The sequence below is a fragment of the Streptomyces africanus genome (assembly GCF_030816955.1).
Taxonomy (GTDB): domain Bacteria; phylum Actinomycetota; class Actinomycetes; order Streptomycetales; family Streptomycetaceae; genus Streptomyces; species Streptomyces africanus.
Genome location: NZ_JAUSYP010000001.1, coordinates 2,551,485 through 2,607,051, shown reverse-complemented (window position 1 = coordinate 2,607,051; position 55,567 = coordinate 2,551,485). Strand labels below are relative to the sequence as shown.

The following is a 55,567-nucleotide window of genomic DNA, read 5'->3' as shown; positions in this document are numbered from 1 at the left end:
CGTGCCGACCACGGCGACGCGCTCGCCGGGCTGGGCGTTCCCCTTCAGCGCGGCCGCCGCGATACAGGCGGCCGGCTCCAGGAGCGCCGCGGCCGTGAGGTCGCAGTCGTCCGGGAGGGCGTGCAGGAGACGGGCGGGGAGCGTCAGCGTGGCCGCCATCGCGCCCGGCTGCGTGAACCCGGTCTCCTCGTAACCGGCCGTGCACAGGGTCGTGTCGCCCGCGTGGCAGCGGTCGCAGACCTGGCAGTTGCGGAAGCCCTCACCGACGACCTTGCGGCCCACGAGGGACTCGGGGACACCGGCGCCCACGGCCTCGACGGTCCCGGACCACTCGTGGCCCGGGGTGAGCGGGTAGCGGACGTAACCCTCGGGGCGGTTGCCCTGGTAGACCTCGCGGTCGCTGCCGCAGATCCCGGAGGCGTGGACGCGCACCAGCGCCTCGCCGGCCCCGGGCCGCCGGGGCTCGTGCGGGACCAGGCGGTGCTCGCCCGGGGCGTCGATCACAACCGCGGTGCTCACGTCGCTCCTGAGGTTTTCGAAGGTTTCGGTCGCCGGCTTCGGGTTTCGGAGGCCGGGACGGTCACTGGGTGCCCTTGGGCTTGCGCTGCTCCCAGCCGTCCGCCCAGAGGTCGAAGCGGGCCTGCTGCTGCGGGAACTCGGCGGCGGCGTCGACGTCGAGCTCCACGCCGAGACCCGGGGCGTCGGAGAGGTGGAAGCAGCCGTCCTCCGGGTTGACCTGCGGGGCGCCCTTGACCACCTTCTTGATCTCCGCGTCCGCGAAGTCGTTGAAGTGCTCCAGGATCTTGAAGTTCGGGGAGGTGAAGCCGACCTGGAGGGAGGCGGCGGTCAGGACCGAGCCGCCGACGTTGTGCGGGGCCACCAGCATGTAGTGGGTCTCGGCCGTCGCCGCGAGCTTCCTGGTCTCCCAGATTCCACCGATATGGCCGACGTCCGGCTGGATGATGTCCACGGCCTGGCTCTCGAACAGCTCGCGGAACTCGATCCGGTCGTGGATGCGCTCACCGGTGGCGACCGGCATGTCGACCTTGGCGGCGACCTTCTCCAGGGCCTTGAGGTTCTCCGGCGGGACCGGCTCCTCCAGCCACGCCGGCTTGAACGGTGCGAGCTCCTTGGCCAGGCGCACGGCCGTGGCGGGGGAGAAGCGGCCGTGCATCTCCAGCATCAGCTCGGCCTCGGGGCCGATGGCGTCCCGGACGGCCTCGATCAGGGAGACGGCGTACAGGGTCTGCTCGTGGTCCAGCTCGAAGTGGCCGGTGCCGAAGGGGTCGATCTTGAGCGCCCGGTAGCCGCGCTCCATGACCCCCTGGGCCGCCTTGTGGTACGCCTCCGGGGTGCGCTCCGTGGTGTACCAGCCGTTGGCGTACGCCTTGACCTTGTCGGTGACCTTGCCGCCCAGCAGCTGCCAGACGGGGACGCCGAGGGCCTTGCCCTTGATGTCCCAGCACGCCATCTCGATCACGGCGATGCCGGACATCACGATCTCGCCGGCGCGGCCGTAGTCGCCGTACTTCATCCGCTTGACGAGGTCCTCGACAGCGAAGGGGTCGGAGCCGAGAATGTGGTTGACCTCAGCCTCCTTCAGGTAGCCGAGGAGGGCGTCGGTGTGTCCCAGCATCCGGGTCTCGCCGACTCCGGTGATTCCCTCGTCGGTGTGCACCTGGACGTACGTCAGGTTGCGCCACGGCGTCCCGACCACGTGTGTGCTGATTCCGGTGATGCGCACGGCGGTTTTCCCTCGCAGCTTCGTCGGCTTGGTTCTGTCAGTCGCTCAGTTCGACGTGTTCGAGATTTCGACACACGTTCGAAATGCTGACGTGACAGTAAAGACGGGGCGGTGGGAGTGTCAATGGGTCGCGCGCATAACGGTTTCGACAGTTTCGAACCATGGGGGCGGCGTGTCCCTACAGAACCTTCACAGCTGGATCTAGGAACGTGACCGGCGCGGAACTTAATCTTCCCGCGTCATGGACTACTGCGACCCGTGCCGACGGCACCTCAACGGCGCGCTGGCCTGCCCGGGCTGCGGCACCTCAGCCGATGCGCTGCGCTGGCGTGAGCCGGAGTACGGCGGGTATGACGCCGTTCCCGAGGACGGGGAGGGCGTGCGCGACGACTCGGACGGGTCGGACGGGTCGGACAGTGGGCACGAGGATGACGGTGAGCCGTTGGGGCGGGCTGCCCGGCGGCGCGGACGTGGACCGGTCGGTGCGGTTCCGAGTGGTGCGACGAGCCGGCGGGACCGGAAGGCAGCGGCGCATCGCCGACGGCGGCGGCGGACGCTGTTCGTCGCGGCGGGGTTCGTGCTGGCGGCGGGCGGACTGAGCCTCGCGGAGCTCGGCATGGACGCCCCCAAGTCGACGCCGAAGCCGGCGGCGGCGGGGGATGAGTCGGCGGACGGCGAGGCGTCGACGGAGGCGGGTGAGACGGGCGGCCCGGGTGCGGGGACTGTGGCTGACAGAGTGTCAGGATCCCCTTCGCCCAGCGTGTCCGACTCTCCGTCGGCTTCCAGGTCTCCGAAGCCCGGCAAGTCCAAGGATGCGAAGGACGACGAGACGCCGAAGGATCCCGACTCGACCTCGGCGGACACGTCTCCCAGCCGCCCCGCATCGGCCCCGACGACCGCCCAGCCGGCCCCGACTCGAACTCCGGACCCGACGCCTCCGCCTCCGGAGCCGGAGCCGTCCCCCACGAAGACCTGCAACCGCTTCCTGTGGTGGTGTGCGTAGCGCCCGCACCCATCTGCGGGCAGTCGTGCCTCTCCCAGTGCCTTAAGGGCCTGGGAGGTGCCCCCAGGGCGCCACGGGTGGGCGCAGCGGCACCCCGCTCCGCCGGGTTGCGGACCCGCCCGGCCTCAGCCGCTACGCCGAGCACCCGCAAAACTCAGCCCAGCATCCCCCGCAACGCATCCCGCAGAGCCACCCTCTCCCCCTCGGAAAGCCCGGCCAGCGGCTCCCGGGCGAACCGCAGCGACTCCCGCAGACTCCGCGCCACCCGCCGCCCCTCACGCGTCGCCGCCGCCACCTTCACCCTCCGGTCCGTGGGATCCGGCTGCCGCTCCACCAGCCCCCGTGCCTCCAGCCGGTCCACGATCCCCGTGACATTCGACGGCTCGCACTTCAGTCGCTGCGCAAGTCTCCGCATCGGCAGCGGCTCAAGGCACAGCAGGCTCAGCAACCGCGCCTGCGCCCCGGTCAGCGCATGTTCCGCCGCCGCCTCCTCGTAGTCCTCGTGGAACCGCGCCACGACCTCCCCGATGAGCTCGACGACCTCAAGGGTCAGCGGATCAGGGCGGTGGCTGTTCTGGGAGGTGGATGTGGTGGAGGCCATGAAATCGAGGGTACCCGGTTATTTGACAACCTGAAATTTTCAGGAGCATGGTTGTTTCAGGTACTGAAACATTCTCATCGGGCCAACGGGCCAACCGAGTCAGTGGAAAGGCGCATCATGTCCGACACCTCCGCCCTCCCCGCCGTCAGCCGCGAGTGGCACCTGGTCAGCCGCCCCGTCGGCTGGCCGAAGCCCGAGGACTTCGCCTTCGTCGAGGCGGAGCTCCCGCAGCCGGGTGAGGGACAGGTTCTCGTGCGGAACAAGTACCTCTCCGTGGACCCGTACATGCGCGGCCGGATGAGCGACGCGAAGTCCTACGTCGCCCCGTTCGAGCTCGGCAAGGTCATGCAGGGCGGTGCGGTAGGCGAGGTCGTGGCCTCCAACGCGGAGGGGCTGGCCGTGGGCGATCACGTGCTGCACTTCCTCGGATGGCGCGAGTACGCCGCCGTGACCGCGAAGAGCGCCGTGAAGGTGGACCCGGACGCCGCGCCGCTGTCGACGTACCTCGGCGTGCTGGGCATGACCGGCCTCACCGCCTACGCGGGGCTGCTGCGCACCGCCGCCTTCAAGGAGGGCGACACCGTCTTCGTGTCCGGTGCCGCCGGCGCCGTGGGCGGCCAGGTCGGGCAGCTCGCCAAGCTGAAGGGCGCCTCGCGGGTCATCGGGTCCGCCGGGTCGGCGGAGAAGGTGAAGCTGCTCGTCGACGAGTACGGCTTCGACGCCGCCTTCAACTACAAGGACGGCCCCGTGGGCAAGCAGCTGCGCGCCGCGGCTCCCGACGGGATCGACGTGTACTTCGACAATGTCGGTGGTGACCACCTGGAGGCCGCCATCGGGTCCCTCAACGAGGGCGGGCGGATCGCCGTCTGCGGGATGATCTCCGTGTACAACAACACCGAGCCCGCCCCGGGCCCGAGGAACCTCGCCCGCCTGATCCAGACCCGCGGCCGTATCGAGGGCTTCCTGGTCGGTGACCACTACGACCTTCAGCCGCAGTTCGTGCAGGAGGTCGCCCCCTGGGTCGCCTCCGGTGAGCTGAAGTACCGGGAGACCGTCGTCGAGGGCATCGAGAACAACCTCGAGGCGTTCCTGGGTGTGCTGCGCGGCGACAACACCGGAAAGATGATCGTCAAGCTCTGACACACGTGACGCTGGTCTGACCCCGGTCGTTGCGTACGCGGGGGCCGCACCCTTGGACGTGGGGTGCGGCCTCCGCCCGTGCCCGGGCCTCAGAGCGCGAGCGCCGCCGTGTGGATCGCCTGCGCCAGGCGGTCGTTCTCCGGGGCCGCGCCGCCTGGGAAGGGGAAACGGCGGCGTGTGTAGCCGTACGCCAGGCCGCTCCACGGGTCCGCGAAGGCCTGTGAGCCGCCCGCGCCGCTGTGCCCGATCGTCCCGGCGCCGAGGAACGGGTGCGCCACGTCGGCCGTCATCTGGAAGCCGAGCCCGAACGCCCTGTGGGCACGTGACACCAGGTCGTAGCCGACCGAGTGGATCTGGCCGAACTCCGCCACCGTGTCCGGCTTCAGCAGCGGCGCCTGCTCGCCCACCTCGCTGATCGCCGCCGCGTACATCCCGGCCAGGCCCCGCGCGGACGCCACCCCGCCAACCGAGGCCGGGCCCTTGGCGCGCACCAGCGGCATGTTGGGCAGCGAGGCGAGGTCGGTCGGTTCCGCGGCGTTGCGGTTGAAGGCGATCGAGGCGAGCGTGTGCGGACCCGTGGGCGTGGCGTCGAGGAGGGCCTGCTGGTCCGGGGTCGGGGCCATCGGCTGGGTGGTGCGGAAGCGCGGCTCGTGGGGCGCGGGCAGGCCGAGGTGGAAGTCCAGGGCGTACGGGGTGCGGATCCGCTCCTGGTAGACATCCTGGAGCGTGCGGCCCGTGGCGCGGCGCACGACCTCGCCGACCAGGGCGCCGCTGACCATCGCGTGGTAGCCGAACGCCGTGCCGGGGCGCCAGAACGGCCGCTGGTCCGCGAGGCGTTCGGCGAGCTGGCGGTCGTCGGCCAGCTCCGCGAGGGTGAAGCCGGTGTCCGTGCCGACCACACCCGCCCGGTGCGCGAGCAGATCGCGCAGGGTCAGGGCGCCCTTGCCCTCGGCCGAGAACTCCGGCCAGTAGTACGTCACTTTGCGGTCCAGTTCGAGCGTGCCGTCCTGGACGAGGAGGGCCACGACCAGGTAGGCGGCGCCCTTGGTGGACGAGAACACGCCGTAGAGGGCGTCCGCGTCGGTCCCCGCCCACAGGTCGACGACCCTGCGACCGTGGACGTAGGCGCACAGCTGGCCCTCGTAGTCGGGGCGCTCCCCGGCCACGAACGCGGCGAACTCCTCGCGCACCCCCTCGAAGCCGTCGGCCACCGTGCCGTGGATCTCCTGCGTCATCCGCTCTCCTCAACTGAACCGCTGTGTGCCACTGTGAACAATGCCCTCGCCACCTGCGGGAATTCCCCCTTGGGATGGTCTCGGAAAAGTGGTTCGGTGCCGAACAGGACCGTCCGTCCGCCGCTGACCACCGAGGCCTGTCCCGCTGCCGCCGCGGGACCGCCGGTGCCGTCCCGCAGCGGGCGCCAGTGTCCGGAGACGAGCGAATTCCCGGTCGCGTACGACTGTTCCACGCGCACGTCGGGGCCGAGGCCGGTGAACCACAGCGGGGCGTAGACGAAGGCGTGCGCCGGAGCGCCGTGCGTGACGCGGCCGGTGTTCTCCGTCCGTACGACGCCGTTCGCGTCCGTGTTGCCCTCGACCGGCGTCACGGCCAGCCGGCCCGCCGCCGCGTTCAGGGCCGCTCCCGTCGCGCCCCGGCCGACCAGGCCGTGGTCGTCCAGGAAGGCGTCGAGGGCCCCGCGGGCCGGGGCGGTCAGGGCGGCGTGGTCCAGGCCGGCGGACACGAACAGCACGTCCGTGCCGGACCAGTCGAAGCCCGCGTTCAGAACCGCCGTCGAGACCGGCGTGACGTCGAAGTTCATCTCCCGCAGGGCAAACAGCTCACCCGGCGTGACGGCGGCGGCGACCCGGAGGCGGTGCAGGGGCGTGCCGCCGGTGAGCCGTGTGGCCGCGAAGGAGACGTCGTGCGTACGGGCGGCCGCGACCGCCGCGCGGCGGGCCGACGCCGGGACGATCGCGCTGCCGTCCGGCCCCTGGCGTACCGGAACCCCCTGCTGCAGAAGGGAGTTGAGGGCCGCGACCTCGCGCGGGTCGGTCAGCCGCAGGCGCAGGTTGCCGTGAACGGGCACCCGGGCGACCGGCGCGGCCCCGGTGACCGGGCGCAGGGGAGCGCCCCGCAGGGTGCCCGACGGCACCCGCTCGACCGTGGCGCCCCACAGGCGGCCCAGGCTCCAGCCCGAGATGTCGTACATCACCGACACCTTGCCGCTGATGTCCCGGCCGTCGGCCAGCAGCACGTTCGCCATGCCGCGCTTGGGCTGGTGCAGGTCGACGACGTACGAGCCCTCGGGATACGTCCGTCCGGCGAGCCGGAAGGGGCGCATGGCGCGGGTGACACGGACGTCGTTGGCGAGGAGGTGGTCGACGAGGCGGGCCGCTGCCGGGGCCGAGCGCTGGGCGCGGGAGCCGCCGGGCGGGATGACGTAGGCGCGCGGGAACGTGGTCGTGTAGACGTCCTCCGGGCCGATGCCGGGGACGCCGGGGACCGTCTCCGGTGACACCGGTACCTGCGGGGCGCCGGCCGCGCCACGGCGGAAGACCTCGATCTGGTCGGCGACGAGCGTGGTGCGCTGCTCCCGGACGTGGTTCAGGGTCGCGCGGATCGCCGCGCCCGCCACGGCCGTGTTGACCGCCGAGCGGCGGCGCAGCTCCGGGACGGGCAGTTCGTCGTACTCCTCGTTGTTCACCGCCAGCGGGATCTCCACCGTGTGCGCGGCGACCGTGCCGTGGAAGGCCGCGTACTGCGGGGTGAAGATCGGCGGCCAGTCGTCCCAGCCCTCCTCCTGGTCGCGGAACGGGATCTGGGCCGGTTCGACGCCGTCCTTCGCGGGCGTGTAGCCGAGGGCGTTGACGGCGGACTCCATGCCGAGGGCGTTGGCGTAGCTGTTCTTCAGGAACAGGTCGTACTCGTAGTTCTCGCCGTGCGGGGGAGTGGTGGGCTCGATGAGGGTGCCGTTCACGTAGCCGTGCAGGTCGAGCAGGACCGCCGGCTGCGTGTCGAGCTCGATCCGCCGCATCGCGCGGGTCTCGGGCTGGGAGGCGGTGACGAAGTCGCGGTTCAGGTCGAAGCCGTTCGCGTTGGCGCGGGTGCCGGCGATCCGGCCGTCCGGGTTGGCCGTGATGTTGAAGTACAGGCGGCTGTGGGCGAGGAGGTCGCGGGTCTTGGCGTCCTTGGCGGTCGCGAGCTGCTCGACGATCTTCAGGGAGGCGTCCGTGCCCTCCCACTCGTTGCCGTGGATGTTGCTGTTGACGAAGACCGGGGTCTTGTAACCGCGCTTGATCTCATGGGACTTGGCGGCCGTCGCGGGCGCGTTCTCGATCAGCTCGCGCATGCGCTCCTGGGCGCGGGCCTGTCGGGTGGTCTCCGGGGCGGTGACGGTGACGAGGTAGAGGCGGTGGCCACCGGCCGAACGGCCGGTCACCTCCACGCTGACCCGGTCGCCGAGACGTTGCAGGGCGTTCAGCCTCGGGGCGATCGCGTGGTACGGGGTGAGGCCCAGCTTCAGTGACTTGTCCCCGGGGTTCTCCGGGTCGGGGGAGAGGACCTGGCGGCGCGGGTAGCCGCGGGTGGCCGTGCCGGTGGAGGTCTCTTCGGGAGCGGCCAGGGCCCGCCGGGCCGCGCTCGCGGGAGCCTCGGCCGCCCGGTCGTCCACGGCAGCGCTCTCGCGGGTGACGGGCTTCGGGTCCGCGCCGGCGGAATCGGGGCCGAGCAGGAGCGAACCCGCCGTGGCGAGGGTGAGGGTGACGATCAGTACAGGTCTCGCAGGAACGGTTCTCGTGGTGCGCACGCGTACCTCCTCCGGGGCTTCCTGAGATCGGTACGGGGAGGTGTACCGGTTCGACTCAACGGCAACAAGGCCGCCTTGGTGTCACCGGTGACCCGTACGGCCCTGTCGGGGAGTGGCTTGGCCTGCCCCGATAGGGTTTTCCCATGAGCGATCTCGGGGTGGGTTTCCGATACCTGCTGAAGGGCCAGCGGTGGGTGGCCCGGCACGGCAAGCAGTACGGCTTCGGGCTGCTCCCGGGCCTGATCACCCTCGTCCTGTACGCGGCGGCGCTCGTTGCTTCGGCGCTGTGGGGCGAGGACGCCGTCGCCTGGGCCACCCCGTTCGCCGACGACTGGTCGAGCCCGTGGCTCGGGCTCTTCCGCGGCTTCCTGACCGCCGTGCTGTTCGCCCTCGCCCTGCTCCTCGCCGTCGTGACGTTCACCGCGGTGACCCTGCTGATCGGGCAGCCCTTCTACGAGAACCTCTCCGAGAAGGTCGACCGGGACGTGTCCCCGGACGGCCACGCCCCCGAGTCCGGCCTGCCGCTCTGGCGGGAGTTGTGGATCTCCGCCCGGGACAGCCTGCGGATCGTCGTCCGGGCCGCCCTGTGGGGCGTGCTGCTGTTCGCGTGCGGTTTCATCCCCGTCGTCGGCCAGACGGCCGTACCGGTGATCGGGTTCTTCGTCACCGGGTTCTTCCTCACCGAGGAACTGACCGCCGTCGCCCTCCAGCGCCGCGGCGTCGAACTGCGCACCCGCCTCGGCCTGCTCCGCTCCCGCAAGACCCTCGTCTGGGGCTTCGGCACGCCGCTGGCCGTGGCCTTCCTGGTCCCGTTCGTCGCGGTGTTCCTGATGCCGGGCGCGGTCGCCGGCGCCACCCTCATGGCGCGTGACCTGCTGGGCGAGGAGATCCGGGAGGACGGCGCGGAGGGCGACGGGGCCGTCACGACTCCTCCGCAGCCACCCTCAGGATCGTCCTCACCTGCGCGATGATGTCCAGCCGGTTCCGCACGAACTCCGGGTCGGTGACCTCGGTGGTGTTCCCGGCGCCGAACTGGAGCACGGGCGTGTGCACATGCCCGCCCGGCAGCCTGTCGTGCAGTCCCAGCCGGTCCCGCAGCAGCGTCGCCCGGTAGGCGATCTCGTTGGAGAGGTAGTCACCGCCGCCGCCTTCCCGGGCGGTCGAGCCGGGCGTCGGCCCGTCCGGGCGGACGACGGGCTCCGTGCCGCCCGCCGGGATCTCCGTGACGCCGGTGTTGTCGTACACCGGGAAACGGCCGGTGTCCGCGGCGACGATCGCCCGGTACGGCAGCGTGGTCGTCGTCCACTGCGGCTGCGAGGCCGGGTCGGTGACGGGGATGGTCTCCGTGCGGCCGATGGTGTCGTTGTCGGCGAAGCCGCCCCGCCAGGCCCCGTTGGTCCGCTCGACGTCGAACCGTCCGACCCGGCCCTGGCTCACGGTCGTGAACAGGTCGACCTCCGGCAGATACGGCCGCAGCGTCCGCTCCACGGTGCCCTGCGTGAAGTCCCGCCAGCGCACCGGGAACACGGCCGTCTCGATCCGGGCCGGGCCGTCCGCCGTCTCGATCACGGTGCCGTCGAGGGCGAGCGCGGTGGCGCCGGACGGGTTGGAGATACGGATGTCCCGGTCCAGGGTGAACGGGTCGAAGCCGGTGACCAGGATCCGCTTCAGGGCCTTGCCGTGCGGGTAGCCGATGGCCGTCTGACCGCGTGAGGTGCGCTCCAGTTCGTCCAGCAGCGCGGCCCGCTGCCCGTCCGTCAGGCCGAACTCCGGATCCCAGGTGCGCACTTCACGCGTCATGCCGAGCCGCGCCCAGTACAGCGGCCGGTCGTCGTCCCGGCTGAGGTCCCCGCCCGCCGGACCACGCCCCTGCGCCCGGTCGACGGCCCGCCGCCACAGCTCCGTTCCCTCGCGTACGACGGCCCGGCGTGCCTGCGCATAGGAACGGGCCTCGTCCAGGGCCCGGGCGAACCTCGGGGCGACGGTGTCGAATCCGGAGCGACGCAGGATCTCCTGCGGGACGGCTCGGTCGAGCCGCCGCTCCTCGACGGTGGGGGAGGGGGCCGCCTCGGCGGCGCTCGCGGCCGTCGGGGTGGCCAGGCCGGTCAGCAGGGCAAGCCCGAGGACGCCGAGGCGAACGCGTATGGACTTCAAGGGGGTTCAGGCCTTCCGTCACGGTGGGGGTGCTGCGTGGTGCCGGACGGCGGCAGTATCGCGTGACGGCTGGGGCCCGCGCCATGGGGCGGGGCTCAGGCGGGGATCTTCGCCGCCGCCTCCCGCAGCGCGTCGAGGAAGGCCACGGCCGCAGGGGTCAGGGACCGCCCCCGCACGGTCGCCGCGTACACCGCCCGGGCCGGGGCGCCCTCGTCGAGCACCCGCAGCAGCCTGATGTCCGGACGGACGGCCCCGGCGGCGAGCGCCGGCACGAGCGTCACACCGAGCCCGGCGGCGACGTAGCCCTGCTTGGCGGTCCATTCGCCGACGACGTGGGCGACACGCGGGCAAAAGCCCTGGCGCAGGGCCGCGTCCAGGAGGGTGCCCTCGGGACGCGCGCTGCCGCAGATCCAGTCGGCGTCGGCGAACCGGCCGAGCGGCACCGGGCCCTCGTGACCGGCGAGCGGATGCCCGGCGGGGACGGCGACGTACAGCGGCTCGTCGAGGAGGTGGTGCAGCGCGTACGCGTCCAGCGGGGCGCGGCCCGTCGTGGACACGATCGCCAGGTCCAGGTGACCGGCCGTCAGCCGGTCCAGCAGAGCGGGGGTGAAGCCCTCCTCGCGGATGACGCGGACCCGGGGGTGGCGGGCGCGGAAACGGGCCAGGGCGTGCGGCACCAGGGCCGCGTCGGCGGTGGCGAAGGCGCCGAACCGGAGCCGTCCGCCGGCCGCCTCGCGCAGGGTGTCGAGGTCGCGCCGGGCGTCGTGCAGCGCGGTGGTGACCGTCTCGGCGTAGGGCACCAGGAGCCGCCCCGCCTCCGTCAGCCGCACCCCGCGCGGCAGCCGGTCGAAGAGCGGGCCGCCGCCCAACGCGGTTTCCAACGAGGCCACTTGGCGGGACACCGCCGACTGCGTCCAGCCGAGCGTTCGTGCGGCCCCGGTGAACGAGCCGTGCCGGGCGACCTCCAGGAAGGCCCGCAGCCAGACGGTGGAGAGGTCGGGTGTCGCGCCATGCGTGTACGGCATGGCGGCCATGCTAGACATTCGCTTGTCGCATCATCCGCACCCCGCCTAGCGTCGACGTCATGCAGATCACGCTGGACAACCCCGCCTCCGCACCGCAGCCGCTCAGCCCGTACTACTCCCAGGTCGCCCGCGTCGAACACCCCGACGGCAGCGCCCTGTTGTTCGTCTCCGGCCAGATCGCCGAGGGCGACACCCTCGCCGAGCAGACCCGGGGCGTCTTCCAGACCCTCGCCGCGCTGCTGGAGGCACACGGCGCCACCCTGGCGGACGTGATCAGCATCCGCACGTACCTGACCGACATCTCGAAGCTGGACGAATACGGCACCGTGCGACGGCGGTTCCTCACCGGCACCCCGCCGACCAGCATGACCTTCGAGGTCTCCCGGCTCTTCCGCCCGGAGGCCCTCGTCGAGGTGGAGGTCGTGGCGGCCGTCCCCGGCCGCTAGGTCAGTCCTCGTTCTCGCCGAGCAGGGTCAGGAAGTCACGGAACGCGGACGCCATGTCGACCGACTCCGGGTCCAGCAGCCACTGGTACTGCAGCCCGTCCAGGACCGCCACGAGGAGGGGTGCGGCGCGCTCGGGGGTGAGGCCGCTGGGCAGCCGGTCACCGTACTCGGCGCGCAGCACCTCGGCCATGCCCTCACGCACCCCGACGTAGCGCTCCGTGAAGTACGTCCGCGCCGGATGCCCTTCCGTGACGCTCTCGCCGAGCAGCGCCGAGAAGGTCTGGATGAGGGCGGGCCGCATCGCGTTGTACTCGACGAGCGAGGCCAGCAGGTCCAGCCGCAGCCGCCCCGCGGGCATCGCGTCCCAGCGGTCCCGGTCCTGGAGCACCGCGACCAGCAGTGCCTCCTTGGTCGGGAAGTGGTGCAGCAGCCCCTGCTGGGTGAGCCCGACCCGCTCGGCGACCGCGGCCAGGCTCGCCCCCCGGTAGCCGCGCTCGGCGATCACCTCCAGAGCGGCCCGCACGATCTCAGCGCGCCGCTCCTCGCTCCTCGTCCTGGCCGTCATGGCGTCACCGTACGACATGTCGAACCGCTCATCATCACGAGGAGGTAACGAAACCTACCGCATCACAGGGAACCCGGGCACGATGGTGACATCCAGCGGCTTTCGACGTGGAGGTGCCGACGTGGCGGAGACAGCAGAAGTACGGCGCGAGGCGGCGGTCGAGGCGGCCCTCGGCAAGCTCGACCTGGACGCCAAGACACGGCTGCTGGCCGGCCAGGACATGTGGAGCCTGCCCGCCCTGCCCGAAGCGGGACTGGCCTCACTGGTCATGTCCGACGGCCCGATCGGCGTCCGCGGGGTGCACTGGAGCGCCGACGACCCGTCCGTCGCCCTGCCCTCACCGACCGCCCTCGCCGCCACCTGGGACCCGGGGCTCGCCCACCGGGCCGGCGTGCTGCTGGCGCAGGAGGCCCGCCGCAAGGGCGTCCACGTCCTGCTCGCCCCCACGGTCAACCTGCACCGCTCCCCGCTCGGCGGCCGCCACTTCGAGGCCTACAGCGAGGATCCGTACCTCACGGGACGGATCGGCGCCGCGTACGTCCGGGGCGTCCAGTCCGGCGGCGTCGGCACCACCGTCAAGCACTTCGTCGCCAACGACGCCGAGACCGACCGCCTCACCGTGAACAACCTCGTCAGCGAACGCGCCCTGCGCGAGGTGTACCTGGCCCCCTTCGAGGCGATCGTCGAGAACGCCCACCCCTGGGGCATCATGACCGCCTACAACACGGTCAACGGCACGACGATGACCGAGCACCACTACCTGGTCAACGAGGTCCTGCGCGGCGAGTGGGGCTTCGACGGGATCAACGTCTCCGACTGGACCGCCGCCCGCTCCACCACCGGCGCCCTCGCCGGCGGCCTCGACATCGCCATGCCCGGCCCGCAGACCGTCTACGGCGAGGCCCTCGCCCAGGCCGTACGGGACGGCGAGGCCGACGAGACCCAGGTCGACGAGGCCGTCCGCCGGGTCCTGCGCCTCGCCGCCCGGGTCGGCGTCCTGGAGGGCGCCGAACCGGCCGTCACCGACCTGCCCGAGCCCGTCCACGGCGAGTCGCTCGCCCGCGAGATCGCCCGCCGCTCCTTCGTCCTCGTCCGCAACGACAGCGGCGCGCTGCCGCTGAAGCCCGGCAGGGTCGCGCTGATCGGCGCCGCCGCCCGCGACGCCCGCGTCCTCGGCGGCGGCTCCGCCACCGTCTTCCCCGCCCGGACCGTCTCCCCGCTCGACGGCCTCACCGCCGCCCTCCCCGACGGCAGCCTCACCTACGCCCTCGGCGCCGACCCGAACACCGAACTCCCCGTCGCCGACCAGGGCTTCGAGCTGCGCGCCGTGTGCCGCGACAGCGAGGGCACCGTCATCGGCACCCGCTCGACCGCCGGCGGCCACATCCAGTGGATGGGCGACGACCTCCCCGACGGCGTCACCCACGACACCCTGGCGACCGTCGAGCTGACGGGCACCTTCACCCCGCGCGAGACCGGCACCCACACCTTCGGCTTCAAGGGCCTCGGCCCCTTCCGGCTGACCGTCGCGGGCACCACGTACTTCGACGACGTCCAGCGCCCCGCCGAGGACGGCGACCCCTTCGCGGCGTTCTTCGGATCCCCGGTGCCCCACGCCCGGGTCGACCTGACCACGGGCGAACCGGTCGAGGTCTCCCTGACCTACACCGTCCCGCCGCCCAGCGACCACCCCATGCGGACCATCGGCTTCACCCTCGCCCACCAGGACCCGCAGCGCGACCCCGACGAGCTGATCGCCGAGGCCGCCGCGGCCGCCCGGGCCGCCGACACGGCGGTCGTCGTGGTCGCCACCACCGACCGCGTCGAGTCGGAGGGCTTCGACCGCACGGACCTGCGCCTGCCCGGCCGCCAGGACGACCTGGTCCGCGCCGTCGCCGCCGCCAACCCGAACACCGTCGTGGTCGTCAACTCCGGCTCCCCGGTGGAGATGCCGTGGCGCGAGGACGTCGCCGCCGTGCTCCTCACCTGGTTCCCCGGCCAGGAGGGCGGCGCGGCCCTCGCCGACGTGCTCACCGGCGCCCACGAGCCCGGCGGCCGGCTGCCCACCACCTGGGGCTCCCTGACCGACGCCCCGGTCACCCAGGTCGTCCCGGAGGGTGGCGAACTCCCCTACGACGAGGGCGTCTTCATCGGCTACCGCGCCTGGGAGAAGCAGGGCCGCACCCCCGCCTACCCCTTCGGCCACGGCCTCGGCTACACCGACTGGACCTACGAGTCGGTCGAGGTCGAAGGCGCCGCCGACACCACCACCGCGAAGGTCCGCCTCCGCAACACCGGCGACCGCCCCGGCCACGAGGTCGTCCAGCTCTACCTCGCCCCGGGCGAGCCCGACCCCGCCCGTCCGGCCCGCTGGCTGGCCGGTTTCGCGAGCGTGGACGCGGGACCCGGCGAGAGCGTCGAGGCGACCGTCGAACTGCCGCGCCGGGCCTTCGAGATCTGGGACGAGACGACCATGTCGTGGTCGTGTGTGAAGGGTTCGTACGAGATCCAGGTCGGACGCTCGATCACGGACCGCAGGATCACCGCGACGATTAACGTCTGATCCGGGACAAGTTCCCCACAGAGCAGCCCCGGTCCGGGACCTGACCCCTGGACCGGGGCTCGTGGTCTCTCAAGAGCCCCGACACCCCTAGCGGATGCCGAACCCGTACACCGTCTCCGACCGGTACACCCCGCCCGGTCGCAGCACCGTGCCCGGGAACTCCGGCCGGTTCGGGGAGTCGGGGAAGTGCTGGGTCTCCAGCGCGATGCCGTCGCCCGGCGCGAAGGGCTCCCCCAGATGGTCGGCGGTGTACAGCTGGAGTCCGGGCTCGGTGGTCGCCACCGTCAGCACCCGCCCGGACGCCGGGTCGTGCAGCTCCGCGACCTGTTCCGGAACGTCCGTCACACCCTTGTCGAGCACGAAGTTGTGGTCGTAGCCGGCGCCGACCTTGCGCGCCTCGCGGAAGTCGAAGCGCGTGCCGGTCACGTCGGCCAGGCTGCCGGTCGGGATCAGATCCGCGTCCACCGGCGTGTACCGGGAGGCGGCGAGCCGCAGCTCGTGACCGCCCGCGTCACCGGAACCGGCCAGGTTGAAGTAGCTGTGGTTCGTCAGGTTCACCACGGTCGGTGCGTCCGTCACCGCCTCGTACGCGATCCGCAGCGCCCCGCTCTCCTGGAGCGTGTACGTCGCCGAGACCTCCAGCCGTCCCGGGAAGCCCTCCTCCCCGTGCGGACTGACCCGCGCGAGCCGCACACCGTGCTCGACGGGCGTCCCCTCCCACACCCGCTTGTCGAAGCCCCGCACGCCGCCGTGCAGCGCGTTCGGCCCGTTGTTCGGTTCGAGCGCGTACGTCCGTCCGTCCAGCGGGAAGCGGGCCCCGGCGATCCGGTTGGCGTACCGCCCGACCAGGGCGCCGAGATACGGCTCCGGGTGCGTGAGATAGCCGTCGAGGCCGGGGAACCCCAGCACCACGTCCCCGGCCTGGCCGTCCCGGTCCGGCACCTCGACGGACTGCACGATTCCGCCGTACGACAGGATCCGCACCCGGACGCCCGCCCGCTCCAGGGTCCAGCGGTGCACCGGCGTGCCGTCGGAAAGTGTGCCGAAGAGTTCGTTCATGTGCGGAACTCTAAGTCAGGCCCCGGGTCAGGGCCGCTCCGCCGTGACGGTCCGGTAGGCGATCTCCGCCAACCGGGCCTGTCCGTTCACGCTCGGGTGGAAGTAGTCCCAGCGGCTCAACTGGGTGGTGCCGAAGCGGTAGTCGTACACCGCGCCCCCGTCGTAGCGGCACCGCTTGTCCTTGGCGCAGACGTCCTTCAGGACCTTGTTGTAGTCCTCCACCCGCTTCTGCACCGTGTTCCGCCGCAGGTTCGCCGTCGCGTCCACGGCGTCCGCGTCACCCAGCATCGACGGGCAGATGCCCAGCTGCCAGACCTGCTTGCCCAGCGGGCTGGTGCGCCCCTGCGACCACAGCCGCTTCAGGTTCGGCACGCTGGCCACGAACACCTGTGCCTTGGGCAGTGCCTTGCGCAGCGAACTCATCGAGTCCTCGAAGTCGGCGCGGAACTCGGTGACCGGGGTCATCGCCGAGGGCGTGGCCCGACAGGCGTCGTTGGCCCCCACCATCACCGTCACCAGCTGTGGCTTGCGCCGCACGGCCCGGTCGATCTGCCCGGGCAGGTCCGCCATCCGCGCCCCGGTCACGGCGTAGTTCCAGCTCCGCTGCGCGGCCCCCGTCCGCCCCAGCAGCCGGACGGCGAGGGAGTCGACCTCGGGGCTCGCACCGGTCGCCCAGGACGCCTCCGGGCAGTCCGACAGCACGTCACAGGCGTCGAAACCCCGGGTGATGGAGTCGCCCACGGCCGCGACGGAACTCGGGCTGCGGTCCCAGAGGGGCGTGGGCCTGGGCGACGGCTTGGCCGGATCGGACGGGGCGGGGGAGTCGCCCCCGACGGCGTCACACCCGGCGGCCCCCAGGGCGGCCGCCACGAGCACGGCAAGAACGACGCGCGAGCGTTGGCTTCGCTTCCACATCCCTGGTCCGTCCCCTCGCCGCGCCGTGCCTGTCTCCCCAACCCATAACAACGCACGAGGGTTCCCGGCCGATCAGGTGCAACGGCTCACACCCGTACAAGCGTCCCCCTGGGTGAATGGCGGGCGTTTCCCGGCACCGGGACCGACCGTACGTCACACTCCTTGCGTCACCGCACGGTAGCCTCGCCATCAACGTGACCCGCCCGGTCACAGCCGTTCCGTCCGTTTCCAAGATGTCCCGCTCTGCCCGGAGGTTCCGGTGACGACACGTGGAGTTCTGTACGTGCACTCGGCGCCGCGCGCGCTGTGCCCGCACGTCGAGTGGGCCGTCGCCGGGGTGCTCGGTACGCGCGTCAGCCTGGACTGGATCCGTCAGCCCGCCGCCCCGGGCACCTGGCGCTCGGAGTTCTCCTGGCAGGGCCAGGCCGGCACGGCGTCCAAGCTCGCCTCCGCGCTCCGCGGCTGGCACCTGCTCCGCTTCGAGGTCACGGCGGAACCCTGCCCCACGGCCGAGGGCGAACGCTACAGCTGCACGCCCGACCTGGGCATCTTCCACGCCGTCACCGGCATCCACGGCGACATCCTCATCCCCGAGGACCGCCTGCGCGCGGCGCTGCAACGCAGCCAGCGCGGGGAGACGGACCTGGAGGCCGAGCTCAACAAACTCCTGGGCAAGCCCTGGGACGACGAACTGGAGCCGTTCCGCTACGCAGGAGAGGGCGCCCCGGTCCGCTGGCTCCACCAGGTGGTGTGACTTCTTTTCAGCATGCGTGAAGGGCCCTCACCGCTCGGTGAGGGCCCTTCATGTCGTACGGGTGGAGAGCAGGTTTTCTCAAACCGTCCGGAACGCCAGCACCACGTTGTGCCCACCGAACCCGAACGAGTCGTTCAACGCGGCGATACGCCCGTCGACCGGCAGCTTTCGGGCCTCACCCCGCACCACGTCCGCGTTCGCCTCGGCCTCGGGGTCGAGGTTCTCCACGTTGATCGTCGGCGGAGCCACCCGGTGGTACAGCGCGAGCACGGTCGCCACCGTCTCGACACCACCCGCACCACCGAGCAGATGCCCGGTCATCGACTTCGTCGCGGACACCGCGATGTGGTCGGTGTCGTCACCGAACACCTTCCGCAGCGCCTTCAGCTCGGCGATGTCACCGGCCGGCGTCGACGTCGCGTGCGCGTTGACGTGCACGATCTCCGCCGGATCCAGGTCGGTGCGCTCCAGCAGGTTCTGCAGGGCCTGCGAGATGCCCCGTCCCTCCGGCTCCGGCTGCACGATGTCGTGGCTGTCGGCGGAGATGCCCTGCCCGACCGCCTCGGCGTACACCCGGGCCCCGCGCTTGGCGGCGTGCTCGGCGGACTCCAGGACGACGACACCGGCGCCCTCGCCGAGGACGAAGCCGTCGCGGGCCATGTCGTAGGGACGCGACGCGCCCTGCGGGTCGTCGTTGTTCTTGGACATCGCCATCATGTTGCCGAACGCGGCGATGGGCAGCGGGTGGATCGCCGCCTCCGTACCACCGGCGACGACGACGTCGGCACGGCCGGTGCGGATCATCTCGATGGCGTAGCCGATGGCCTCGGCGCCCGAGGCGCAGGCGGAGACCGGCGTGTGCACGCCCGCCCGGGCGCCCACGGCCAAGCCGACGTTGGCGGACGGGCCGTTGGGCATCAGCATGGGCACGGTGTGCGGGGAGACGCGGCGGACGCCCTTCTCCTTGAGCACGTCGTACTGGTCGAGGAGTGTCGTCACGCCGCCGATGCCGGAGGCGATGACCGCGCCGAGCCGGTCCGGGTCGACGGCCGGGTCCTCGCCGGCCTTCGCCTCGAAACCGGCGTCCGCCCACGCCTCCTTGGCCGCGACCAGCGCGAACTGCGCCGAGCGGTCGAGGCGGCGGGCCTGCGGCCGCGGGATGACCTCGGTCGGTTCCACGGCGACGGGCGCCGCGATCTTGACGGCCTGGTCGGCCGCCCAGTCCTGCTCCAGGGGCTTGACGCCGGAACGTCCGGCGACCAGGCCCTCCCAGGTAGAGGCTACGTCGCCACCCAGCGGTGTGGTTGCGCCGATACCGGTGACGACCACGGTGCGATTGGTCGAGCTCACGGGAATTCTTTCTCCAACGGATCCGAGGATTAAGCGGCGCCACCGCCGGGTGGCGGGGCAGTCAGCCCGAAGGCCTGATCGACCGATCAGCCCTGGTGCTTGAGGATGTAGTCGGTCGCGTCGCCGACGGTCTTGAGGTTCTTGACGTCCTCGTCCGGGATCTTGACGTCGAAGCGCTCTTCGGCGGCGACGACGACCTCGACCATGGACAGCGAGTCGACGTCCAGGTCGTCGGTGAAGGACTTGTCCAGCTGGACGTCCTCAACCGGGATGCCGGCGATCTCGTTCACGATCTCGGCGAGACCGGCGACGATCTCTTCCTGAGTGGCGGCCATGTCGGCGCTCCTTCGTAGATGTTCCAGAGGGTGTGGCAGGTGTTTCTCCTGTACCGGACCGCATGATCCGGCACAGCGTGCCTAGGGGAGGGTAACGACAGTCGCGGCGTAGACGAGACCCGCCCCGAAGCCGATGACGAGCGCGGTGTCGCCGCTCTTCGCCTCGCCGGTCGCCAGGAGCCGCTCCATCGCGAGCGGAATCGAGGCGGCCGAGGTGTTGCCGGTGGTGCGGATGTCACGGGCGACCGTGACGTGCTCCGGCAGTTTCAGTGTCTTCACCATCGAGTCGATGATCCGCACGTTGGCCTGGTGCGGGATGAAGACGTCCAGGTCGTCCACGGTGATCCCGGCCGCGTCCAGCGCCTGCTGGGCGACCTTCGCCATCTCGAACACGGCCCAGCGGAACACCGCCTGGCCTTCCTGGGTGATCGCGGGGAACTTCTCGACCGTCCCGTCGCGGTAGTCCGTCCACGGCACGGTCTGCTTGATGGTGTCGGACTTGTCACCCTCCGAACCCCACACGGTCGGGCCGATCGCGGGCTCCGGGGACGGGCCGACCACGACCGCGCCGGCACCGTCGCCGAACAGGAAGGCCGTCGCGCGGTCCTCCAGGTCGGTCAGGTCGCTCAGCCGCTCGACGCCGATCACCAGGACGTACTCGGCCGAGCCCTCGACGATCATGCCCTTGGCGAGCGTGAGGCCGTAGCCGAAGCCCGCGCAGCCCGCCGAGATGTCGAAGGCGGCGGCCTTGGCGGTGCCCAGCTTGTCGGCGATCTCGGTGGCGACGGCCGGGGTCTGCTTGAAGTGCGAGACGGTCGAGACGATGACGCCGCCGATCTGCTCGGCGGAGATGCCCGCGTCCGCGATGGCCTTGCCGGAGGCCTCCAGCGACATCGCGGCGACGGTCTCCTCGTCGGAGGCCCAGTGCCGGGTCTCGATGCCGGAGCGCGAGCGGATCCACTCGTCGGAGGACTCGATCGTCTCCAGGATCACCTCGTTCGGCACGACCCGGGTCGGGCGGTAGCCGCCGACGCCGAGGATCCGCGCGTACGGGGCGCCCTTGCTGGGCTTGATCTTCGCCATGCTCTCGGGCTCCTTCTAGGCACTCTGCTCGGCGATGAGCTCGCGAGCCGCGTCGAGGTCGGCGGGGGACTTCAGGGCCAGCGTCTTCACCCCGGGCAGGGCGCGCTTGGCGAGGCCGGTGAGGGTCCCGCCGGGGCACACCTCGATCAGGGCCGTGACACCGAGCTCCTTGAAGGTCTCCATGCACAGGTCCCAGCGGACCGGGTTGGCGACCTGGCCGACCAGACGCTCCAGCACCTCGGTGCCGGCGGCGACGGCCTGCCCGTCCTTGTTGGAGACGTAGGTGACCTTCGGGTCACCGGTGCCCCGGGCCTCGGCGGCGGCCTTCGCCAGCGTCTCGACCGCGGGGGCCATGTGGTGCGTGTGGAACGCGCCAGCGACCTTCAGCGCGACGACCTTGCGCACGCCCTCGGGCTTGTCCGCCTCCAGCGCGGCGAGCTGCTCCTTGGTGCCGGCCGCGACGATCTGGCCCGCGCCGTTGATGTTCGCCGGGGTCAGGCCCAGCTTCTCCAGGTGCGGAACCGTCACTTCGGGGTCGCCGCCCAGCAGCGCGGCCATGCCCGTCTCCGTGACGGCGGCGGCCGTGGCCATGGCGAGCCCGCGGGTGCGGACCAGACGGAGCGCCTCCTCGTGGGGGAGCACTCCGACGAGCGAGGCCGCGGTGAACTCACCGACGCTGTGACCGGCGATGGCGCCGACCTTCCGCGGGAGGTCGGCCGGGTCGTCGAACAGCATCGACGCGGACGCCAGTCCGGCCGCGACCAGCAGCGGCTGCGCCACCGCGGTGTCGCGGATCTCCTCCGCGTCGGCCTCGGTGCCGTAACGGATCAGGTCGAGTCCCGCGGCGTCCGACCAGGCCTCGAGGGCACCGCGGACACCGGGGAAGTCGAGCCATGCAGACAGGAAGCCGGGCGTCTGGGCGCCCTGGCCGGGAGCGACGAGTACGAGCACTCTCACACTCTCTCTTGGGGACGGGCACGGCCGCCCGTGGGGACAGGGACGAAGAACACGAGGGGGTTTTGTCGAGCCCCGACAAAACCTTAGGGCTGGAGATCTCCATCGACCAGACGCCCCAGGATCAGCGCGATCCGCAGGGTGAACGCAGAGCGTACATCGGAGGGTGACCAGCCGGTGACGTCAGTCACACGTCGAAGCCGGTAGCGGACGGTGTTGGGATGGACGAACAGCATCCGGGCGGCGCCTTCGAGACTGCTCGCCTGTTCGAGATAGACGCTGAGGGTTTCCAGGAGCGCGGCCCCGGCCTCCTCCAGCGGTCTGTAGATCTCCTCCACCAGTTGGTCGCGGGCCGAGGGGTCACCGGCCATCGCCCGCTCCGGGAGCAGGTCGTCCGCCAGCACCGGGCGCGGGGCGTCCTGCCAGGCAGAACACGCCTTGAGGCCCGCCGCCGCGGCCTGCGCGGACCGGGTCGCGGCCTGGAGGTCGGGCACCACCGGGCCCGCCACGACCGGCCCGGCCGCGAACGGGCCGATGAGCGACTTGGCGACGGCCAGCGGGTTGTCGCTGCCGCCCGCGATGACGACCAGCCGGTCGCCGAGCACCCCGGTGAGCACCTGGAGTTTGGCGTGCCGGGCCGCACGCCGTATGGCCTCGACGGTCAGCTCGCTGTCCCCGTCGGGCGCGGTGCCGAGCACGACGCATACGTGCTCGGGCGAGTTCCACCCGAGGGCGGCGGCCCGGGACACGGCGCCCTCGTCGGCCTCGCCGCTGAGCACGGCGTTCACGACCAGGGACTCCAGGCGGGCGTCCCAGGCGCCGCGTGCCTCGGCGGCCTGCGCGTACACCTGGGCGGTCGCGAAGGCGATCTCGCGGGCGTACACGAGCAGGGCCTCGCGCAGCACCCGCTCGTCGCCCGGGGCCGCGACCTCGTCGATCGCGGACTCCATGACCTCGATGGTGGTGCGCACCATCTCCACGGTCTGGCGCAGCGTGATCGCCCGGGTCAGCTCGCGCGGCGCGGTTCCGAACACGTCGGTGGAGATGGCCTGCGGGGCGTCCGGATGCCGGAACCACTCGGTGAAGGCGGCGATACCCGCCTGCGCGACCAGACCGATCCAGGAACGGTTCTCCGGGGGCATGGCCCGGTACCAGGGCAGCGTCTCGTCCATCCGCGTGATCGCCTGCGCGGCGAGCGATCCGGACGACTTCTCCAGCCGCTTCAGCGTCGCGGCGTGCGGATGGACGTCATGGGCTGCGGCCTGGCTCTTGCTGGTTTCGGGTTCGGGCACGGGACAAGACTGCCTTATCCGGACGGGAGGGTGCGTCGGCGGGTCTACGGTGGACTCCGTGATGGACATTCGGCGCGCCGAAGAGCGCTACCGGGGCGGTGACCCGGCGGCCGGAATCGAGAGCCGGCACGCCTTCTCCTTCGGGCCGCACTACGACCCGGACAACCTCCGTTTCGGCGCGGTGATCGCCTGCAACGAGGAGCGCCTGGCACCCGGCGCCGGCTTCGACGAGCATCCGCACAGCCACACCGAGATCGTGACGTGGGTCGTGGAGGGCGAGCTGACGCACCGGGACTCCACCGGGCACGAGTCGGTGGTGCGCCACGGGGACGTGCAGCGGCTGAGTTCGGCGGGCGGGGTGCGGCACGTGGAGCGCAACGACGGCCCCGGCCCCCTGACCTTCGTCCAGATGTGGCTGGCCCCGCTCCGGCCCGGCGGTGACCCGTACTACGAGGTCGTCCACGGCATCGCCGACTCGACGCCCTACGCCGTCCCGGAGGCCGGTGCGATGCTGCACGTACGGCGCCTGGGGGCGGGGGAGCGGACGGCGGTACCGGACGCGGCGTACGCGTACGTGCACGTCGTACGCGGGGAGGTGCGCCTGGACGGCGAGACGCTGGGCACCGGCGACGCGGCCCGGATCACCGACGCGAAGGGCCTGGAGGCCGAGGGCGTGACGGAGGCGGAGCTGCTCGTCTGGGAAATGAACCTGACCTAGAGGCCGGCCAGCACCGCGTCCGTGAACGGCGGCCACGCCTCGATCGCCCAGGGCCCGAACGCCCGGTCCGTCAGCGCGACGCACGCGGCCCGCGCGTCGGGGTCGATCCACAGGAACGTACCCGACTGCCCGAAATGCCCGAAGGTGCGGGGCGAGGACGAAGAGCCCGTCCAGTGCGGCGACTTGGAGTCGCGGATCTCGAAGCCGAGACCCCAGTCGTTGGGGTTCTGGTGCCCGTACCCCGGCAGGACGCCCTTCGTGCCCGGGTAGTGCACGGTCATCGCCTCGGCGACCGTACGGGGGTCCAGCAGGCGCGGGGCCTGCACCTCGGCCGCGAACCGCAGCAGGTCCTCGACCGTGGACACGCCGTCCTTGGCCGGAGAGCCGTCCAGGGTCGTCGAGGTCATCCCCAGGGGCTCCAGCACGGCCTGCCGCAGGTACTCCCCGAACGGGATGTCGGTCGCCTTCGCGACGTGGTCGCCGAGTTGCTCGAAGCCGGCGTTGGAGTACAGCCGCCGTTCGCCGGGCCGGGCCGTGACCTTGTGCTCGTCGAAGGCGAGGCCCGAGGTGTGCGCGAGCAGGTGCCGGACCGTCGACCCGGCGGGACCGGCGGGCTCGTCGAGTTCGACGGCCCCCTCCTCGTAGGCGACGAGCACCGCGTAGGCGGCGAGCGGCTTGGTCACTGACGCGAGCGGGAACCGCTGTCCGGCCGGTCCGTGGGTGCCCAGCACGGTGCCGTCCGCCCGTACGACACCCGCCGCGGCGGTGGGAACCGGCCAGTTCTCGATCAACGCGAGGCTCTTCAGCGACATGCGTTCGAGCCTATGCGCTCAGAGCGTCAGCTCCAGCAAGGGGTCGGGCTTGGGCCGGAAACCGAGGGAGACGTACAGCGGCTCGGCCTCCGGTGAGGCGGTGAGCTGCACGCGCCGGGCGCCGCGCTCGCGGAACCACTCCAGCAGCGTCGTCATGCACGCGCGCGCATATCCACGGCGCCGGGCGGACGGGTCGGTGGCGACACTGAAGACGAAACCGACCATGCCCCGCGGCTCGCCCGACTTCCCGATGCGGTAGTCGATCGTCCCGGCCACCAGCGACGCCAGCGCCCCCGGCCGCTCCGGGTGGTCCACGACGAACGCCGTGAAGTCCCCGTCCTCCTCGCCCAGTTTGGCCCTCAGTGTGGGGAGCGACTCCCCGTGCCAGGCGGCGGAGGGGTCACCGAACATCGAGTTGATCATGATCTGGCGCAGGCGGAGGACTTCCTCGGCGTCCTCGGGCAGGGCGCGGCGTACGGCACTCATGACGCCCTACGCTAACCAGCCGGATCAAGAAGCGTCCTGCCGATTTCTTACCGTCGGCGCTTGCTTGGAGTGCACTCCAAGGTTCTAGCGTTGGGGTCATGACGGTGATGGAGACCACGGGTACCAGGACCGACAGCTGCGCCGGCCCGCCCCAGCAGAACCGGCGTCCGGACGGCGAGGACCGCTACACGATCAGTGAGGTCGTCGCCCTGACCGGCCTGACGGCGCACACCCTGCGCTGGTACGAGCGCATCGGCCTGATGCCGCACATCGACCGGTCCCACACCGGCCAGCGGCGCTACACCAACCGCGACCTCGACTGGCTCGACCTCGTCGGCAAGCTCCGCCTGACGGGTATGCCGGTCGCCGACATGGTCAGGTACGCGGAACTCGTGCGTGAGGGCGACCACACCTACGGCGAGCGCTTCGATCTGCTGAAGACGACCCGCGAGGACGTGCTGGCCAGGATCGACGAACTCCGGGGCACGCTCGCCGTGCTCGACCGGAAGATCAGTTTCTACGCGGACGCCGGGCGGGCCCTGGCGTCGGAGAGGTCCCGATGACGGACGGCAGGATCACGACGGCGAAGCTCGGCGACAACGGCCCGGAGGTGGGCGTCCAGGGCCTCGGCTGCATGGGCATGAGCTTCGGCTACGGCCCCTCGGACGCGGACGCGTCCCGGGCCACCCTCGAACGGGCGCTCGAACTGGGCGTCACCCTGTACGACACGGCCGACGCGTACGGCGCCGGCGAGAACGAGCGGTTCCTGTCGCCGTTCTTCAAGGCACACCGCGACGAGGTCGTCATCGCGACCAAGTTCGCCCTGTCGATCCCCCCGGACGACCCGACGCGCCGCATCGTCCGCAACGACCCGCCCTACATCCGCCAGGCCGTCGAGGAGAGCCTGAAGCGCCTCGACGTCGACGTCATCGACCTCTACTACATGCACCGGCGCGATGTGAACGTGCCGATCGAGGAGAGCGTCGGCACCATGGCCGACCTGGTCCGCGAGGGCAAGGTCAAGCACCTGGGCCTGAGCGAGGTGACGGCGGACGAACTCCGCGCCGCCCACGCGGTGCACCCGATCGCGGCCGTGCAGTCGGAGTGGTCGCTGTTCAGCCGTGACATCGAGCCGAAGGTGGTCCCCGCGGCCCGCGACCTGGGCGTGGCCCTGGTCCCCTACTCCCCGCTCGGCCGCGGCTTCCTGACCGGCTCCTTCACCAACGCCGAGCAGGACCTGACGCCGGGCGACTTCCGCCGCCAGCAGCCCCGTTTCACCGGGGACAACGCGACGGCCAACGCCTCCCTGCTGGAGCTGATCCGCTCGGTGGCCGACTCCCACGGCGCCTCCCTCGGCCAGATCGCCCTGGCCTGGGTCCAGCAGCAGGCGACGATCCACAACCTCCCGGTGATCCCGATCCCCGGCACCCGCAATCCGTCCAGGGTGGAGGAGAACACGGCAGCGACCAGGATCGTCCTGACGGACGAACAACTGGACCTGCTGAACGGCATAGCGGCCCAGGTAGCAGGCAACCGCTACGCGGACATGGCGTTCACTTCGGCCGGACGTGAGTAAGAGGGACTCAAGGGGCGCGGGGCTGTGTCGATTTGCGGCTCCGCCGCGTGTGCGCGATCAACCACGCACAACCCGCGCCCGCCCAGGGCGAGAACCTGGCAGACGCTAAAGCTCCGCCAACAACTCAGCCTTTTTGACCGAAAACTCCTCATCGGTCACCAACCCGGCCTGATGCAGTTCACCAAGGTGCCGAATCCGCTCGGCGATATCCGCAGGATCACGCCGCGGCCCCGCCGCGGACACCGCCGCCACCGGACTCGACGCCCGCACGGCCGCCAACACCGCCGCAGCGAACGGCAGTGACTCATGCACAGGCCCGTACCCCAGCCCGAACACCACCGCGGCAGGATCCTGGTCGGCCTGCGCAGCAGCCCCGGCCCCCGACTCGCCGCGCCGCAACAACCGCAGATGCCCCTCGAAGACCTCGGGCGACCGCCACTCCACCCCGTTCAGCTCCCCGACGGGAAAACTCTGGTCGCCGGCCTTCCACTTCGCCGACGACGCCCCCGTCCAGAACCACCGGAAGTTCACCGTCCGCCCGTCGAAGGAGGCCTTCCCGTCGTACGCCTTGAAGGACAACGGCCCCTTCGGCGGCTCCACGAGGAACCGCTCCGCCGGCCCCGACTCCGACTCCGTCAGCAGCGACCGCAACTCGTCGGCGTAGTACTCCGCGAGGACCTCCCGCTCGGCGGGCAGCACCAGCCGGTAGGGATCGCCGCTGTCCTTGAGCTGTCCGGCGGCGGCCTCCATCAACGGATCCGCACCGGGCCGCGGCTCGACGCGCAGCACCACCGTGCCGCGCTTCCCGCGGGTCAGTGTCACCCCGGCGATGGCGTCCAGGGGCACACGACGTTCCCCCAGCGCCTGGAAGAGCTTGGGTGTTCGGATCCCCCGCTCGTAACGGATGAGCACGGAGTCGGACTCGAACTCCCAGGCGGCATGAAATCCGGCCAGTACGTCACCCATGCGGCTCATCGTATGCGGCACGCGCTCCTCCGTCCCCCTCCCGAGCAGACCGCAGTTTCTTCGCCTCTACGCGCGTCAGGCCGCAGCCGTGCCGGACAAACCGGTCCGGCAGACGCCGTCTTCGTGCGCGCAGTGCACCGAGCGGTATGCGCCGACGCCGATCTCTGCGAAATTCATCAGACTTGCCGTACCCGGCTCGAAGTAGCCGGCGTGACCCTTCGCACCCTGCGCCGACAGCACCCGCGCACCGAACCCGGCGGACACCGGGTCAGCTCCGTGGCCCAGCCCGCCGAGTTCCAGGTACGGCACGTCCTGGATCCAGTCGTCGGCGTCCCGCATCGCCCACACCCGGGCGGTGGTGTGCAGCTGGGCGGCCTTCTCCGCGCGCATGCCGGGGCTGCCGGCCACCGCGATGTCGGACACCCGGCCCGGCAGCGAGCGCGCGGCGACCCCGCACACGACGGAGCCGTAGCTGTGGCAGAACAGCGAGACCGGCGAGCCGCCCGGCAGGGCCCGCACCAGCGCGTTCAGCCGTACGGCTCCCTCCTCGGCGCGCATCGCCGTGGCCGAGTCGATGCCGAGTCCGCTGGGCGCCGTGTAGTCGGCCCAGGCGATCACGGCCGTACGGGTCGAGGGGCTCGCCGTCCGCTCGGCCGCATACAGGGACTCGGCCATGCCGACGGGCGCCGCGTACTTGCGCTGGGTGCGCTGGAAGGTGAGCAGGTCGGTGTCCACGCCGGGCACGACGACCGAGACCCGGTCCGCCTCGCGCAGGTCGCCGAAGACCTCCGCCACCCGCCCCGAACCCTCGGGATCGAAGGCGAGGATGTGGCGGCCCTTCTCCATGAGGTCGTCGAAGCGGTGCATCCGGCGGGCGGCCTCGCGCTTGCCGGACGGGGTGAGACGGCTGTCGTGCATGCGTTCCCGCTCGACCTTGCGTGCCTGGCCGAGCGCGACGCGATTGGCGCGGTAGCGCAGTTCGACGGGGGCGCCGTTCATGTTGCCGACCGCGAGCGGGTACTTGCGGACCAGGCTCGCGCGGTCCCGCTCGGTGAGCGAGGTGAAGAAACGGGCCAGCTTCGTCGGCTGGGACTGCGGGTCCGGCAGCCGGTGACCGCCGATCCGGCCGTGCTCCCAGGCGGAGAGCGAGGCCTGGAGCGGCGTGTCGCCCCGCTGGTTGCGCAGGGCCGTCCAGCCGGTGGTCGCCAGCATCACGAACACGACGGCCAGAGCGAGCAGTGCGCGCCAGACGTTCAGCTGCGGGGTGGTGTCGAAGGAAGTCACTGAAAGGACACACTAGGAGAACGAGAGGGTCTCGCGTTAACCAAGTGACCGGGATCACGTTTCGGTGGATGTGCTAAGGGGACTGCTCTGTACGCCAGTTCCCGGCCAGGGCGGGGCCCACCTGATCCAGGTAGGTGGCGGTGAGTTGGCGCATTCCTTCGAGCGTGAGGTCGTCCCCCGCGGACCACAGGCGCTCGGTGACACGAATCACTCCGCCGAAGAGGGCCACGACGATTCTGGGCCGCGGATCCGCGTCCACGTCGAGCCCCTCGCGCTCGGCGATGATGCGCGCGAGTTCCTCCTCCAACTCCGCCGCCCGCCGCAGATGGGCGGCGAGCAGCGCGGGCGTCGACTCGATCACCCGGTAGACGCGCATGTGGAGCTCGACCGGCACGATCTCCTCGATCGTCTCGTTGATCGTGTCCCAGCTCTCCAGTACGGCCCGGCGCAGCGCCTCCAGCGGGGCCTCGTCCGGCGGGCGGACCCGTACGGCCTCGACGACCTGGTTCTCCGCGAGCCGCGGCACGTAGAACGCCGTCTCCTCCTTGCCCGCGAAGTAGCGGAAGAAGGTGCGCTGCGAGACGTCGACGGCGGCGGCGATGTCGTCGACGGTCGTCTCCTCGTACCCGCGCGTGGCGAACAGTTCCAGGGCGGCCCGCAGCAGCGCGTCCCGGGTGCGCTGTTTCTTGCGTTCGCGCAGGTTCAAGAGGTGCCTCTCTTCGGTGTTTGCCCAGTTCAGGCTATAGGGAAGGTGACGTGTCAGTTACCGACTTGTGAATTGGTTTGTCAATTGTCAGTGGCTGTCATTAGCCTCGAAGCATGACTAGTCAGACCACCATCGACACGACGGGGTCGGGGGGCAACACGCCGGCGACGCCGTCGGACGCGACGCCGGGCAAGGGGCTGCGAGGGCACCCGTGGCTCACCCTCATCACCGTCGCAGTGGGGGTCATGATGGTGGCCCTCGACGGCACCATCGTGGCCATAGCCAACCCCGCGATACAGAAGGACCTGGGCGCCACCTTCGCCCAGGTCCAGTGGATCACCAACGGATACTTCCTCGCCCTCGCGGTCTCCCTGATCACCGCGGGCAAGCTCGGCGACCGCTTCGGTCACCGGCAGACCTTCATCATCGGCGTCGTCGGCTTCGCCGCCGCCTCGGGGGCCATCGGTCTGTCCGACAGCATCGCGCTGGTCGTCACCTTCCGCGTCCTGCAAGGTCTCTTCGGTGCGCTGCTGATGCCGGCCGCGCTCGGCCTGCTGCGGGCCACCTTCCCGGCCGAGAAGCTCAACATGGCGATCGGCATCTGGGGCATGGTCATCGGCGCGTCCACCGCCGGCGGCCCGATCCTCGGCGGCGTGCTCGTCGAGCACGTCAACTGGCAGTCGGTGTTCTTCATCAACGTGCCGGTCGGTGTCCTCGCCGTCGTCCTCGGCGTGCTGATCCTGCTCGACCACCGCGCCGAGAACGCCCCGCGCTCCTTCGACATCCTGGGCATCGCCCTGCTGTCGACCTCCGTGTTCTGCCTGGTGTGGGCGCTCATCAAGGCCCCGCCGTCCGAGTGGGGCTGGGGCGACGCCAAGACGCTGGCGTTCCTCGGCGCCTCCGTACTGGGCTTCGCGCTGTTCGCCTTCTGGGAGACGAAGGTCAAGGAGCCGCTGATCCCGCTCGCGCTGTTCCGCTCCGTGGCGCTGTCCGCGGGTGTCGTGCTGATGGTCCTGATGGCCATCGCCTTCATGGGCGGTCTGTTCTTCGTGACGTTCTACCTCCAGAACGTGCACGGCATGGGCCCGGTCGACGCGGGTCTGCACCTGCTGCCGCTCACCGGCATGATGATCGTCGGCTCGCCGCTCGCCGGCGCGATGATCACCAAGTTCGGCCCCCGCGTCCCGCTCGCGGGCGGTATGGCGCTCACCGCGATCGCCATGTACGGGATGTCGACGCTGGAGACGGACACCGGCAGCGGCATCATGTCGCTCTGGTTCGCCCTGCTCGGCCTCGGCCTCGCGCCGGTCATGGTCGGCGCGACCGAAGTCATCGTCGGCAACGCCCCGATGGAGCTGTCAGGCGTGGCGGGCGGTCTCCAGCAGGCCGCCATGCAGATCGGCGGCAGCCTCGGTACGGCCGTGCTGGGCGCCGTGATGGCCTCCAAGGTCAACAGCGACCTCGCGGGCAACTGGACGAAGGCGGGCCTCCCGCCGCTCACGCCGGAGCAGGAGCACCAGGCGTCCGAGGCGGTCCAGGTCGGTGTCCCGCCGGTGGCGCCGGGGACGCCGGACGCGATCGCCGCGAAGATCACGGGCGTCGCGCACGACACGTTCATCTCCGGCATGAGCGCGGCCTCCCTGGTGGCCGCCGGCGTTGCCGTGGTGGCGGTGCTGGTGGCGTTCCTCACCAAGCGCGGTGAGAACGCGGGCGCCGGCGCGGGCGCGGCGCACATCTGACGGTCTTCTTCCCGGTGTTCGCCTATCAGGGTGAACAAGACCGCCGCCCCCTCCCCTCCGGCGGGCATCGCAGGTCACAGTGGGTCAAGTCCTCCGCAGTGCCTGGAGGGCGGACGCTGCGGCGCGCTGCCGGAGGGGGGCAGCGCGCAAGCAGCGGGATTGAGGCCTCGTTTGGGGGTACTCGTCATGTCGTACCCGAACCGAACCCCAACCGACTGAGGGTTTACGGGAGTTGATGATGGCGAGCTTCGGACACGGATCGCGCAGGTACCCCCGCTCACGTGGCCGGACGTGGTCACGGACCGGGCCGGATCGCGCGACGCTCGGAATCATCGGAGTCATCTGCGCGGTCGCCGGATTCTTCGTGCTGGGGATCATCCTCGGCCCCGTGGCGATCGTCTGCGGCTGGCTCGCCATGGGCCGCACGTGGGCGGGCTCCCGCCCGGCCACGGCCGTGGTCGCCCTGGTCCTGGGTGCCATCGACACGCTCCTGGCCATCATCTGGCTGGCCGGAGCGACAACCCCGGGCAACGGCATGCTCTTCTGACCCGGGCATCCGAGGAAGGCCTCCGGCGGCCAAGCCGGGGGCCCTTCTCATGCCCAAGCTGCGGGCAGTCTCGAGCCGCTCAGCTGCGGGCAATCGTGCCTCCCTCAGTGCCTCAAGGGCCTGGGAGGTACCCCAGGGCGGCACGGGCGGGCGCAGCGGCACCTCGCCGCACCGAGCTGCGCACCCACCCGCCCCGGGCACGAACCCCGAGCACTAGTCAACGGGCGTCACTGAACCCTTCTCGGTAACGTCTCGTGACGGTTCGTGATTTTCGTTCAGGTGGTTCGGCCGTGCTCCAGATGGAGCAGGACGAGGGCGGCTCGGGCGATCCGGGTGATGCCTCTGGGGTCGAGGCTGACTCGGCGCAGGGCCTTGAAGGTGACCTTGAGCAGGGCGTTGGCCCGCTCGGCGACCGCGTGGACGCCTCGGATGACCGAGTTGAACGTCTGCCGTGCGTCGTCGAGTTCGCCTCCCTTGGGCTTCTTGACCGGGTGGCGGAAGCCGTCGTCGGCGTTCTCGTAGCCGAGGTCGGTCAGGGTGAGAATGTCCAGGGTGGAGGCGAGCCGGTTGAGGGCGTCGACCAAGCCGTGGGTGCGGGCGCAGGTGGTGTCGTGCTCGCGGCCGGGGCGGACCGGGGAGACCCAGATCGGCCAGCCGTCGGGGGCGGAGATGACTTGGACGTTGCCGCAGTGGTGCTTGTGCTTCCCGGACCACCACAGGTCGGCGCCGTTGGGGCCGGGGGCGGCGACGCGGTCGGTACGGATGACGGTGCCGTCCAGGTTGAGATGGGTGTGGCCGGCGGCCGCCGCCCGATCCAGCGCGGTGGACAGATCCGGGGCGTGGTCGGCGAGCACGGTCAGCCCCTCGTGCAAGTAGCGGTATGCGGTGGGTACCGAAACCCTGTTGTCCCGGGCGAGTTGGGCCAGCCGGGTCCCGTCGACGAACCACCGCAGCACCAGGACACCCTGCTTGAAGACGCCCAGAGCGCGGGTCCCCTTGCGGGTGCCGAGCCGTTCGCGGTGCTCGCGCAAGAGCCGGGCGAGAGTCTCGGCGGTCTCCCTGCCGACGTCGAGTGTTGCGGTGTAGGTGATACCGGTCAACGCGTGAAGCCTCTGGATTCTGGGACGTGATCTTCGCAGACATGTTCCTACCAGGGGCTTCTCGCGTATCTGATGCCGGATCAAACCCGTCTGACGGCCCTGGTCAGTCAGGAAGATCGCGGATCTGCCGGACGGGAGGCCCAGCCAATACTCTGAGCCCCGTCCGCACTATCTGGGAGAGTCATGACAAGTAGGTTCACCGAGTTGGCCGTTGACTGCCACGATCCGGAGAGGCTCGCGGCCTTCTGGTGCGAGGTCCTGGACTTCAAGGTGATCGACCGGAGCGAGGGCAAGGTCGAGATCGGCTCCTGGGTGCCGACCGTCGAGGATGTTCGGGCCCGCCAGATGCCAGCCACCCTGCTGTTCATCCAGGTACCCGAGGGCAAGACCGTGAAGAACCGGCTTCACCTCGACGTCAGCCCGATCGACGCCAGCACCGAGAACGAGGTGACCAGATTGCTCGGCCTCGGCGCCACCAAGACGGATGTGGGCCAGGGCTCAGACCGAAACTGGGTGGTCATGGCAGACCCCGAGGGCAACGAGTTCTGCGTCCTGCGCACCCTGGCACCGCAGAAGTAGGCCGCGAGCGGGCACCCGCACCCCGTCACACACCGCAACCGTCACGTTGCCGAGAAGACCTCACTCAACGGACGTCCCCTTCAACGCCGCCACTTCCCCCCGCAACGCCCGAACCTCCTCCGTCAACTCCCGGATCGCCTCCGTCTGCCGCCGCTCCTCCACATCGTCCTTCTCGAACCGCGCGATGAACCACGCCGCGATGTTCGCCGTCACCACACCCAGCAGAGCGATCCCGGACAGCATCAGCCCGACCGCCAGCATCCGCCCCAGCCCGGTCGTCGGCGCATGATCCCCGTACCCCACGGTCGTCATCGTCGTGAACGACCACCACACCGCATCACCCAGCGTCCGGATGTTCCCGTCCGGCGAGTCCCGCTCCACCGACAGCACCGCCAGCGACCCGAACATCAGCAGCCCGACCACCGCACCCACGACATACGTCGTGAGCCTTATCTGCGAGGCCATCCGCGCCCGCTGCCCGACCAGCAGCAGCGTCGACACCATCCGCAGCAACCGCATCGGCTGAAACATCGGCAGCAACACCGCGCCCAGGTCGAGCCAGTGCGTCCGTACGAACACCAGCCGCTGCTCGGCGAGCGCGAGCCGTATGCCGTAGTCGAGCGCGAACGCACCCCACACCACCCACTCGACGGCCGTGCACACGTCCACCACGTCCCGGCTCGCGTCGGGCCGGACGATCGGCACCGCATAGGCGACGGCGAAGGCCAGGGCCAGGCCGAACAACGGCCGCTGCGTGTGCTGTTCCCAACGGAGTTGGGCCGACTTCTGATGCATGGCCGAATCGTAGAAAAGGTGAAGGGGTGGTGTGCCCACGGTGTACCCGTGAGGCTCACCACCCCTTGACAGGGCCTGGCGTGTCAGGCGTCGCCGCCCGCGACCCCCGGATCGGCCGCCGACACGTCGAGCAGCTGGTACCGGTCGATGGCCTGCTTGAGCACCGACCGGTCGACCTTGCCCTCACGGGCCAGCTCGGTCAGCACCCCCACCACGATCGACTGCGCGTCGATGTGGAAGAAGCGGCGGGCCGCGCCCCGCGTGTCCGCGAACCCGAAACCGTCCGCGCCGAGCGACTGGTACGTCTGCGGCACCCAGCGCGCGATCTGGTCCGGGACCGACCGCATCCAGTCGGACACGGCCACGACCGGGCCCTCCGCGCCCGCCAGCTTCCGCGTCACGTACGGCACCCGCTGCTCCTCCTCGGGGTGCAGCAGGTTGTGCTCCTCGCAGGCCACGGCCTCGCGCCGCAGCTCGTTCCAGGAGGTCGCCGACCAGACGTCGGCCTTGACGTTCCACTCCTCGGCGAGGATCTTCTGCGCCTCGACCGCCCACGGCACCGCGACACCCGACGCCATGATCTGCGCCGGGATCGAGCCGCCCGTGCCCTCGCTGAAGCGGTAGACGCCCTTGAGGATGCCCTCGACGTCCACGTTCTCGGGCTCGGCCGGGTGCTGGATCGGCTCGTTGTAGACGGTCAGGTAGTAGAAGACGTCCTCGCCGTGCGGGTGCTCCTCGGAGCCGCCGTACATCCGGCGCAGGCCGTCCTGCACGATGTGCGCGATCTCGAAGCCGAACGCCGGGTCGTACGCCACGCAGCCGGGGTTCGTGGAGGCCAGCAGCTGGGAGTGGCCGTCGGCGTGCTGGAGGCCCTCGCCGGTCAGAGTCGTCCGGCCGGCGGTCGCGCCCAGGACGAAACCGCGGGCCAGCTGGTCGGACATCTGCCAGAACTGGTCGCCGGTGCGCTGGAAGCCGAACATCGAGTAGAAGACGTAGACCGGGATCAGCGGCTCGCCGTGGGTCGCGTAGGCGGAGCCGGCGGCGATCAGGGACGCCGTGCAGCCCGCCTCCGAGATGCCGTCGTGCAGCATCTGGCCGTTCGGCGCCTCCTTGTAGGCGAGCAGCAGATCACGGTCGACCGACTCGTACTGCTGGCCGAGCGGGTTGTAGATCTTCGCGCTCGGGAAGAACGAGTCCATGCCGAACGTGCGGTACTCGTCCGGCGCGATCAGCACGAACCGCTTGCCGATCTCCTTGTCCCGCATGAGGTCCTTGAGCAGGCGTACGAAGGCCATCGTCGTGGCGATCGACTGCTGGCCCGAGCCCTTCTTCACGGTCGCGTACGTCTTGTCCTCGGGCAGCGGCAGCGGCTTGGACCGTACGACACGTGTCGGGACGTAACCGCCGCAGCCCTTGCGGCGGTCGTGCATGTACTGGATCTCCTCCGAGTCCCGGCCCGGGTGGTAGTACGGCGGGGCGCCGGACTCCAGCTCCTTGTCCGAGATCGGCAGGTGCAGGCGGTCGCGGAAGCGCTTGAGGTCGTCGACCGTCAGCTTCTTCATCTGGTGCGTGGCGTTGCGGCCCTCGAAGTTCGGGCCCAGCGTCCAGCCCTTGATCGTCTTGGCGAGGATCACCGTCGGCTGGCCCTTGTGCTCCACGGCCGCCTTGTACGCCGCGAAGATCTTCTTGTGGTCGTGACCGCCGCGCCCCAGGTGCAGGATCTGGTCGTCGGTCATGCCCTCGACCATGGCGCGCAGGCGGTGGTCGTCGCCGAAGAAGTGGTCGCGGATGTACGCGCCGGTCTCCGTGGCGTACGTCTGGAACTGCCCGTCCGGCGTGGTGTTCATCTTGTTGACCAGTACGCCGTCGCGGTCCTGGGCGAGCAGCGGGTCCCAGGTGCGGTCCCAGACCAGCTTGATCACGTTCCACCCGGCACCACGGAAGATCGACTCCAGCTCCTGGATGATCTTGCCGTTGCCGCGCACCGGGCCGTCGAGGCGCTGCAGGTTGCAGTTGACGACGAACGTGAGGTTGTCCAGGCCCTCGCGGGCGGCGATGGACAGCTGGCCCAGCGACTCCGGCTCGTCCATCTCGCCGTCGCCGAGGAACGCCCACACGTGCGACTTCGAGGTGTCGGCGATCCCGCGCGCGTGCATGTAGCGGTTCATCCGCGCCTGGTAGATCGCGCCGATCGGGCCGAGGCCCATCGAGACCGTCGGGAACTCCCAGAAGTCCGGCATGAGCCGCGGGTGCGGATACGACGACAGGCCGTACGGCGCCTTCGACTTCTCCTGGCGGAAGCCGTCCAGGTGTTGCTCGCTGAGCCGGTCCAGCAGGAAGGCGCGGGCGTAGATGCCCGGCGAGGCGTGCCCCTGGAAGAAGACCTGGTCGCCGCCGTCACCCTCGTCCTTGCCGCGGAAGAAGTGGTTGAAGCCGACGTCGTACAGGGAGGCGGAGGACGCGAACGTGGCGATGTGGCCGCCCACGCCGATGCCGGGGCGCTGGGCCCGGGAGACCATCACCGCCGCGTTCCACCGGGTGGCGTTGAGGATCTTCCGCTCGATCTCCTCGTTGCCCGGGAAGAACGGCTCGCTCTTGGTGGGGATGGTGTTGACGTAGTCCGTGCTGCGCATCTCCGGCACGGCCACGCGCTTCTCACGGGCCCGCTCGATCAGCCGCAGCATCAGATAACGGGCGCGCTCCCGGCCGCGCTCGTCGACGGCGGCGTCGAGGGAGTCGAGCCACTCCTGCGTCTCTTCGGGATCAAAGTCAGGAACCTGACTCGGAAGGCCGCCAATGATGATCGGGTTGCGATCGGATGCGGAAGCCACGCTGTTCCTTACCTGTCAGAGGGCCTGCGAGGGCCGCTGTTTCGCTGTCGTCGCCGGGCGTTGTCGCTTGGGCCGCGCCGCTCCCCATGGTCCACCTCGGGGCCGTAAACGTCATCTCTACCCATCGGTAACCCGGGCGTGGGGCCGGCTCCGTGACGTATGGGGTGAATACCTTCGAGTCTCGTACCCCCAGACGATTCCCAAACGCCCAAACAGGGCAGAAAGGTGTGGTGTGCGTCACCTCGGGCCATGATGGTGTGCCTGGAGTTGCGGTGACACCGCCAGGATCGTCACCGTTTCGGCGGTCTGAACGGCCGGGTACTTGCGCGATCCGCCCCGCCCGTGTGGACTACGGCCAATGCTTCGCGCACGCGCGTGGCTGAGATTCCCCCGAGCTCACAGGAGCAGGGGGTACCGACATCCCAAGAAATGATCAGGAGGCAACCCGTGAGCGCGACCGCGGACCACGCGGAGGAGCGGACGAACCCTGCCGCCAGGCTGGGGTTCCAGCCCGGGCAGGTGGTCCAGGAGATCGGCTACGACGACGACGTGGACCAGGAACTCCGCGAGGCCATTGAAGGCATCGTCGAGGGCGACCTGGTGGACGAGGACTACGACGACGTGGCCGACGCCGTTGTGCTGTGGTTCCGTGACGACGACGGCGACCTGACGGATGCGCTGGTCGATGCCACCACGTACATCGAAGAGGGCGGCGCGATCCTGCTCCTCACGCCGAAGACCGGCCGTTCGGGCTATGTGGAGCCGAGCGACATCTCGGAAGCCGCCACCACGGCGGGTCTGACGGCGTCCAAGAGCGTCAGCGTCGGCAAGGACTGGAGCGGCAGCCGGCTGGCGACGCCCAAAGCCGCCAAGTCGAAGCGTTAGCCGTACGGCACGTCCACACGTCAGCCGTACGGACGGGGCGGGCCGGCATCGTCGGCCCGCCCACCGGTCTGCGCCGGTCCCTGCGTAGGGTGGGGCCCATTCGACAAGCCCCACGAAGGGACACCCACAGCGATGGCGATCCAGGTCGGCGAGAAGGCCCCCGACTTCGAGCTCAAGGACAACCACGGCGCGAGCGTGAAGCTGTCCGACTTCCGCGGTCGGAAGAACGTGGTGCTCCTCTTCTACCCCTTCGCCTTCACCGGCGTGTGCACGGGCGAGCTGTGCGAGCTGCGGGACAACCTGCCGCAGTTCTCCGACCGCGACACCCAACTGCTCGCCGTCTCCAACGACTCCATCCACACCCTGCGCGTCTTCGCCGAGCAGGAGGGCCTGGAGTACCCGCTGCTGTCGGACTTCTGGCCGCACGGCAACGTCTCGCGCGCCTACGGCGTCTTCGACGAGGACAAGGGCTGCGCCGTGCGCGGCACCTTCGTCATCGACAAGGAGGGCGTCGTGCGCTGGACGGTCGTCAACGGCCTGCCGGACGCGCGCGACCTGAACGACTACGTGAAGGCGCTCGACACCCTGTGACGCCGGTCGGGCGTCATGCGCTCGACACCCGCTGATTTGTCGGCTTCAGGGCCTGCGTGGGGCGGGAACCCGTCACTAGGATCGACTCGTTGATCCGACATCCGAGCACAACGGGGCATCCCGCCCCCGGACACCAATGGAGGACTCGTGGGAGTCAGCCTCAGCAAGGGCGGCAACGTATCGCTGACCAAGGAGGCGCCGGGCCTGACCGCGGTCATCGTCGGTCTGGGGTGGGACGTCCGCACCACGACCGGCACCGACTTCGACCTGGACGCCAGCGCGCTGCTGCTGAACAACTCCGGCAAGGTCGCCAGCGACGCGCACTTCGTCTTCTTCAACAACCTCAAGAGCCCCGACGGCTCCGTCGAGCACACCGGCGACAACCTCACCGGTGAGGGCGAGGGAGACGACGAGCAGATCAAGGTCAACCTCGCCACGGTGCCGGCCGACGTCGAGAAGATCGTCTTCCCGGTCTCGATCTACGACGCCGAGACCCGCCAGCAGTCGTTCGGCCAGGTGCGCAACGCGTTCATCCGCGTCGTGAACCAGGCCGGCGGCACCGAGATCGCCCGCTACGACCTGAGCGAGGACGCCTCCACCGAGACCGCCATGGTCTTCGGTGAGCTCTACCGGCACGGCGCGGAGTGGAAGTTCCGCGCCATCGGCCAGGGCTACGCCTCGGGCCTGCGCGGCATCGCGCAGGACTTCGGCGTGAACGTCTGAGCCATCCGAAGGGCCCTGACGACAGGGCCCCCAGGTCTTCCTGTCCGGCGCCGCACGGTTTACGTGCGGCGCCGGACGTGCAGGACCACCTGAGAAACACCACCCGGGGAGGGACAGCATCATGGGCGTCACGCTCGCCAAAGGGGGCAACGTCTCCCTGTCCAAGGCCGCACCGAACCTCACTCAGGTGATGATCGGGCTCGGCTGGGACGCGCGCTCCACCACCGGAGCCCCGTTCGACCTCGACGCCAGCGCGCTGCTGTGCAGCGGCGGGCGCGTGCTCGGGGACGAGTGGTTCGTGTTCTACAACCAGCTCAAGAGCCCGGACGGTTCCGTGGAGCACACCGGTGACAACCTCACCGGCGAGGGCGACGGCGACGACGAGTCGCTCCTGATCGACCTCTCCAAGGTGCCGCCCCAGTGCGACAAGATCGTCTTTCCTGTCTCCATCCACATGGCCGACGAGCGGAACCAGACCTTCGGCCAGGTCAGCAATGCCTTCATCCGCGTGGTGAACCAGGCGGACGGCCAGGAACTCGCCCGCTACGACCTCAGCGAGGACGCCTCCACGGAGACCGCGATGATCTTCGGCGAGGTCTATCGCTACCAGGGCGAATGGAAGTTCAGGGCCGTCGGGCAGGGGTACGCGTCGGGGCTGCGGGGCATCGCACTGGACTTCGGGGTCAACGTCACGTAACGCGATATGAGCAAAATCCGGGGCCCGGTGGGGTGCGAAGGGGGGACGACTAGACTTCGGCTTCAAAAGTTCGTAAAGCCGGGTACGGCGCGGGGGAGCCCCGTACACACACGATTGGGTAGCCAGTGGTTCTGAAAACCTTCGGGTGGTCGTTCGCGGTCACCGCGCTCGGCCTGGTCGCGGCGGTCCTGTTCGGCGGGTGGACCGCGCTCGGCATCGTCGCGATCCTCTCCGTCCTCGAGATCTCGCTGTCCTTCGACAACGCGGTGGTCAACGCCGGGATCCTGAAGAAGATGAATGCCTTCTGGCAGAAGATCTTCCTCACGGTCGGCATTCTGATCGCCGTCTTCGGTATGCGTCTGGTCTTCCCCGTCGTGATCGTCGCCATCAGCGCCCAGCTGGGCCCGATCAAGGCCGTCGAACTCGCCCTGAACGACAAGGACCGCTACCAGCAGCTGGTGACCGACGCTCACCCGTCGATCGCCGCCTTCGGTGGCATGTTCCTGCTGATGATCTTCCTGGACTTCATCTTCGAGGACCGGGACATCAAGTGGCTCGGGTGGCTGGAGCGCCCGCTGGCCAAGCTCGGCAAGGTCGACATGCTGTCGGTGTGCATCGCGCTGATCGTCCTGCTGATCTCGGCGATGACCGTCGCCACCCACGCCCACCAGCACGGCGGCACCCACGTCGACAAGGCGGAGACCGTCCTGCTCGCCGGTATCGCCGGTCTGATCACCTACATGATCGTCGGCGGTCTCTCCGGCTACTTCGAGGACAAGCTCGAAGAGGAGGAGGAACGCGAGCACGAGGCGGAGGAAGAGGCCGAGCGCACCGGCAAGCCCCGCTCGGCGGTCCAGCTGGCCGGCAAGGCCGCCTTCTTCATGTTCCTCTACCTCGAGGTCCTGGACGCGTCCTTCTCCTTCGACGGCGTCATCGGCGCCTTCGCCATCACCAACGACATCGTCCTGATGGCCCTCGGCCTCGGCATCGGCGCCATGTACGTCCGGTCGCTGACCGTCTACCTGGTCCGCCAGGGCACCCTCGACGACTACGTCTACCTGGAGCACGGCGCGCACTACGCGATCGGCGCCCTCGCCGTGCTCCTGCTCGTCACCATCCAGTACCAGATCAACGAGATCATCACCGGCCTCATCGGCGTCGTCCTGATCGCCGCCTCCTTCTGGTCCTCCGTGCGCCGCAACAAGGCGATCGCCGCGGCCGAGGGAAAAGCCGGCTCGGACGAGAAGACTGAGGTCTCGTCCGGGGTGTGACACCCCTCCGGGCGAGGAACGCTCTGTGCGGGGCGGCCACCGAGGCGACTCCTCGGGGCCGCCCCGTCGGTCGTCAAGGGCCGTGGGTACGGCGAGGACCCGCGGTCACCAAGGGAACGTGGGGGCGGAATGGGCCTGTTCGACGGACTCCGGCGTGGGCGCGATGTGCAGTTCGACTCGGGGCACGCGGCAACCAACGCGATCGAACTGACCAAGCGGCGCGCGCAGATATCACTCACCAAACAGGACGCGGCCACCGGCCATCTCCGGGTCAACCTGAGCTGGCGGATGCGCACCTCCGACATCGGCGGCCCGCAGCGCGAGAGCCTGCTGCGGCACCCCTTCAGGGCCCTGAAACCGCCGGAGGTCATCGGCCACAGCCAGAGCGTGGTCAACGTCGACCTCGACCTGGGCTGTCTGTACGAACTCCAGGACGGCAGCAAGGGCGTCGTCCAGCCCCTCGGGGGCTACTTCGGTGAGGTCAACGCTCCGCCGTACGTCAAGCTCAGCGGCGACGACCGCTTCGGCTCCGCGTCCGGCGAGACGATGTACATCAACCTCGACCACCGTGACGACATCAAGCGGCTCCTGGTCTTCGTCTACATCTACGACCAGACACCCGCCTTCGACCGCGCCCAGGCCATCGTCACGCTCTACCCGAGCAACGGCCCCCGCATCGAGATCCACCTCGACGAACGCCAGCCGCAGGCCCGCTCCTGCGCCGTCGTCATGATCGAAAAGGTCAAGAACGAGATCATCGTGCGCCGCGAGGTGAAGTTCGTCTACGGGTTCCAGGCCGAGCTGGACCGGTTGTACGGGTGGGGGCTCCAGTGGGGGCGGGGCTACAAGACGAAGGTCGAGCGCTAGACGGGCACCCCCTGGGCGGACACCCCCGAGGGCTGCTCCTGCCTAGCGTCCGATGAACTGCGGGCCCTGCGGGGGCAGGCGGAAGTCCGGGTCGGGGGCCGCGGCCGCGACCGGCTCCGGGTAGCCGTAGCCGGACTGCGCGCCCGTGACGCCCGCGGTCGCCGGTGCCTGGGGGTAGCCGTACGCGGGCTGGCTGGTGGGCTGCGGGTAGCCGTACGCCGGCTGGGTCGCAGGGGGCTGCTGGGGCGGCGGATAGCCGTACCCGGGCTGCGCGGGCACCACGGTCGGCTGCTCCGGCGGCAGCGGCCGGGACACCTCGGGGGAGGGCTGGGCGGCGGCCGGGGGCTGCTGGGTCGTGGCGGAGGTCGTGGACGGTGCCGGGTCGGCGGTCGCCGGCTGCCCGGCCGACTCCTCCATCGCCTCGGACTCGTCCACCGAGATGCCGTAGTCGGTCGCGAGCCCCTGAAGCCCGTTCGAATAGCCCTCGCCCAGCGCCCGGAACTTCCAGCCCTCACCGCGCCGGTACAGCTCGCCGCAGATCAGCGCGGTCTCCTGGCCCGTCTCCGGCTTGACGTCGAAGTACGCCAGAGCCTCCGCGCCGGTGCCCGCCGCGTCGTACAGCAGAATGCGCAGCGCCCGTACGCGGTCGAACGTGACGCCGTCCGCCGAAGCGACCAGCAGAATCCGGCTGACTCCCGACTCGACACCGGCGAGATCTGTCTGGATCGTGTCGGTCAGGTCCTCGGCGACCCGCTTCTTGCCGAGCCGCCACACCTTCCCGGAGGGGTGCCGGGGCTGGTTGTAGAAAACAAAGTCCTCGTCGGAGCGCACGTGACCGTCGGGGCCGAGGAGCAGCGCGGAGGCGTCGACGTCCGGAACCCCCTGCCCGGGTGTCCAGCGCAGCACGGCGCGCACCGTGGTGGCTTCCAGTGGGACGTTCGACCCCTTCAGCATCGCGTGCGTCATGCGGTCATCCTGCCTTCTCGGTCCTGCTCACGACAACGCGGGGCCCGAGGTGCCCGAGCGGCGCCGACGGCCCCCACGGACTACCGTCGTCATGGCCGGGCCCGGCTGTGCTTGCCCGCGTTACCTGAAATTCATGCCTGACGGGAACCTCTGCCATGGACTTCTACGTACTATTACCGGCCACCTTTCGACGATTCGCAGGTCGCACAACCACCACGGGGGAGTTCTATGCGGCATTTCGGGCACATCGCCCCTGAGGTGCGGAAGCGTCTCTTCTACCGCGAGCCGGGTACGTTCACCGGGGATTCACCGGCCCGGCTGCTCTCGGCCGCCCTCGGCGCCACGCTCTACAGCCCGGCCACCCGGACCCGCCTCGCCGACGACATCCTCAAGCAGGCCGGTCGCGGCGTGGTCTCCATGGTCCTGTGCCTGGAGGACTCGATCGACGACGCGGAGGTCGGCCCGGGCGAGGAGAACCTCGTCCGCCAGCTCACGGCCCTCGCCGACCGCCCGGGCGCGGACCTGCCGCTGCTTTTCATCCGGGTCCGCGTCCCCGAGCAGATCCCCGACCTGGTACGACGCCTCGGGCCCGCCGCCCGGCTGCTGTCCGGATTCGTCCTGCCGAAGTTCACCGAGGAACGCGGCATCCCCTTCCTGGAGGCACTGGCGAGCGCCGAGGCCGAAGGAGGCCGGCGGCTTTTCGCCATGCCGGTACTGGAGTCGCCGGAGCTGCTCTACCGCGAGTCGCGCGTGGCGACCCTGGAGGGCATCTCCCGGGCGGTCGACAAGTACCGCGACCGCGTCCTCGCCCTGCGCCTCGGCGTGACGGACTTCTGCTCCTCCTACGGGCTGCGCAGAGGCCCCGACATGACGGCCTACGACGTGCAGATCGTCGCCTCGGTGATCGCCGACGTGGTGAACATGCTGGGCCGCGCCGACGGGACCGGCTTCACCGTGACCGGGCCGGTGTGGGAGTACTTCCGGGTCCAGGAGCGCATGTTCAAGCCGCTGCTGCGGCAGAGCCCCTTCCTTGAGGTGCAGGCCGCGGAGCTGCGCGAGAAGCTGATTGAGCACGCCATGGACGGCCTGCTCAGGGAGATCTCCCTGGACCAGGCCAACGGGCTGCTGGGCAAGACCTGCATCCACCCCTCGCACGTGCTGCCCGTGCACGCCCTGTCGGTCGTCAGCCACGAGGAGTTCTCGGACGCCCAGGACATCCTGCGCCCCGAGCGCGGCGGCGGGGGTGTGCTGAGGTCGGCGTACACGAACAAGATGAACGAGGTGAAGCCGCATCGGGCCTGGGCCGAGCGGACCCTGCTGCGTGCCGAGGTTTTCGGCGTGGCGAACGAGGACATCGGCTTCGTGGAGCTGCTCGCGGCCGGCCTGCTCGACTGAACGCACGGCATCCGAGGACCGCAGGCTCGCCGGGGAGACCGGCGACTTCGACGCAGGGAATTCATGGAGAAGGCAGTGAACGAGGGGGTGCACGACCAGGTGCGCGACGGCGACGACGGCGGCTACGGCGGTGGGCGGGCCGGGACGGCCGGCGGTGCCGAGGGTGTCTGGTCGGGCAGCTGGGTCGCCGAGCGGCTCGGCGTCGAGCTCGTCGGTGACGACCGGCTGACCGACCTGCTGGGACTGGCCCTGCGCCGCAACCCCAAGCGGGCCCACCTGCTGGTGTCGAACGTGCTCGGCAAGCACGTCCCGCAGTCACCGTCCGTGGTCTACGGCTACGGCTACGAGCTGGGCCGCCGCGTGCGGGCACTGCTGGGCGCCGAGGAGGCGCGGCGCGCGGTCGTCCTCGGCTACGCGGAGACCGCGACCGGCCTCGGCCACTCCGTCGCCGACGGTCTGGGCCTCGCCCCCTACCTGCACTCCACCCGCCGTCCCGTCGCCGGTCTCGCCCCGGCCGGCGGCTTCGAGGAGTCCCACTCGCACGCGACCTCGCACCTGCTGCTGCCGGAGGATCCCGCGCTGCTCAGCGGCGACGGGCCGCTGGTCCTGGTCGACGACGAGTTCTCCACGGGGAACACGGTGCTGAACACCGTCCGGGATCTTCATGCGCGGTATCCGCGGCGGCGGTATGTCGTGGTGGCGCTGGTGGACATGCGGTCGGCGGCCGACGCGGGGCGCCTCGCGGAATTCGCCGAGGAGATCGGCGCGCGGGTGGATCTCGTGGCGGCGGCTTCGGGGACCGTGCGGCTGCCCGAGGGGGTGCTGGAGAAGGGGCAGGAGCTGGTGGCGCGGTTCGAGTCAGAGAGTGCCGCGACGGGTGGTCGGTCGTCTGCGGCAGCGTCGTGGCCGGTCGCGCGGGGAACTGCGCGAACAGCCCCCACCGGCCCGCCCCCGGATGACAACCGCGCCCACCCCCACGTCACCCGCATAGACCTGCGCTGGCCCGCCGGCCTCCCCGACGGCGGGCGGCACGGCTTCACCCCCGCGCACCGCGCCCGGCTGGAGGCCGCCCTGCCCGGCATGGCCGCCCGGCTCGCCGAGGCCCTGCCCGCCGATGCCCGCCGCGTGCTCGTCCTCGGGTTCGAGGAGCTGATGTACGCCCCGCTCCAGCTCGCGCGAGAGCTGGAGCAGAGCACCGACGTCGAGGTCCGCTACTCGACCACCACCCGCTCGCCCGTCCTCGCCGTCGACGACCCCGGCTACGCGATACGCACCCGCCTGGTCTTCCCGGCCCATGACGACCCCGCCGACGGCCCCGGCGAGCGGTACGCCTACAACGTCGCGGGCGCCGGCTTCGACGCCGTCGTCGCCGTCGTCGACTCGGCTGCGGACACCCCCGCGCTGCACGCTCCCGACGGTCTCCTCGCCCGGCTCGCCGCACACACGCCGCAGGTCCTCCTCGCCGTCGTGCCGTCGTACGCCCCAGAGCCCCCGCACGCCCCCGAAAGGCCCTCCATGCTGCCCGAGCCCCTCCGCGGCCCCGCCTTCTCCTCGTACGCGCCCGAGGAGGTCGGCTGGCTGCTCCAGGACCTCTCGGACGTGACGCTGGAGGCGCCGACCGAGGAGCGCGAGGAGGCCATCCAGAGCGGCGGCGCGCACTACGCCGAGTCGCTGCCCGTGGAGTACCAGCCGAGCGAGCGGTACCAGGAGCTGTTCCACGCCGCGCTGGAGGACTCGGCGGCCCGCATCGCCCAGGCGGTCGGCGTGGTCACCGAGACCGTCCTGGCCGAGCGGTCGCCCCGCCCGGTCCTGGTCTCCCTGGCCCGCGCGGGCACCCCGATCGGCATCCTCATGCGCCGCTGGGCCCAGCACCGGCACGGCCTCGACCTGCCGCACTACGCCGTGTCGATCGTCCGCGGCCGCGGCATCGACGCCAACGCGCTGCGCTGGCTCGCCGAGCACCACGACCCCCGGGACGTCGTCTTCGTCGACGGCTGGACCGGCAAGGGCGCCATCACCCGCGAACTGGCCCAGGCCCTGGAGGAGTTCGAGCAGTCCGACGGCATCACCGGCTTCAGCCCCGAGATCGCCGTCCTGGCCGACCCGGGCGCCTGCGTACGGACCTACGGCACCCGCGAGGACTTCCTCATCCCCTCCGCCTGCCTCAACTCGACCGTGTCCGGCCTGATCTCGCGGACCGTGCTCCGGGCGGACCTGGTCGGACCGCACGACTACCACGGCGCCAAGTTCTACCGCGAACTCGCCGGCACCGACGTCTCGGTGACCTTCCTGGACGCCGTCTCCGCCCGCTTCCCCGAGGTCGCGGACGCCGCCTGCGCCCAGGCCAAGGAACTGCTCGCCGCCGACCGCTCGCCCACCTGGGAGGGCTGGGCCGCCGTCGAGCGCATCAGCGAGGAGTACGGCATCCACGACGTGAACCTGGTCAAGCCCGGCGTCGGCGAGACCACCCGGGTGATGCTGCGCCGCGTGCCCTGGAAGGTCCTGGCACGCGCCGGCGCGGGCAGCGACCTGGACCACGTACGCCTGCTGGCCGGGCAACGCGGCGTGCCCGTCGAGGAGGTGGCCGACCTGCCCTACACCTGCGTCGGCCTGATCCACCCCCAGTACACCCGGGGCGCGACCGGCGCCGACGGCAAGGCGGTGACGGTCTGATGCCCGCACTCGTCGCGAGCGACCTCGACCGCACCCTGATCTACTCCTCCGCGGCTCTAGCGCTGACCATGCCGGACGCGCGGGCGCCCCGGCTGCTGTGCGTGGAGGTGCACGAGAGCAGACCGCTGTCGTACATGACGGAGACGGCGGCCCAGCTCCTCACCGACCTGGGCGACGCGGCCGTGTTCGTGCCGACGACGACCCGCACGCGCAAGCAGTACCTGCGCATCAACCTGCCGGGCCCCGCGCCCACCTACGCGATCTGCGCGAACGGCGGCCACATCCTGGTGGACGGCGTGTCCGACCCCGACTGGCACGCACAGGTGACCGCGCGGCTGGCCGAACAGTGCGCGCCCCTGGCCGAGGTGCAGGAACACCTGCTCAGGGCCGCCGACCCGGTCTGGGTGCGCAAGCACCGCGTCGCCGACGACCTCTTCGCCTACCTCGTCGTCGAGCGTGAACTGCTGAACGAGGACTGGGTGAAGGAACTCGCGGTCTGGGCGGAGAACCGCGGCTGGACCGTGTCCCTCCAGGGCCGCAAGATCTACGCCGTGCCGAAACCGCTCACCAAGAGCGCGGCGATGCGCGAGGTCGCCCGCCGGACCGGCGCCGATCTCACCCTCGCCGCCGGCGACTCCCTGCTCGACGCCGACCTGCTCCTCGCGGCCGACCAGGGCTGGCGCCCGGGCCATGGGGAGCTGGCCGACACGGGCTGGACGGCTCCCGCGATCAGGGCGCTTCCCGAGCGGGGCGTCCTTGCGGGGGAGCGGATCCTGCGGGAGTTTCTGGGGGCAGTGCGGGGCGCCTGAGAGCTCGGGTGACCTGGTCGTCGTGCGGGTGCGGCGTCGCGGTGGCTTGTCGCGCCCCGCGGCGGAGCCGCACATCGTCACAGCCCCGCGCCCCCTTGGGGCGTCGCAGCAGCCGTACTCCGATGAACGCCGCCACCGCCACGGCCGCCACCGCCAGGACCACCTTCGAGTAGGTGGAGACGATGTCCGTCACCTGGTGCCAGTTCGCGCCGAGCAGGTAGCCCGCGAGGACGAACGCCGTGTTCCAGATCGCGCTGCCCAGGGTGGTCAGTCCCAGGAACACCGGCAGGCGCATGCGTTCCACGCCCGCCGGTACGGAGATCAGGCTGCGGAAGATCGGGATCATCCGGCCGAAGAACACCGCCTTGGTGCCGTGCCGCAGGAACCACGCCTCCGTCCGCTCGATGTCGGAGACCTTCACCAACGGCAGCCGGGCCGCCATCGCCACCGTCCGGTCACGGCCGAGCAGCGCGCCGATGCCGTACAGCGCGAGGGCGCCGATCACCGAGCCGGCCGTCGTCCACAGCAGGACCGCGAGCAGACCCATCCGGCCGCTGCTCGCGGCGAAGCCGGCGAGCGGCAGGATGACCTCGCTGGGCAGCGGCGGGAACAGGTTCTCCAAGGCGATGGCGAGACCGGCACCCGGGGCGCCCAGCGCGTCCATCAGGTCGTTGACCCACTGCGGCCCGGTGTCCGCTGCGATGGCTGTCATGCCGGCCACGCTAGGAAACCGAAGCTGAAGAACTCCTGAGGAAGCCTGAGAAAGCCTGAGGAAGCCTGACGAGTGGCGTCAGCCGCAGCAGCCGCCTCCGCAGCAGCCTCCACCGCCACCGCCGCCCGAGCGGGGTGCCGGTGCCGGGGCTGAGGCCGAGCCGCCCACCGCGACGGTGGACAGGAGCTTCACCGTGTCGTCGTGACCCGAGGGGCATGCCGCGGGGTCGGAGGACTGAGCCATGGGACGGCTGAGTTCGAAGGTGTCGCCGCAGGTCCGGCAGCGGTACTCGTAGCGAGGCATGCGCACAGATTAACCGGCACGGTCAGGTGACCGGCACGGTCAATGGCCGGCACCGCGTTCCTCACGGATCTCGGAGACCACGTGGGCCACCGTCCGGCGGACCGCTTCCGTCTCCGTGAGGAAGTGCCAGTAGTCGGGGTGGCGGCCGTCGAGGGTGGCGATGGCGCGTTCCAGGCGGGACACCGCGTCGTCCAGCGGGCGGGCGTGGCGCGGGTCGGGAGTGTTGCGGCCGGCCATGGCCAGGCGCTGGGCGTCGCGGATGGCGAAGCGGGTGCGCTCGATCTCCTGCTGGGGGTCCTTCTGCACGGCGTTCAGGCGGTGCAGGCGGTCGCCGGCGGCCGAGACGGCCTCGTCGGTGGTGTTCAGCAGGGCTCGTACGGTCGACAGCAGGGCCGTGGCATCGGCCCAGCGCTGTTCGTCGCGGGCGGACTGGGCCTCGGTCAGTTTCGTCTCGGCCTGGCGCACGTTCTCGGCGGCGACACCGGGAACGCGCTGCAGGTCCTGCCAACAGGCCACGGTGAAGCGGCGGCGCAGTTCGCTCAGGATCGGTTCGACCTGCTCGGAGCGGGTGGTGAGGGCCTGGGCGCGCGTGCGCAGGGAGACCAGCCGGTGATCGATCTCGGCGGCGCGCTCCGGCAGCCGCTCGGCCTCCACGCGGACCGCTTCGGCCCCGCGGGTGACTGTCTCGGCCCGCTCCAGGGTCTGCGGTACGCCGTGCTGCCCCGCGCCCTGGTTCAGCTTGGTGAGCTCGGGAGAGAGGGCGGCGAGACGAGCGGCGAGGTCGTCGGCCTTCAGTCCTGTCGCCCGTACGGAGTCGAGGGCGTTGGAGGCGGCGAGCAGGGCCTGGCGGGCGCGTTCGACGGCCGGGGCGAGGCGGGCCAGCTGGGTCTCGGCCTTGCCGAGCAGCGGGCCGAGGCCCTCGGTGAACCGGTCCAGCTCCTGCTTGACCCGGCCGAGCTCCTCCTTGGCGGCGGTCAGCTCGGTGCGGGCGCGGGAGGCGGCCGAGGCCTCCAGGTCGTCGCGGTCGAGGTCGTGGGCGTCGACGGCGTCGATGTACTGGCGGCTGGCCTCGTCGATGCGCCGGCCGAGCGCGTCGAAGTCGGCGACGGCGTGCCGGGCGGCGGGGGAGTTGTCGACGGCGGTGATCGTCTCGATCGAGATGCGCAGGTCGCGCTGCGCGGTGTCGAGTTCGTAGAAGGCGGCTGCGGCGGCGTCCTTCGCGGCCTGTGCCTCGGCCCGCTGGCTCTCGGCACGACCGCCGAACCAGCGCCGGGTGCCGCCGCCCGCGAAGGCCGCGGGCAGCGCCAGCGCGGCCAGCAGGGGCAGTCCCATCAGGGTGAGCGTGTCACGGACCGGGCCGGGGGGACGGGGGAAGCGGCGGCGCGGGCGGTGTGCGCGCGGCAGCGACGGCGAGTACGGCTGCGCTGGAGTCGCCGTCACATCCCTCTCCCGTGCTGTGGTCACCCTGCCCGGTTGTCATTCTCCCACCGGTTAAGGACGAACACACGGGCCGGTTAGTTCGCCGTTCGGACCGTCACTTTGCCGTCGCCGGTGTGCGCGGCCACCACATGGGAGCTGCTCTCGTCGCGGGGGACGGACACATCCACGCCGCCGTCACCGGTCTCGGTGGTCACGCGGTAGGTGGCCTCGGGCAGCGCGATGGTCACGGAACCGTCGCCGCTGCGGGACTCCACGCGGTCCGGGACGGCGCCGAGTTCCAGGCGGACGGAGCCGTCACCGGTGTGGGTGCGGACGTCACGCGAGGAGACGTGCGCCCGGATGGATCCGTCGCCCGTGCGCACCTGAAGGGGGCCGGTGGTGTCGGTGACGCGGACGGAACCGTCACCGGTGCGGATGTTCAGGGGGCCGGTGGCGTCGGTGACGCGGACCGAGCCGTCGCGGGTGCGGATGTTCAGGGGGTCCCGGAAGCCGTGGGCGCGCACGCTGCCGTCGTCGTCCTGGACCTTCACGGTGACGCCCCGCGCTACCTCGATGCGGTGCTTGGCCGAGCAGTCGACGACGAAGCCGGAGCACTTCAGCCGCAGCACCAGCCGGTCGTCCCGCATGGACCAGGTGGCCCTGGGCTCCTTGCCGACGACGACCGAGCCCTGGAACCACCGGGTGACTTCGATCTTGCCCGCCGGGTTCTCGTCGGCGGCGACGATCTCGAGGGCCGAGTCGTCGGAGTCGACGGTGAGCGTGCGGCTCTGGAGGTCGAAGGACCGGTGGTCGGGGTCGGTGTCGTCCCCCGCGGACGCGCCGCAGGCGCTGAGACCGGCGACGAGCACCACGACGGCACCGGCGACGGCGCCCGCGCGGGCAGAGACGGTCCGGGTGGTGCCGGTGGTGCTGCGAGTGGTGCGGGCCATGACGTTCTCCCCCTGGACGGACGACGAGCGCTTTCGAGCGCTCTACGACCGTATGGATCCAGGGCCCGCCGGGGGATCCGGACGGCTCCCGGAACGACAGTGGGGTTAACCCCCGGGTCCACTCACGGAACGGGTTTGCGGGACCGCGCCCCGGGCAATGTAGGCTGTCGACTCGTCCTGGGCGCGCGGCCCGGGAGCCGGGTGCGTAGCTCAGGGGTAGAGCGCCTGCCTTACAAGCAGGATGTCGGCGGTTCGAAACCGTCCGCGCCCACGGTACTGAGTAGCAGGTCAGAGGCCTCTCAGGAAACTTCCTGAGGGGCCTCTCCTGTGATCGAACGGGACCGGCCTCTGATCACCAACTGATGGTCTGTCCCTCCGGTGTGACGGTGACGGTGAACTCCTCCAGCGTCGGTGCGCCGGCCGCGCACCAGCGGCCGAACTGCTCCTCCACGTGGTCCCACAGCGCCTCCGGACCGTCCTGCCGGACAACCCACCGGCCACCGTCCTGATACACCGCAGCCCACGAGCCGGTCTCGACGTCGACGAGGACGTCCTCGCTGCGTCCGTTCCTCTGGATCGTCAGCCGTTGGGCGCCCGGTACGGCGAGCTGCGCGACGAACCGAGAGGTCCAGTTGTTCAGCACGTCGGCCCCGGTGCCGGTCTCACGTTCCTTGCCCTCGTCCAGGTCGGGGAGCAGGCCGAGCGGCGGCGGCTGATGCGGCCGCGCGAGCATGAAGGACACGGCCCCGCCCAGAAGCGGCCCGGACGCCGTACCGTCCTTGTGGACCGTCAGGCGCGCGAGCTCCGAGGAGCCGAGCCATCCGCAGATCGTCGCCAGGATCAGGCCGCCGGTCCGGGTCTGCTCGACCCATGCGGGAGGTACCGCACGCACGCCGCATGTCGCGATGACCCTGTCGTACGGCGCCCCCGCGCAGTGGCCGACGAGCCCGTCGCCGGTGACGAGGTCGGGGTACGTCCCGAGGTGGCCAAGGGCTGCCCGCGCCCGCGACGCTACGCGCGAGTCGTACTCGATCGAGGTGACGTTCCCTGCGCCGAGCCGCGCGCAGAGCACAGCGGTCGAGTAGCCGGTGCCGGTCCCGATCTCCAGGACCCTGTGCCCGTCCTCGACCTGGAGGTCCTCCAGCATGCGCAGCACGAGCGACGGCAGCGTGCTGGAGCTGGTCGGCTCGCGCAGGATCCGGCCGCGGATGTCCTCCGGGACGATCGTTGCGGCGATCTGGGTCACCAGCGACTCGTCCGCGTAGCAGCCCTCCAGCCAGCCCGCGTCACCTTCCCGTACGGACTCCCACCCGGTGAAGTCCGTGCCGACCGCCCGCCGGAAGAAGCCGCCACGCAGGAACTCGTGCCGGGGGACGGCCGCGGCGGCGCGCTTCCACGGCTCGGTGCGCAGGCTGCCGTTCGCCGTCATCCTGTCGAGGAGCTGCTGGTGGAGCTGTGCTTGATCGGTCACGTCTTCCTCTCCAAGAGGTCTGCCAGGGCTGCGCACATGGGCAGACCCGTTTCGGTTTCCAGCCAGTACCACTGGCCGGAGGGGTTGCACTCCAGGAACCACCATCGGCCGTCCTCGCCCACGCAGAAGTCGAAAGCTCCGAAGACCAGGCGGAAGCGGTTCATGTAGCGGTGGAGCGCCGGCCGAATGCCGGGCGGGGGTTCGACGGGGGTGTAGGTCAGCCGGCTGTAGTCGGTGCGCCGCGCGGGCAGCGAAGAACGTCTCGGTTCGGACGTAGGCGGCGGTGGCCTGGGCGATGCGGTCCTCGGTCTGGCCGGCGGCCCAGCGCATCAGTTCCACCAGGCGGGCCGAGAGGTCACGCGCGCCGAACTTGTAGGCCACTGCGTGGCTGAGCGGGCGGTAGTGGCGAGGAGGTGGGCCGCGTGCAGCTGCTCGGCGCCGGTGGTGTGGTGGAGCGCAGCGAGGGAGTCGGTGAGGAGCTGCGGGGCGTGCTCGGCGATCCGGGCGTACTGCGCGTCGAGGCGCCACTGCACCAGCCGATAGCCTCGCCGAGTTCGGGGAGAGGGCGAGGTCTGGTGTCGGTGGGGATGTCGTAGGCGCCGATCGCTGCGGAAATCCCGGGGAGGGCTGCGCGGACGCGGCTGTCGGTGCGGGTGCTGCCGGTAACGATGTGGCTCGGGTCGACGCTGAGCGCGGCGGCGATCGAGTCGAGGGTGTCGTCGCTCGGCGAGCGGGCGCCGCGTTCGATGGCCTTCACGGTGGCGAGGGAGACGAAGGCAGCTCGGGCGAGTTCGGCCTGTGTCATCCGGCGGGCGCGGCGGATCGTTGCGATGCGCTGGCCTACCTCACGCATGCTGGGGCTGGGCATACTGGCTCCGTTCGGTGCGTCCACTCCGAACCGTAGCCGCGACGTTACGCCGCGGGTACTGGCTTGGCCCGCCCGGCTTCGGCTGTGCGGGCCAAGTCACCGGTCTACGATCGCGGCCAGCTCCATAAGGCTGTCGATCCGCCAGTCCGCCCTCGCCACGACGCTCGGGTCGTCTGCCCATAGATGCCCCCACGGACCGCGCCGAAGGTGCGCGGTACGCAGCCCGGCCGCCGCCGCAGGTGCCACGTCGTTGGCGGGATGGTCTCCGACGTACACCGTCTCAGCGGGCGCCGCGTCGGCTACCTCGATCACCCGCCGGAAGAACTCCCCAGAGGGCTTAGCCACGCCCCACTCTCCAGATGTCACCACCAAATCGGCGGGCAGGTCGAGAGCCCGCAGGAGTTCACCCGCGCGGGCGGTTTGGTTTCCGGCGATGACGACCCGTGCGCCGAGCCGCCGCAGCTCTGACAGTGCCGGGCGGACGTCTGCGTACAAGTCGCTTTCGTCGAGGTGTTCGCCACGGCCGGCGGCTTCGCGGGCCTGGTACTCGGCGGCAATGTCGATGCCTGGCCGGGCGAGGTGCAGCGCGTCGGCGTTGTCGCGGCCCTGGGCCACGACCGCGCCGACGAGCGCGGACAGGGTGTGCCGAGGGACGTCGAGCCAGTCGGCCCAGGACGCCCAGTACCGGTCATCGCGGGTGATGGTTTCGCCGACGTCGAAGATCACAGCGCGAATCATGGGGGCAGGGTATCCGGGCTTGAGGAGAGGGCCCGTTCTGCCCGAAGGTCCCCACCGGCTGATCGACCACGGCACGCCTCGCTCGGGGAGCAGTTGAGGTCCGGGCTGCCGTACCGGGCCCTCGCCGGGTGGACCACCCAGCCGCCACCGCCGACGGGACCGCGGCGACGGCGCCGATCATGCTGGCCAGTGGCGCGAGCCAAGGCCGGTCAGCGGGAGACAGGTCAGCAGCCTTCCTCGAACTTCACCGCTGTGAGCGTCACAGGCTGGCCGTCCAGCTTTGTGCCGGCGGCGGGCTCCTGGCTGCACACCTGCCAGTTCGACTCCATGAGGACCATGCGGTCCTGGCCGGAGGCATCGTTGACGGCGATGCTCGTCGAAGCGTCGAGGCCCTGGCGGGCGACCTTGACGGCCTTGCCCTTGAAGTCGGGCATCGTGCCACCGGCCGCCTCAGGGGCGGCGCCTTCGTCCTTGCCCGGGCAGTCCTCTTCGAGCTTGACCGTGGCGAAGTCGACCTTGGTGTCGGTGGAGTGCTCGCCGGCCTTGGGGGTCTGGGAGCACACCTTCCAGTTCCGGTCGAAAGCCTGCATGCGTGCGCGGCCGAGGGCGTCGTGCGAGGTGAGGCTGTAGAACCCTGCCTCTTGGGCCTGGTCCTGCGCGGACTGGAGGCCCTTGCCGGTCATGTTGGGCAGTGAGGCGGTCTCGGCCTTCGTGGTGTCGTTGCTGGTGTCGGCCTTGTCGTTGCTGCCCTGGCTGGGCTTGGAGTTGTTGCCGCCGCTCGTGTCGGTGCCCTCGCAGGCGGTGAGTGTGAGCAGGGCGGCCGCGATGAGTGCGGCTGTGGTAGTGCGCTTGATCATGGTGTCCCCCATGCGTGGTGCAGGTGCTGAGGGAGCATCATGCGCCTTGTGAAGGGGGTGTGGATGCAGAGCGATGTTCCTGTGACACGAATGGGTGTGTTGCGTCCGTTTCCAGGCATGCGGTTCCGCGGCCCGTGGTGAGGCATGATCGCCGGGAAGTTCGAAACCGTCCGCGCCCACCGGATCTTTCCGCCATCGGATCGTCAAAAGCGCCCCGGGCCCACATCGGCCCGGGGCGCTTCTTCAGTTGTCCAGCCGCTACGAGGCTCCGTCCCTCTCCTCCGGCGGAGCCTCGTGCGCGTGTTTCAGTTCCGAGCGGGCCGCCACCCGCTCGGGGCCGGAGAGTTCGGACCAGTAGCGGTGCGTGCTGATGAACACCGCGAGTTCGTGTTCCCGCCGCCGGAGCTTCTCCACCTCGGCCTGTTCGTCGGCGGTCCAGCCGGGG

54 protein-coding genes, 1 tRNA gene and 2 pseudogenes (2 of these 57 only partly in view) are annotated in these 55,567 nt (G+C 70.7%); 22 read left to right on the top strand and 35 right to left on the bottom strand.

The genetic code is table 11. The features are described 5' to 3' along the window. Both QF034_RS12125 and QF034_RS12120 read right to left on the bottom strand, forming a co-directional pair. Positions 1–519, bottom strand: the 5' portion of a protein-coding gene (locus tag QF034_RS12125; RefSeq protein WP_307174952.1) for a zinc-dependent alcohol dehydrogenase. 486 nt of this gene lie to the left of the window's left edge; 519 of the gene's 1,005 nt are visible here — the first part of the coding sequence; the start codon lies at positions 517–519; the stop codon falls past the left edge of the window. 61 nt (positions 520–580) lie between these two features. Then, positions 581–1,744, bottom strand: coding sequence for a mandelate racemase/muconate lactonizing enzyme family protein (locus QF034_RS12120; protein ID WP_086564197.1), 1,164 nt, complete (start codon positions 1,742–1,744; stop codon positions 581–583). A gap of 241 nt (positions 1,745–1,985) precedes the next feature. On the opposite strand from QF034_RS12120, the gene QF034_RS41730 reads away from it, so the two are divergent. Beyond that, positions 1,986–2,747, top strand: coding sequence for an SCO2400 family protein (locus QF034_RS41730; RefSeq protein WP_442480573.1), 762 nt, complete (start codon positions 1,986–1,988; stop codon positions 2,745–2,747). A 154-nt stretch (positions 2,748–2,901) separates the two neighbouring features. Here QF034_RS41730 and QF034_RS12115 read toward each other — a convergent pair whose 3' ends face one another. Further along, positions 2,902–3,348, bottom strand: coding sequence for a MarR family winged helix-turn-helix transcriptional regulator (locus QF034_RS12115; protein ID WP_307174951.1), 447 nt, complete (start codon positions 3,346–3,348; stop codon positions 2,902–2,904). A gap of 117 nt (positions 3,349–3,465) precedes the next feature. Between QF034_RS12115 and QF034_RS12110 the strand changes: the two genes are divergently transcribed. Then, positions 3,466–4,488, top strand: coding sequence for an NADP-dependent oxidoreductase (locus QF034_RS12110; RefSeq protein ID WP_307174950.1), 1,023 nt, complete (start codon positions 3,466–3,468; stop codon positions 4,486–4,488). 89 nt (positions 4,489–4,577) lie between these two features. Here the strand turns inward: QF034_RS12110 and QF034_RS12105 are convergent, their stop codons facing one another. Continuing rightward, entirely contained in the window at positions 4,578–5,723 is a 1,146-nt protein-coding gene (locus QF034_RS12105; RefSeq protein ID WP_307174949.1) for a serine hydrolase domain-containing protein, read from the bottom strand. Beyond that, on the bottom strand, positions 5,720–8,293 hold the full coding sequence (locus QF034_RS12100) for a M14 family zinc carboxypeptidase (RefSeq protein WP_307174948.1): 2,574 nt from the start codon (positions 8,291–8,293) through the stop codon (positions 5,720–5,722). The genes QF034_RS12105 and QF034_RS12100 overlap by 4 nt, the downstream gene beginning before the upstream one ends. Before the next feature lie 143 nt (positions 8,294–8,436). Here QF034_RS12100 and QF034_RS12095 point away from each other — a divergent pair, with 143 nt between their 5' ends. Further along, positions 8,437–9,264: an EI24 domain-containing protein gene (locus QF034_RS12095; RefSeq protein WP_307174947.1), complete on the top strand. Its 828-nt coding sequence runs from the start codon at positions 8,437–8,439 to the stop codon at positions 9,262–9,264. Here QF034_RS12095 and QF034_RS12090 read toward each other — a convergent pair. Next, a complete protein-coding gene (locus QF034_RS12090; RefSeq protein WP_307174946.1) occupies positions 9,215–10,447 on the bottom strand; it encodes a pyroglutamyl-peptidase I in 1,233 nt (410 codons plus the stop codon). The genes QF034_RS12095 and QF034_RS12090 overlap by 50 nt on opposite strands. A 95-nt stretch (positions 10,448–10,542) precedes the next feature. Continuing rightward, on the bottom strand, positions 10,543–11,481 hold the full coding sequence (locus QF034_RS12085; protein ID WP_307174945.1) for a LysR family transcriptional regulator: 939 nt from the start codon (positions 11,479–11,481) through the stop codon (positions 10,543–10,545). A gap of 50 nt (positions 11,482–11,531) precedes the next feature. Between QF034_RS12085 and QF034_RS12080 the strand changes: the two genes are divergently transcribed. After that, a complete protein-coding gene (locus QF034_RS12080) occupies positions 11,532–11,918 on the top strand; it encodes a RidA family protein (protein ID WP_307174944.1) in 387 nt (128 codons plus the stop codon). Between the two features lies 1 nt (position 11,919). On the opposite strand, the gene QF034_RS12075 is transcribed toward QF034_RS12080, so the two are convergent. After that, positions 11,920–12,501 carry a TetR/AcrR family transcriptional regulator gene (locus QF034_RS12075; RefSeq protein WP_307174943.1) on the bottom strand — a complete coding sequence of 194 codons (582 nt, stop codon included), beginning with the start codon at positions 12,499–12,501 and terminating at the stop codon, positions 11,920–11,922. A 64-nt stretch (positions 12,502–12,565) separates the two neighbouring features. Here QF034_RS12075 and QF034_RS12070 point away from each other — a divergent pair, with 64 nt between their 5' ends. Further along, the gene (locus QF034_RS12070) at positions 12,566–15,046 is read left to right on the top strand and encodes a glycoside hydrolase family 3 protein (RefSeq protein ID WP_307174942.1); all 2,481 of its coding nucleotides are present in this window, start codon (positions 12,566–12,568) and stop codon (positions 15,044–15,046) included. A gap of 87 nt (positions 15,047–15,133) precedes the next feature. On the opposite strand, the gene QF034_RS12065 is transcribed toward QF034_RS12070, so the two are convergent. Then, the gene (locus QF034_RS12065) at positions 15,134–16,105 is read right to left on the bottom strand and encodes an aldose epimerase family protein (protein ID WP_307174941.1); all 972 of its coding nucleotides are present in this window, start codon (positions 16,103–16,105) and stop codon (positions 15,134–15,136) included. 27 nt (positions 16,106–16,132) lie between these two features. Further along, on the bottom strand, positions 16,133–17,020 hold the full coding sequence (locus QF034_RS12060; protein ID WP_307174940.1) for an SGNH/GDSL hydrolase family protein: 888 nt from the start codon (positions 17,018–17,020) through the stop codon (positions 16,133–16,135). Positions 17,021–17,279: 259 nt separating this feature from the next. Here QF034_RS12060 and QF034_RS12055 point away from each other — a divergent pair, with 259 nt between their 5' ends. After that, the gene (locus QF034_RS12055) at positions 17,280–17,774 is read left to right on the top strand and encodes a DUF3145 domain-containing protein (protein WP_010048534.1); all 495 of its coding nucleotides are present in this window, start codon (positions 17,280–17,282) and stop codon (positions 17,772–17,774) included. Positions 17,775–17,852: 78 nt separating this feature from the next. Here the strand turns inward: QF034_RS12055 and fabF are convergent, their stop codons facing one another. The 5 genes from fabF to fasR all read right to left on the bottom strand — a co-directional run bounded on the left by fabF (position 17,853) and on the right by fasR (position 22,788). Beyond that, on the bottom strand, positions 17,853–19,124 hold the full coding sequence (gene fabF, locus QF034_RS12050) for a beta-ketoacyl-ACP synthase II (protein ID WP_307174939.1): 1,272 nt from the start codon (positions 19,122–19,124) through the stop codon (positions 17,853–17,855). 86 nt (positions 19,125–19,210) lie between these two features. Beyond that, positions 19,211–19,459 (bottom strand): acyl carrier protein, encoded by a 249-nt coding sequence (locus QF034_RS12045; protein ID WP_003989952.1) that lies wholly within the window; start codon positions 19,457–19,459, stop codon positions 19,211–19,213. 81 nt (positions 19,460–19,540) lie between these two features. Beyond that, positions 19,541–20,542 carry a ketoacyl-ACP synthase III gene (locus QF034_RS12040; RefSeq protein WP_307174938.1) on the bottom strand — a complete coding sequence of 334 codons (1,002 nt, stop codon included), beginning with the start codon at positions 20,540–20,542 and terminating at the stop codon, positions 19,541–19,543. A 15-nt stretch (positions 20,543–20,557) separates the two neighbouring features. Beyond that, the gene (locus QF034_RS12035; protein WP_307174937.1) at positions 20,558–21,493 is read right to left on the bottom strand and encodes an ACP S-malonyltransferase; all 936 of its coding nucleotides are present in this window, start codon (positions 21,491–21,493) and stop codon (positions 20,558–20,560) included. Between the two features lie 89 nt (positions 21,494–21,582). Further along, positions 21,583–22,788 carry a fatty acid biosynthesis transcriptional regulator FasR gene (gene fasR, locus QF034_RS12030; RefSeq protein ID WP_307174936.1) on the bottom strand — a complete coding sequence of 402 codons (1,206 nt, stop codon included), beginning with the start codon at positions 22,786–22,788 and terminating at the stop codon, positions 21,583–21,585. Between the two features lie 61 nt (positions 22,789–22,849). On the opposite strand from fasR, the gene QF034_RS12025 reads away from it, so the two are divergent. After that, complete coding sequence (locus tag QF034_RS12025; RefSeq protein ID WP_307179860.1) at positions 22,850–23,506, top strand: pirin family protein; 657 nt, start codon at positions 22,850–22,852, stop codon at positions 23,504–23,506. Here QF034_RS12025 and QF034_RS12020 read toward each other — a convergent pair. Together QF034_RS12020 and QF034_RS12015 are read right to left on the bottom strand one after the other, a co-directional pair. Then, the gene (locus QF034_RS12020) at positions 23,503–24,318 is read right to left on the bottom strand and encodes a serine hydrolase domain-containing protein (RefSeq protein WP_307174935.1); all 816 of its coding nucleotides are present in this window, start codon (positions 24,316–24,318) and stop codon (positions 23,503–23,505) included. The genes QF034_RS12025 and QF034_RS12020 overlap by 4 nt on opposite strands. An 18-nt stretch (positions 24,319–24,336) precedes the next feature. Beyond that, positions 24,337–24,804 (bottom strand): GNAT family N-acetyltransferase, encoded by a 468-nt coding sequence (locus tag QF034_RS12015; protein WP_307174934.1) that lies wholly within the window; start codon positions 24,802–24,804, stop codon positions 24,337–24,339. 98 nt (positions 24,805–24,902) lie between these two features. On the opposite strand from QF034_RS12015, the gene QF034_RS12010 reads away from it, so the two are divergent. Both QF034_RS12010 and QF034_RS12005 read left to right on the top strand, forming a co-directional pair. Then, a complete protein-coding gene (locus QF034_RS12010) occupies positions 24,903–25,367 on the top strand; it encodes a MerR family transcriptional regulator (RefSeq protein WP_307174933.1) in 465 nt (154 codons plus the stop codon). Next, positions 25,364–26,380: an aldo/keto reductase gene (locus QF034_RS12005; protein WP_307174932.1), complete on the top strand. Its 1,017-nt coding sequence runs from the start codon at positions 25,364–25,366 to the stop codon at positions 26,378–26,380. The genes QF034_RS12010 and QF034_RS12005 overlap by 4 nt, the downstream gene beginning before the upstream one ends. Before the next feature lie 105 nt (positions 26,381–26,485). On the opposite strand, the gene QF034_RS12000 is transcribed toward QF034_RS12005, so the two are convergent. The 3 genes from QF034_RS12000 to QF034_RS11990 all read right to left on the bottom strand — a co-directional run bounded on the left by QF034_RS12000 (position 26,486) and on the right by QF034_RS11990 (position 29,336). Beyond that, the gene (locus QF034_RS12000) at positions 26,486–27,355 is read right to left on the bottom strand and encodes a DUF4429 domain-containing protein (protein ID WP_307179859.1); all 870 of its coding nucleotides are present in this window, start codon (positions 27,353–27,355) and stop codon (positions 26,486–26,488) included. A 66-nt stretch (positions 27,356–27,421) separates the two neighbouring features. After that, positions 27,422–28,630: an alpha/beta hydrolase family protein gene (locus tag QF034_RS11995; protein ID WP_307174931.1), complete on the bottom strand. Its 1,209-nt coding sequence runs from the start codon at positions 28,628–28,630 to the stop codon at positions 27,422–27,424. Positions 28,631–28,703: 73 nt separating this feature from the next. After that, positions 28,704–29,336 (bottom strand): TetR family transcriptional regulator, encoded by a 633-nt coding sequence (locus QF034_RS11990; RefSeq protein ID WP_307174930.1) that lies wholly within the window; start codon positions 29,334–29,336, stop codon positions 28,704–28,706. A 113-nt stretch (positions 29,337–29,449) separates the two neighbouring features. Here QF034_RS11990 and QF034_RS11985 point away from each other — a divergent pair, with 113 nt between their 5' ends. Both QF034_RS11985 and QF034_RS11980 read left to right on the top strand, forming a co-directional pair. Further along, a complete protein-coding gene (locus tag QF034_RS11985; protein ID WP_307174929.1) occupies positions 29,450–31,075 on the top strand; it encodes an MFS transporter in 1,626 nt (541 codons plus the stop codon). A 235-nt stretch (positions 31,076–31,310) separates the two neighbouring features. After that, the gene (locus QF034_RS11980; protein WP_307174928.1) at positions 31,311–31,622 is read left to right on the top strand and encodes a small hydrophobic protein; all 312 of its coding nucleotides are present in this window, start codon (positions 31,311–31,313) and stop codon (positions 31,620–31,622) included. A gap of 275 nt (positions 31,623–31,897) precedes the next feature. Here the strand turns inward: QF034_RS11980 and QF034_RS11975 are convergent, their stop codons facing one another. Further along, a complete protein-coding gene (locus QF034_RS11975; RefSeq protein ID WP_370880785.1) occupies positions 31,898–32,722 on the bottom strand; it encodes an HARBI1 family protein in 825 nt (274 codons plus the stop codon). A 183-nt stretch (positions 32,723–32,905) separates the two neighbouring features. Here QF034_RS11975 and QF034_RS11970 point away from each other — a divergent pair, with 183 nt between their 5' ends. Continuing rightward, positions 32,906–33,301 carry a VOC family protein gene (locus QF034_RS11970; RefSeq protein WP_307174927.1) on the top strand — a complete coding sequence of 132 codons (396 nt, stop codon included), beginning with the start codon at positions 32,906–32,908 and terminating at the stop codon, positions 33,299–33,301. 60 nt (positions 33,302–33,361) lie between these two features. Here QF034_RS11970 and QF034_RS11965 read toward each other — a convergent pair whose 3' ends face one another. Both QF034_RS11965 and aceE read right to left on the bottom strand, forming a co-directional pair. Then, the gene (locus tag QF034_RS11965) at positions 33,362–34,096 is read right to left on the bottom strand and encodes a potassium channel family protein (RefSeq protein WP_307174926.1); all 735 of its coding nucleotides are present in this window, start codon (positions 34,094–34,096) and stop codon (positions 33,362–33,364) included. A gap of 83 nt (positions 34,097–34,179) precedes the next feature. After that, the gene (gene aceE, locus QF034_RS11960; RefSeq protein ID WP_307174925.1) at positions 34,180–36,927 is read right to left on the bottom strand and encodes a pyruvate dehydrogenase (acetyl-transferring), homodimeric type; all 2,748 of its coding nucleotides are present in this window, start codon (positions 36,925–36,927) and stop codon (positions 34,180–34,182) included. Positions 36,928–37,374: 447 nt separating this feature from the next. Here aceE and QF034_RS11955 point away from each other — a divergent pair, with 447 nt between their 5' ends. The 6 genes from QF034_RS11955 to QF034_RS11930 all read left to right on the top strand — a co-directional run bounded on the left by QF034_RS11955 (position 37,375) and on the right by QF034_RS11930 (position 41,961). Next, positions 37,375–37,812 (top strand): DUF3052 domain-containing protein, encoded by a 438-nt coding sequence (locus QF034_RS11955; protein ID WP_010048512.1) that lies wholly within the window; start codon positions 37,375–37,377, stop codon positions 37,810–37,812. 132 nt (positions 37,813–37,944) lie between these two features. Continuing rightward, the gene (locus QF034_RS11950) at positions 37,945–38,403 is read left to right on the top strand and encodes a peroxiredoxin (protein ID WP_010048511.1); all 459 of its coding nucleotides are present in this window, start codon (positions 37,945–37,947) and stop codon (positions 38,401–38,403) included. 147 nt (positions 38,404–38,550) lie between these two features. Further along, the gene (locus QF034_RS11945; protein WP_307174924.1) at positions 38,551–39,126 is read left to right on the top strand and encodes a calcium homeostasis/redox stress adaptation protein; all 576 of its coding nucleotides are present in this window, start codon (positions 38,551–38,553) and stop codon (positions 39,124–39,126) included. Between the two features lie 121 nt (positions 39,127–39,247). After that, complete coding sequence (locus tag QF034_RS11940) at positions 39,248–39,823, top strand: TerD family protein (protein ID WP_306967201.1); 576 nt, start codon at positions 39,248–39,250, stop codon at positions 39,821–39,823. 125 nt (positions 39,824–39,948) lie between these two features. Continuing rightward, a complete protein-coding gene (locus tag QF034_RS11935) occupies positions 39,949–41,094 on the top strand; it encodes a DUF475 domain-containing protein (RefSeq protein ID WP_307174923.1) in 1,146 nt (381 codons plus the stop codon). A 129-nt stretch (positions 41,095–41,223) separates the two neighbouring features. After that, entirely contained in the window at positions 41,224–41,961 is a 738-nt protein-coding gene (locus QF034_RS11930; RefSeq protein WP_307174922.1) for a TerD family protein, read from the top strand. 42 nt (positions 41,962–42,003) lie between these two features. On the opposite strand, the gene QF034_RS11925 is transcribed toward QF034_RS11930, so the two are convergent. Beyond that, positions 42,004–42,927: a TerD family protein gene (locus QF034_RS11925; RefSeq protein WP_307174921.1), complete on the bottom strand. Its 924-nt coding sequence runs from the start codon at positions 42,925–42,927 to the stop codon at positions 42,004–42,006. 228 nt (positions 42,928–43,155) lie between these two features. Between QF034_RS11925 and QF034_RS11920 the strand changes: the two genes are divergently transcribed. From QF034_RS11920 to QF034_RS11910, 3 genes are all read left to right on the top strand, one after another. Next, on the top strand, positions 43,156–44,322 hold the full coding sequence (locus tag QF034_RS11920) for an HpcH/HpaI aldolase/citrate lyase family protein (protein ID WP_307174920.1): 1,167 nt from the start codon (positions 43,156–43,158) through the stop codon (positions 44,320–44,322). Positions 44,323–44,385: 63 nt separating this feature from the next. Then, positions 44,386–46,995, top strand: coding sequence for a phosphoribosyltransferase (locus QF034_RS11915; protein WP_307174919.1), 2,610 nt, complete (start codon positions 44,386–44,388; stop codon positions 46,993–46,995). Beyond that, complete coding sequence (locus QF034_RS11910; RefSeq protein ID WP_307174918.1) at positions 46,995–47,804, top strand: HAD family hydrolase; 810 nt, start codon at positions 46,995–46,997, stop codon at positions 47,802–47,804. Before QF034_RS11915 ends, QF034_RS11910 begins: the two co-directional genes overlap by 1 nt. On the opposite strand, the gene QF034_RS11905 is transcribed toward QF034_RS11910, so the two are convergent. The 4 genes from QF034_RS11905 to QF034_RS11890 all read right to left on the bottom strand — a co-directional run bounded on the left by QF034_RS11905 (position 47,725) and on the right by QF034_RS11890 (position 51,188). Then, positions 47,725–48,516: a DedA family protein gene (locus QF034_RS11905; RefSeq protein ID WP_307174917.1), complete on the bottom strand. Its 792-nt coding sequence runs from the start codon at positions 48,514–48,516 to the stop codon at positions 47,725–47,727. The genes QF034_RS11910 and QF034_RS11905 overlap by 80 nt on opposite strands. 78 nt (positions 48,517–48,594) lie before the next feature. Continuing rightward, entirely contained in the window at positions 48,595–48,819 is a 225-nt protein-coding gene (locus QF034_RS11900) for an FmdB family zinc ribbon protein (RefSeq protein WP_307174916.1), read from the bottom strand. 39 nt (positions 48,820–48,858) lie between these two features. After that, entirely contained in the window at positions 48,859–50,259 is a 1,401-nt protein-coding gene (locus QF034_RS11895) for a hypothetical protein (protein ID WP_307174914.1), read from the bottom strand. A 74-nt stretch (positions 50,260–50,333) separates the two neighbouring features. Continuing rightward, positions 50,334–51,188, bottom strand: a complete 855-nt coding sequence (locus QF034_RS11890; RefSeq protein WP_307174913.1) for a DUF4097 family beta strand repeat-containing protein — start codon at positions 51,186–51,188, stop codon at positions 50,334–50,336. A 199-nt stretch (positions 51,189–51,387) separates the two neighbouring features. Here QF034_RS11890 and QF034_RS11885 point away from each other — a divergent pair. Then, a tRNA-Val gene (locus tag QF034_RS11885) sits at positions 51,388–51,459 on the top strand. An 81-nt stretch (positions 51,460–51,540) separates the two neighbouring features. Here the strand turns inward: QF034_RS11885 and tgmC are convergent. From tgmC to QF034_RS11850, 7 genes and pseudogenes are all read right to left on the bottom strand, one after another. Next, positions 51,541–52,659 (bottom strand): ATP-grasp peptide maturase system methyltransferase, encoded by a 1,119-nt coding sequence (gene tgmC, locus QF034_RS11880; RefSeq protein WP_307174912.1) that lies wholly within the window; start codon positions 52,657–52,659, stop codon positions 51,541–51,543. Then, positions 52,656–52,898: pseudogene (locus QF034_RS11875) on the bottom strand (ATP-grasp ribosomal peptide maturase); the annotation flags it as partial. The gene tgmC and the pseudogene QF034_RS11875, both read right to left, overlap by 4 nt. Before the next feature lie 90 nt (positions 52,899–52,988). Continuing rightward, complete coding sequence (locus QF034_RS11870; RefSeq protein ID WP_307180117.1) at positions 52,989–53,192, bottom strand: hypothetical protein; 204 nt, start codon at positions 53,190–53,192, stop codon at positions 52,989–52,991. 194 nt (positions 53,193–53,386) lie between these two features. Beyond that, a pseudogene (locus QF034_RS11865) lies at positions 53,387–53,464 on the bottom strand (hypothetical protein); the annotation flags it as partial. 159 nt (positions 53,465–53,623) lie between these two features. Then, entirely contained in the window at positions 53,624–54,265 is a 642-nt protein-coding gene (locus tag QF034_RS11860; protein ID WP_307174911.1) for an HAD family hydrolase, read from the bottom strand. A gap of 224 nt (positions 54,266–54,489) precedes the next feature. Then, positions 54,490–55,122, bottom strand: coding sequence for a hypothetical protein (locus QF034_RS11855; protein ID WP_307174910.1), 633 nt, complete (start codon positions 55,120–55,122; stop codon positions 54,490–54,492). A 258-nt stretch (positions 55,123–55,380) separates the two neighbouring features. Further along, a protein-coding gene (locus QF034_RS11850) for a DUF8825 domain-containing protein (RefSeq protein WP_307174909.1) crosses the window boundary here: on the bottom strand, positions 55,381–55,567 show its 3' portion. It continues 167 nt past the right edge of the window; the window shows 187 of its 354 coding nt (coding positions 168–354); its start codon lies beyond the right edge, outside the window; the stop codon is at positions 55,381–55,383.

Excerpts from the sequence above, each read along its gene's own strand:
- QF034_RS12080 (WP_307174944.1), top strand. The coding sequence starts at position 11,532 with ATGCAGATCACGCTGGACAACCCCGCCTCCGCACCGCAGCCGCTCAGC.
- QF034_RS11925 (WP_307174921.1), bottom strand. The coding sequence starts at position 42,927 with ATGACGCACGCGATGCTGAAGGGGTCGAACGTCCCACTGGAAGCCACC.
- QF034_RS12085 (WP_307174945.1), bottom strand. The coding sequence starts at position 11,481 with ATGGCCGCCATGCCGTACACGCATGGCGCGACACCCGACCTCTCCACC.
- QF034_RS12115 (WP_307174951.1), bottom strand. The coding sequence starts at position 3,348 with ATGGCCTCCACCACATCCACCTCCCAGAACAGCCACCGCCCTGATCCG.
- QF034_RS11980 (WP_307174928.1), top strand. The coding sequence starts at position 31,311 with ATGATGGCGAGCTTCGGACACGGATCGCGCAGGTACCCCCGCTCACGT.
- QF034_RS11970 (WP_307174927.1), top strand. The coding sequence starts at position 32,906 with ATGACAAGTAGGTTCACCGAGTTGGCCGTTGACTGCCACGATCCGGAG.
- QF034_RS11905 (WP_307174917.1), bottom strand. The coding sequence starts at position 48,516 with ATGACAGCCATCGCAGCGGACACCGGGCCGCAGTGGGTCAACGACCTG.
- QF034_RS11920 (WP_307174920.1), top strand. The coding sequence starts at position 43,156 with ATGCGGCATTTCGGGCACATCGCCCCTGAGGTGCGGAAGCGTCTCTTC.
- QF034_RS12010 (WP_307174933.1), top strand. The coding sequence starts at position 24,903 with ATGACGGTGATGGAGACCACGGGTACCAGGACCGACAGCTGCGCCGGC.
- QF034_RS11940 (WP_306967201.1), top strand. The coding sequence starts at position 39,248 with ATGGGCGTCACGCTCGCCAAAGGGGGCAACGTCTCCCTGTCCAAGGCC.
- QF034_RS11915 (WP_307174919.1), top strand. The coding sequence starts at position 44,386 with ATGGAGAAGGCAGTGAACGAGGGGGTGCACGACCAGGTGCGCGACGGC.
- QF034_RS12060 (WP_307174940.1), bottom strand. The coding sequence starts at position 17,020 with ATGTGGAAGCGAAGCCAACGCTCGCGCGTCGTTCTTGCCGTGCTCGTG.
- QF034_RS11930 (WP_307174922.1), top strand. The coding sequence starts at position 41,224 with ATGGGCCTGTTCGACGGACTCCGGCGTGGGCGCGATGTGCAGTTCGAC.
- QF034_RS12020 (WP_307174935.1), bottom strand. The coding sequence starts at position 24,318 with ATGTCGCTGAAGAGCCTCGCGTTGATCGAGAACTGGCCGGTTCCCACC.
- QF034_RS11985 (WP_307174929.1), top strand. The coding sequence starts at position 29,450 with ATGACTAGTCAGACCACCATCGACACGACGGGGTCGGGGGGCAACACG.
- QF034_RS11855 (WP_307174910.1), bottom strand. The coding sequence starts at position 55,122 with ATGATCAAGCGCACTACCACAGCCGCACTCATCGCGGCCGCCCTGCTC.
- QF034_RS11950 (WP_010048511.1), top strand. The coding sequence starts at position 37,945 with ATGGCGATCCAGGTCGGCGAGAAGGCCCCCGACTTCGAGCTCAAGGAC.
- QF034_RS12040 (WP_307174938.1), bottom strand. The coding sequence starts at position 20,542 with ATGGCGAAGATCAAGCCCAGCAAGGGCGCCCCGTACGCGCGGATCCTC.
- QF034_RS12025 (WP_307179860.1), top strand. The coding sequence starts at position 22,850 with ATGGACATTCGGCGCGCCGAAGAGCGCTACCGGGGCGGTGACCCGGCG.
- QF034_RS11890 (WP_307174913.1), bottom strand. The coding sequence starts at position 51,188 with ATGGCCCGCACCACTCGCAGCACCACCGGCACCACCCGGACCGTCTCT.
- QF034_RS11965 (WP_307174926.1), bottom strand. The coding sequence starts at position 34,096 with ATGCATCAGAAGTCGGCCCAACTCCGTTGGGAACAGCACACGCAGCGG.
- QF034_RS12065 (WP_307174941.1), bottom strand. The coding sequence starts at position 16,105 with ATGAACGAACTCTTCGGCACACTTTCCGACGGCACGCCGGTGCACCGC.
- QF034_RS11900 (WP_307174916.1), bottom strand. The coding sequence starts at position 48,819 with ATGCCTCGCTACGAGTACCGCTGCCGGACCTGCGGCGACACCTTCGAA.
- QF034_RS12005 (WP_307174932.1), top strand. The coding sequence starts at position 25,364 with ATGACGGACGGCAGGATCACGACGGCGAAGCTCGGCGACAACGGCCCG.
- QF034_RS11860 (WP_307174911.1), bottom strand. The coding sequence starts at position 54,265 with ATGATTCGCGCTGTGATCTTCGACGTCGGCGAAACCATCACCCGCGAT.
- QF034_RS12095 (WP_307174947.1), top strand. The coding sequence starts at position 8,437 with ATGAGCGATCTCGGGGTGGGTTTCCGATACCTGCTGAAGGGCCAGCGG.
- QF034_RS12075 (WP_307174943.1), bottom strand. The coding sequence starts at position 12,501 with ATGTCGTACGGTGACGCCATGACGGCCAGGACGAGGAGCGAGGAGCGG.
- QF034_RS11910 (WP_307174918.1), top strand. The coding sequence starts at position 46,995 with ATGCCCGCACTCGTCGCGAGCGACCTCGACCGCACCCTGATCTACTCC.
- QF034_RS12105 (WP_307174949.1), bottom strand. The coding sequence starts at position 5,723 with ATGACGCAGGAGATCCACGGCACGGTGGCCGACGGCTTCGAGGGGGTG.
- QF034_RS41730 (WP_442480573.1), top strand. The coding sequence starts at position 1,986 with ATGGACTACTGCGACCCGTGCCGACGGCACCTCAACGGCGCGCTGGCC.
- QF034_RS12000 (WP_307179859.1), bottom strand. The coding sequence starts at position 27,355 with ATGAGCCGCATGGGTGACGTACTGGCCGGATTTCATGCCGCCTGGGAG.
- QF034_RS12045 (WP_003989952.1), bottom strand. The coding sequence starts at position 19,459 with ATGGCCGCCACTCAGGAAGAGATCGTCGCCGGTCTCGCCGAGATCGTG.
- QF034_RS12015 (WP_307174934.1), bottom strand. The coding sequence starts at position 24,804 with ATGAGTGCCGTACGCCGCGCCCTGCCCGAGGACGCCGAGGAAGTCCTC.
- QF034_RS12110 (WP_307174950.1), top strand. The coding sequence starts at position 3,466 with ATGTCCGACACCTCCGCCCTCCCCGCCGTCAGCCGCGAGTGGCACCTG.
- QF034_RS12070 (WP_307174942.1), top strand. The coding sequence starts at position 12,566 with ATGGTGACATCCAGCGGCTTTCGACGTGGAGGTGCCGACGTGGCGGAG.